The organism is Paenibacillus tundrae, from assembly GCF_036884255.1.
Classification (GTDB): domain Bacteria; phylum Bacillota; class Bacilli; order Paenibacillales; family Paenibacillaceae; genus Paenibacillus.
Window position 1 is genome coordinate 5,628,014 of sequence record NZ_CP145605.1, and the last position, 56,429, is coordinate 5,684,442.

61 protein-coding genes, 13 tRNA genes and 4 rRNA genes (2 of these 78 running past the window's edge) are annotated in these 56,429 nt (G+C 45.2%); 6 read left to right on the forward strand and 72 right to left on the reverse strand.

Annotated elements, in window-relative coordinates; genetic code table 11:
- From V6W81_RS25270 to V6W81_RS25280, 3 genes are all read right to left on the reverse strand, one after another.
- Positions 1-566: the 5' portion of a GerAB/ArcD/ProY family transporter gene (locus V6W81_RS25270; protein ID WP_338540749.1), read on the reverse strand. The gene continues 541 nt to the left of window position 1, outside the view; 566 of the gene's 1,107 nt are visible here — the first part of the coding sequence; it begins with the start codon at positions 564-566; the stop codon falls past the left edge of the window.
- Between the two features lie 32 nt (positions 567-598).
- Positions 599-2,311, reverse strand: coding sequence for a spore germination protein (locus V6W81_RS25275; RefSeq protein ID WP_338540750.1), 1,713 nt, complete (start codon positions 2,309-2,311; stop codon positions 599-601).
- Positions 2,312-2,672: 361 nt separating this feature from the next.
- Complete coding sequence (locus V6W81_RS25280) at positions 2,673-3,593, reverse strand: methyl-accepting chemotaxis protein (RefSeq protein WP_338540751.1); 921 nt, start codon at positions 3,591-3,593, stop codon at positions 2,673-2,675.
- A gap of 350 nt (positions 3,594-3,943) precedes the next feature.
- On the opposite strand from V6W81_RS25280, the gene V6W81_RS25285 reads away from it, so the two are divergent.
- A complete protein-coding gene (locus tag V6W81_RS25285) occupies positions 3,944-5,143 on the forward strand; it encodes a glycosyl hydrolase family 28-related protein (RefSeq protein WP_338540752.1) in 1,200 nt (399 codons plus the stop codon).
- Between the two features lie 284 nt (positions 5,144-5,427).
- Positions 5,428-5,934: a hypothetical protein gene (locus V6W81_RS25290; protein ID WP_338540753.1), complete on the forward strand. Its 507-nt coding sequence runs from the start codon at positions 5,428-5,430 to the stop codon at positions 5,932-5,934.
- A gap of 17 nt (positions 5,935-5,951) precedes the next feature.
- On the opposite strand, the gene V6W81_RS25295 is transcribed toward V6W81_RS25290, so the two are convergent.
- The gene (locus V6W81_RS25295) at positions 5,952-6,317 is read right to left on the reverse strand and encodes a MerR family transcriptional regulator (protein WP_145053505.1); all 366 of its coding nucleotides are present in this window, start codon (positions 6,315-6,317) and stop codon (positions 5,952-5,954) included.
- Positions 6,318-6,438: 121 nt separating this feature from the next.
- Here V6W81_RS25295 and V6W81_RS25300 point away from each other — a divergent pair, with 121 nt between their 5' ends.
- Entirely contained in the window at positions 6,439-7,089 is a 651-nt protein-coding gene (locus V6W81_RS25300; protein WP_338540754.1) for a nitroreductase family protein, read from the forward strand.
- Between the two features lie 421 nt (positions 7,090-7,510).
- On the opposite strand, the gene tnpA is transcribed toward V6W81_RS25300, so the two are convergent.
- The 8 genes from tnpA to ppc form a co-directional block, all read right to left on the reverse strand.
- Positions 7,511-7,999, reverse strand: a complete 489-nt coding sequence (tnpA, locus tag V6W81_RS25305; protein WP_090915317.1) for an IS200/IS605 family transposase — start codon at positions 7,997-7,999, stop codon at positions 7,511-7,513.
- A 237-nt stretch (positions 8,000-8,236) separates the two neighbouring features.
- Positions 8,237-10,069, reverse strand: a complete 1,833-nt coding sequence (gene glmS, locus V6W81_RS25310) for a glutamine--fructose-6-phosphate transaminase (isomerizing) (RefSeq protein WP_145053501.1) — start codon at positions 10,067-10,069, stop codon at positions 8,237-8,239.
- Between the two features lie 773 nt (positions 10,070-10,842).
- Positions 10,843-12,183: a phosphoglucosamine mutase gene (gene glmM / locus V6W81_RS25315; RefSeq protein ID WP_338540755.1), complete on the reverse strand. Its 1,341-nt coding sequence runs from the start codon at positions 12,181-12,183 to the stop codon at positions 10,843-10,845.
- Positions 12,184-12,252: 69 nt separating this feature from the next.
- Complete coding sequence (locus V6W81_RS25320; RefSeq protein WP_145053497.1) at positions 12,253-13,740, reverse strand: CdaR family protein; 1,488 nt, start codon at positions 13,738-13,740, stop codon at positions 12,253-12,255.
- Positions 13,733-14,572: a diadenylate cyclase CdaA gene (gene cdaA / locus V6W81_RS25325; protein WP_145053495.1), complete on the reverse strand. Its 840-nt coding sequence runs from the start codon at positions 14,570-14,572 to the stop codon at positions 13,733-13,735. Before cdaA ends, V6W81_RS25320 begins: the two co-directional genes overlap by 8 nt.
- A 423-nt stretch (positions 14,573-14,995) precedes the next feature.
- On the reverse strand, positions 14,996-15,610 hold the full coding sequence (locus V6W81_RS25330; protein ID WP_145053493.1) for a zf-HC2 domain-containing protein: 615 nt from the start codon (positions 15,608-15,610) through the stop codon (positions 14,996-14,998).
- A gap of 133 nt (positions 15,611-15,743) precedes the next feature.
- Positions 15,744-16,310 carry an RNA polymerase sigma factor SigW gene (gene sigW / locus V6W81_RS25335; protein ID WP_056693475.1) on the reverse strand — a complete coding sequence of 189 codons (567 nt, stop codon included), beginning with the start codon at positions 16,308-16,310 and terminating at the stop codon, positions 15,744-15,746.
- Positions 16,311-16,580: 270 nt separating this feature from the next.
- On the reverse strand, positions 16,581-19,373 hold the full coding sequence (gene ppc, locus V6W81_RS25340; RefSeq protein ID WP_338540756.1) for a phosphoenolpyruvate carboxylase: 2,793 nt from the start codon (positions 19,371-19,373) through the stop codon (positions 16,581-16,583).
- Positions 19,374-20,018: 645 nt separating this feature from the next.
- Between ppc and V6W81_RS25345 the strand changes: the two genes are divergently transcribed.
- Complete coding sequence (locus V6W81_RS25345) at positions 20,019-20,339, forward strand: WGxxGxxG family protein (RefSeq protein WP_056693039.1); 321 nt, start codon at positions 20,019-20,021, stop codon at positions 20,337-20,339.
- Between the two features lie 326 nt (positions 20,340-20,665).
- Here V6W81_RS25345 and V6W81_RS25350 read toward each other — a convergent pair.
- From V6W81_RS25350 to V6W81_RS25440, 19 genes are all read right to left on the reverse strand, one after another.
- A tRNA-Gly gene (locus V6W81_RS25350) sits at positions 20,666-20,736 on the reverse strand.
- Positions 20,737-20,746: 10 nt separating this feature from the next.
- A tRNA-Pro gene (locus tag V6W81_RS25355) sits at positions 20,747-20,820 on the reverse strand.
- Between the two features lie 17 nt (positions 20,821-20,837).
- Positions 20,838-20,914 (reverse strand) — tRNA-Arg (locus tag V6W81_RS25360).
- A gap of 5 nt (positions 20,915-20,919) precedes the next feature.
- Positions 20,920-20,994, reverse strand: a tRNA-Gly gene (locus V6W81_RS25365).
- 10 nt (positions 20,995-21,004) lie between these two features.
- Positions 21,005-21,085, reverse strand: a tRNA-Leu gene (locus V6W81_RS25370).
- Between the two features lie 6 nt (positions 21,086-21,091).
- Positions 21,092-21,167 (reverse strand) — tRNA-Lys (locus V6W81_RS25375).
- Between the two features lie 9 nt (positions 21,168-21,176).
- A tRNA-Gln gene (locus V6W81_RS25380) sits at positions 21,177-21,251 on the reverse strand.
- 9 nt (positions 21,252-21,260) lie between these two features.
- A tRNA-Val gene (locus tag V6W81_RS25385) sits at positions 21,261-21,336 on the reverse strand.
- Between the two features lie 7 nt (positions 21,337-21,343).
- A tRNA-Glu gene (locus V6W81_RS25390) sits at positions 21,344-21,415 on the reverse strand.
- An 11-nt stretch (positions 21,416-21,426) separates the two neighbouring features.
- Positions 21,427-21,499, reverse strand: a tRNA-Thr gene (locus tag V6W81_RS25395).
- Positions 21,500-21,502: 3 nt separating this feature from the next.
- Positions 21,503-21,578: transfer RNA gene (locus V6W81_RS25400), tRNA-Asn, on the reverse strand.
- A gap of 83 nt (positions 21,579-21,661) precedes the next feature.
- Positions 21,662-21,778, reverse strand: a 5S ribosomal RNA gene (gene rrf / locus V6W81_RS25405).
- A gap of 83 nt (positions 21,779-21,861) precedes the next feature.
- Positions 21,862-24,786, reverse strand: a 23S ribosomal RNA gene (locus V6W81_RS25410).
- Between the two features lie 202 nt (positions 24,787-24,988).
- Positions 24,989-25,064 (reverse strand) — tRNA-Ala (locus V6W81_RS25415).
- 21 nt (positions 25,065-25,085) lie between these two features.
- Positions 25,086-25,162 (reverse strand) — tRNA-Ile (locus tag V6W81_RS25420).
- Positions 25,163-25,198: 36 nt separating this feature from the next.
- Positions 25,199-25,315: ribosomal RNA gene (rrf, locus tag V6W81_RS25425) — 5S ribosomal RNA — on the reverse strand.
- A 105-nt stretch (positions 25,316-25,420) separates the two neighbouring features.
- A 16S ribosomal RNA gene (locus V6W81_RS25430) occupies positions 25,421-26,973 on the reverse strand.
- The 16S, 23S and 5S rRNA genes sit together here with 13 tRNA genes alongside, the layout of an rRNA operon.
- A gap of 470 nt (positions 26,974-27,443) precedes the next feature.
- The gene (locus V6W81_RS25435; RefSeq protein ID WP_056697767.1) at positions 27,444-27,674 is read right to left on the reverse strand and encodes a hypothetical protein; all 231 of its coding nucleotides are present in this window, start codon (positions 27,672-27,674) and stop codon (positions 27,444-27,446) included.
- Positions 27,675-27,878: 204 nt separating this feature from the next.
- Positions 27,879-28,496, reverse strand: a complete 618-nt coding sequence (locus tag V6W81_RS25440; RefSeq protein WP_056697764.1) for a stage II sporulation protein M — start codon at positions 28,494-28,496, stop codon at positions 27,879-27,881.
- 122 nt (positions 28,497-28,618) lie between these two features.
- Here V6W81_RS25440 and pdaB point away from each other — a divergent pair, with 122 nt between their 5' ends.
- Positions 28,619-29,395, forward strand: a complete 777-nt coding sequence (gene pdaB / locus V6W81_RS25445) for a polysaccharide deacetylase family sporulation protein PdaB (RefSeq protein ID WP_145053315.1) — start codon at positions 28,619-28,621, stop codon at positions 29,393-29,395.
- Positions 29,396-29,569: 174 nt separating this feature from the next.
- Here pdaB and V6W81_RS25450 read toward each other — a convergent pair whose 3' ends face one another.
- Positions 29,570-30,187 (reverse strand): KinB-signaling pathway activation protein, encoded by a 618-nt coding sequence (locus V6W81_RS25450; protein WP_338540757.1) that lies wholly within the window; start codon positions 30,185-30,187, stop codon positions 29,570-29,572.
- A gap of 125 nt (positions 30,188-30,312) precedes the next feature.
- On the opposite strand from V6W81_RS25450, the gene gerD reads away from it, so the two are divergent.
- Positions 30,313-31,065 carry a spore germination lipoprotein GerD gene (gene gerD, locus V6W81_RS25455; protein WP_338540758.1) on the forward strand — a complete coding sequence of 251 codons (753 nt, stop codon included), beginning with the start codon at positions 30,313-30,315 and terminating at the stop codon, positions 31,063-31,065.
- Positions 31,066-31,198: 133 nt separating this feature from the next.
- Here the strand turns inward: gerD and V6W81_RS25460 are convergent, their stop codons facing one another.
- The 40 genes from V6W81_RS25460 to fusA all read right to left on the reverse strand — a co-directional run.
- A complete protein-coding gene (locus tag V6W81_RS25460) occupies positions 31,199-32,299 on the reverse strand; it encodes an Mrp/NBP35 family ATP-binding protein (protein WP_310146043.1) in 1,101 nt (366 codons plus the stop codon).
- 78 nt (positions 32,300-32,377) lie between these two features.
- Positions 32,378-33,133: an N-acetylmuramoyl-L-alanine amidase CwlD gene (gene cwlD, locus V6W81_RS25465; RefSeq protein ID WP_145053323.1), complete on the reverse strand. Its 756-nt coding sequence runs from the start codon at positions 33,131-33,133 to the stop codon at positions 32,378-32,380.
- Between the two features lie 69 nt (positions 33,134-33,202).
- Positions 33,203-34,372, reverse strand: coding sequence for a sulfate adenylyltransferase (sat, locus tag V6W81_RS25470; protein ID WP_338540760.1), 1,170 nt, complete (start codon positions 34,370-34,372; stop codon positions 33,203-33,205).
- 161 nt (positions 34,373-34,533) lie between these two features.
- On the reverse strand, positions 34,534-35,226 hold the full coding sequence (locus tag V6W81_RS25475) for a phosphoadenylyl-sulfate reductase (RefSeq protein WP_145053327.1): 693 nt from the start codon (positions 35,224-35,226) through the stop codon (positions 34,534-34,536).
- Positions 35,227-36,003: 777 nt separating this feature from the next.
- Positions 36,004-36,396 (reverse strand): 30S ribosomal protein S9, encoded by a 393-nt coding sequence (gene rpsI / locus V6W81_RS25480; protein ID WP_056697740.1) that lies wholly within the window; start codon positions 36,394-36,396, stop codon positions 36,004-36,006.
- Between the two features lie 19 nt (positions 36,397-36,415).
- A complete protein-coding gene (gene rplM, locus V6W81_RS25485) occupies positions 36,416-36,853 on the reverse strand; it encodes a 50S ribosomal protein L13 (RefSeq protein ID WP_024633564.1) in 438 nt (145 codons plus the stop codon).
- 206 nt (positions 36,854-37,059) lie between these two features.
- Positions 37,060-37,833, reverse strand: coding sequence for a tRNA pseudouridine(38-40) synthase TruA (gene truA / locus V6W81_RS25490; protein WP_145053373.1), 774 nt, complete (start codon positions 37,831-37,833; stop codon positions 37,060-37,062).
- Positions 37,834-37,991: 158 nt separating this feature from the next.
- Entirely contained in the window at positions 37,992-38,357 is a 366-nt protein-coding gene (gene rplQ / locus V6W81_RS25495; RefSeq protein ID WP_017692102.1) for a 50S ribosomal protein L17, read from the reverse strand.
- A gap of 34 nt (positions 38,358-38,391) precedes the next feature.
- Positions 38,392-39,336 carry a DNA-directed RNA polymerase subunit alpha gene (locus V6W81_RS25500; protein ID WP_024633566.1) on the reverse strand — a complete coding sequence of 315 codons (945 nt, stop codon included), beginning with the start codon at positions 39,334-39,336 and terminating at the stop codon, positions 38,392-38,394.
- A 136-nt stretch (positions 39,337-39,472) separates the two neighbouring features.
- Entirely contained in the window at positions 39,473-39,868 is a 396-nt protein-coding gene (gene rpsK / locus V6W81_RS25505; protein ID WP_017692100.1) for a 30S ribosomal protein S11, read from the reverse strand.
- A 19-nt stretch (positions 39,869-39,887) separates the two neighbouring features.
- Positions 39,888-40,256 carry a 30S ribosomal protein S13 gene (gene rpsM, locus V6W81_RS25510; protein ID WP_128103670.1) on the reverse strand — a complete coding sequence of 123 codons (369 nt, stop codon included), beginning with the start codon at positions 40,254-40,256 and terminating at the stop codon, positions 39,888-39,890.
- A 20-nt stretch (positions 40,257-40,276) separates the two neighbouring features.
- Positions 40,277-40,390 (reverse strand): 50S ribosomal protein L36, encoded by a 114-nt coding sequence (gene rpmJ / locus V6W81_RS25515; protein ID WP_003333770.1) that lies wholly within the window; start codon positions 40,388-40,390, stop codon positions 40,277-40,279.
- Between the two features lie 152 nt (positions 40,391-40,542).
- Positions 40,543-40,758, reverse strand: a complete 216-nt coding sequence (infA, locus tag V6W81_RS25520) for a translation initiation factor IF-1 (protein ID WP_017692098.1) — start codon at positions 40,756-40,758, stop codon at positions 40,543-40,545.
- A 3-nt stretch (positions 40,759-40,761) separates the two neighbouring features.
- Positions 40,762-41,070: a KOW domain-containing RNA-binding protein gene (locus V6W81_RS25525; RefSeq protein ID WP_056697726.1), complete on the reverse strand. Its 309-nt coding sequence runs from the start codon at positions 41,068-41,070 to the stop codon at positions 40,762-40,764.
- Between the two features lie 10 nt (positions 41,071-41,080).
- Entirely contained in the window at positions 41,081-41,833 is a 753-nt protein-coding gene (map, locus tag V6W81_RS25530) for a type I methionyl aminopeptidase (protein ID WP_145053329.1), read from the reverse strand.
- 4 nt (positions 41,834-41,837) lie between these two features.
- Positions 41,838-42,482, reverse strand: a complete 645-nt coding sequence (locus tag V6W81_RS25535) for an adenylate kinase (RefSeq protein ID WP_145053330.1) — start codon at positions 42,480-42,482, stop codon at positions 41,838-41,840.
- A gap of 90 nt (positions 42,483-42,572) precedes the next feature.
- Complete coding sequence (gene secY / locus V6W81_RS25540; RefSeq protein WP_128103674.1) at positions 42,573-43,871, reverse strand: preprotein translocase subunit SecY; 1,299 nt, start codon at positions 43,869-43,871, stop codon at positions 42,573-42,575.
- A complete protein-coding gene (gene rplO / locus V6W81_RS25545) occupies positions 43,871-44,311 on the reverse strand; it encodes a 50S ribosomal protein L15 (RefSeq protein WP_056697714.1) in 441 nt (146 codons plus the stop codon). Before rplO ends, secY begins: the two co-directional genes overlap by 1 nt.
- Before the next feature lie 43 nt (positions 44,312-44,354).
- Entirely contained in the window at positions 44,355-44,540 is a 186-nt protein-coding gene (rpmD, locus tag V6W81_RS25550) for a 50S ribosomal protein L30 (protein ID WP_017692092.1), read from the reverse strand.
- Between the two features lie 12 nt (positions 44,541-44,552).
- The gene (gene rpsE, locus V6W81_RS25555; protein WP_017692091.1) at positions 44,553-45,050 is read right to left on the reverse strand and encodes a 30S ribosomal protein S5; all 498 of its coding nucleotides are present in this window, start codon (positions 45,048-45,050) and stop codon (positions 44,553-44,555) included.
- A gap of 27 nt (positions 45,051-45,077) precedes the next feature.
- Positions 45,078-45,446 carry a 50S ribosomal protein L18 gene (gene rplR / locus V6W81_RS25560; protein WP_105406974.1) on the reverse strand — a complete coding sequence of 123 codons (369 nt, stop codon included), beginning with the start codon at positions 45,444-45,446 and terminating at the stop codon, positions 45,078-45,080.
- A 117-nt stretch (positions 45,447-45,563) separates the two neighbouring features.
- Positions 45,564-46,106 carry a 50S ribosomal protein L6 gene (gene rplF, locus V6W81_RS25565; protein ID WP_017692089.1) on the reverse strand — a complete coding sequence of 181 codons (543 nt, stop codon included), beginning with the start codon at positions 46,104-46,106 and terminating at the stop codon, positions 45,564-45,566.
- A 30-nt stretch (positions 46,107-46,136) separates the two neighbouring features.
- A complete protein-coding gene (gene rpsH, locus V6W81_RS25570) occupies positions 46,137-46,535 on the reverse strand; it encodes a 30S ribosomal protein S8 (RefSeq protein ID WP_017692088.1) in 399 nt (132 codons plus the stop codon).
- A gap of 32 nt (positions 46,536-46,567) precedes the next feature.
- Positions 46,568-46,753 carry a type Z 30S ribosomal protein S14 gene (locus V6W81_RS25575; RefSeq protein WP_013312154.1) on the reverse strand — a complete coding sequence of 62 codons (186 nt, stop codon included), beginning with the start codon at positions 46,751-46,753 and terminating at the stop codon, positions 46,568-46,570.
- A gap of 73 nt (positions 46,754-46,826) precedes the next feature.
- Positions 46,827-47,369, reverse strand: a complete 543-nt coding sequence (gene rplE, locus V6W81_RS25580; RefSeq protein WP_128103676.1) for a 50S ribosomal protein L5 — start codon at positions 47,367-47,369, stop codon at positions 46,827-46,829.
- Positions 47,370-47,401: 32 nt separating this feature from the next.
- On the reverse strand, positions 47,402-47,755 hold the full coding sequence (rplX, locus tag V6W81_RS25585) for a 50S ribosomal protein L24 (RefSeq protein ID WP_145053336.1): 354 nt from the start codon (positions 47,753-47,755) through the stop codon (positions 47,402-47,404).
- A gap of 39 nt (positions 47,756-47,794) precedes the next feature.
- Complete coding sequence (gene rplN / locus V6W81_RS25590; RefSeq protein WP_056697703.1) at positions 47,795-48,163, reverse strand: 50S ribosomal protein L14; 369 nt, start codon at positions 48,161-48,163, stop codon at positions 47,795-47,797.
- 35 nt (positions 48,164-48,198) lie between these two features.
- Positions 48,199-48,465, reverse strand: coding sequence for a 30S ribosomal protein S17 (gene rpsQ / locus V6W81_RS25595; RefSeq protein ID WP_056697701.1), 267 nt, complete (start codon positions 48,463-48,465; stop codon positions 48,199-48,201).
- A 47-nt stretch (positions 48,466-48,512) separates the two neighbouring features.
- The gene (gene rpmC / locus V6W81_RS25600) at positions 48,513-48,710 is read right to left on the reverse strand and encodes a 50S ribosomal protein L29 (RefSeq protein ID WP_145053338.1); all 198 of its coding nucleotides are present in this window, start codon (positions 48,708-48,710) and stop codon (positions 48,513-48,515) included.
- Positions 48,700-49,134 carry a 50S ribosomal protein L16 gene (rplP, locus tag V6W81_RS25605; protein ID WP_017692082.1) on the reverse strand — a complete coding sequence of 145 codons (435 nt, stop codon included), beginning with the start codon at positions 49,132-49,134 and terminating at the stop codon, positions 48,700-48,702. Before rplP ends, rpmC begins: the two co-directional genes overlap by 11 nt.
- A gap of 2 nt (positions 49,135-49,136) precedes the next feature.
- Complete coding sequence (rpsC, locus tag V6W81_RS25610; RefSeq protein WP_056697698.1) at positions 49,137-49,802, reverse strand: 30S ribosomal protein S3; 666 nt, start codon at positions 49,800-49,802, stop codon at positions 49,137-49,139.
- Positions 49,803-49,817: 15 nt separating this feature from the next.
- Entirely contained in the window at positions 49,818-50,150 is a 333-nt protein-coding gene (gene rplV, locus V6W81_RS25615) for a 50S ribosomal protein L22 (protein ID WP_024633583.1), read from the reverse strand.
- Between the two features lie 35 nt (positions 50,151-50,185).
- Entirely contained in the window at positions 50,186-50,464 is a 279-nt protein-coding gene (gene rpsS / locus V6W81_RS25620; RefSeq protein ID WP_056697694.1) for a 30S ribosomal protein S19, read from the reverse strand.
- 71 nt (positions 50,465-50,535) lie between these two features.
- The gene (rplB, locus tag V6W81_RS25625; protein WP_056697692.1) at positions 50,536-51,366 is read right to left on the reverse strand and encodes a 50S ribosomal protein L2; all 831 of its coding nucleotides are present in this window, start codon (positions 51,364-51,366) and stop codon (positions 50,536-50,538) included.
- Positions 51,367-51,397: 31 nt separating this feature from the next.
- On the reverse strand, positions 51,398-51,688 hold the full coding sequence (gene rplW, locus V6W81_RS25630; protein ID WP_024633586.1) for a 50S ribosomal protein L23: 291 nt from the start codon (positions 51,686-51,688) through the stop codon (positions 51,398-51,400).
- Complete coding sequence (rplD, locus tag V6W81_RS25635) at positions 51,688-52,311, reverse strand: 50S ribosomal protein L4 (RefSeq protein WP_056697690.1); 624 nt, start codon at positions 52,309-52,311, stop codon at positions 51,688-51,690. The genes rplW and rplD overlap by 1 nt, the downstream gene beginning before the upstream one ends.
- Positions 52,312-52,336: 25 nt before the next feature.
- Positions 52,337-52,960, reverse strand: coding sequence for a 50S ribosomal protein L3 (gene rplC, locus V6W81_RS25640; RefSeq protein ID WP_338540762.1), 624 nt, complete (start codon positions 52,958-52,960; stop codon positions 52,337-52,339).
- Positions 52,961-53,006: 46 nt separating this feature from the next.
- Positions 53,007-53,315 (reverse strand): 30S ribosomal protein S10, encoded by a 309-nt coding sequence (rpsJ, locus tag V6W81_RS25645; RefSeq protein WP_017692074.1) that lies wholly within the window; start codon positions 53,313-53,315, stop codon positions 53,007-53,009.
- Positions 53,316-53,751: 436 nt separating this feature from the next.
- Positions 53,752-54,942, reverse strand: a complete 1,191-nt coding sequence (gene tuf, locus V6W81_RS25650; RefSeq protein WP_145053340.1) for an elongation factor Tu — start codon at positions 54,940-54,942, stop codon at positions 53,752-53,754.
- 94 nt (positions 54,943-55,036) lie between these two features.
- Positions 55,037-56,429: the 3' portion of an elongation factor G gene (fusA, locus tag V6W81_RS25655; RefSeq protein ID WP_145053342.1), read on the reverse strand. It continues 686 nt past the right edge of the window; only the last 1,393 of its 2,079 coding nucleotides appear in the window; its start codon lies off the right edge, out of view; its stop codon occupies positions 55,037-55,039.

Below are 56,429 nucleotides of genomic sequence, written 5' to 3' on the forward strand. Positions count from 1 at the left end.
TTAAGAACGGGCATAATTCCGTCTCCAAGTACGGGTCGCAGGTTGCCAATCTCAAATAATTGATTACTAAGCAAAATTTCTATCACAAATATTAGCAGTGTGATTGGCAAAATAATTTCAAATACACGCACAATAACGACAAGACCACCAGAGATCAGATAGATACCTACCCACATAAATACCATTACGATCGCCCACGTGGGTGTACGTTCAAGCAGATACATTCCCGTTACATCCGCCATAACTCTAATCTCGAATGCAGCAATAATCGTGAAATACAGAATCATGGCACATCCCAATATGTAAGCTATCCAGTTCCCCGTGATCTCGCGAGTGAACTGGAAGACGGTCTTCCCTGGAAAGCGGCGGCACAAAGTGACCAGGATAATGCCAATGCCCGTAACGATCAACCCAGCCAAAATAATGGAAATCCAGACATCTGGTGTTCCAACAGCTTTACTCGTCGTTCGAGGTAACGTCAAGATCCCAGCACCCAGCATGTAATTGACGATAATTACAACGGCCTGAGTCGTCGTAATTTTGCCTAAAGGGCTATCTTCATTCAATGCATTTCACCTCCAGCCCTTTGTAAGATAACTTATTTTTTACGATCCTCATCTGTTGGATTAGTCATAATGGGACGTTTACGCATCATATTAAGCGGAGCACGGATGAAGAAATCCTTCCATTCACCCAGGTGATACGGAACCGCTGGCGCAACATAAGGTACGCCGAAGCTTGAAAGCCGTGACAGATGTGTACACACGAGCAAAAAGAACATAACCACTCCGAATAATCCAAGTACAGCTGCGCTAAACATCGCCGCAAACCTTAGAATCCGTAATGTTAAACCTGCGCTGTACACAGGAATCGTAAAGGAAGATATCGCTGTTACCGCCACGACAATAACAAGGAACTGACTTATAATTCCCGCCTGTACGGCAGCTTGACCAATGATTAGACCCCCTACGATCCCCATCGCAGGTCCAATCGGTTTAGGCAGACGAATTCCAGCTTCCCTTAGAATCTCAATAGAGAGTTCCATGATTAATACTTCAATCAGGGAAGGGAACGGCACTCCTGTTCGTGTCTCAATTATCGTCAATACCAGTTTGGTTGGAATAAGCCCGGGATGGAATGAAATAAAAGAGATGTAGAGAGCAGGAGCAAGCAAAGCTAGCATAGCGGACATAAAACGCAGCATTCTTAGAAAAGTGCCCGGAATCCAGCGCTCGTAATAATCCTCAGGCGATTGCAGCAGCATGCTAAAGGTTACAGGTACAACGAGTACAAAGGGTGTACCGTCCAGCAAAATAGCTACCCGACCCTCAAGCAAAGCACCCATCACCCGGTCAGGTCTTTCTGTATTCAGAATCTGTTGAAAAGGACTAAGCGTACTATCTTCAATAAGTTGTTCCACATAACCCGATTCGAGCATATCATCCATATCCATCTCTTGAATTCGCTTCTGTACTTCAGCTACAAGCTTAGGATCAGCAATATCCTGAATATAAGCAATCGCTAGATCTTTTTTGACACGTGTGCCTACTTCAAATTTTTGAATAAATAAACTCTGATTACTGCCATGGCGACGCAAAATCCCTGTATTATCGCTTAACTCCTCTGTAAAGCCGATACGTGGACCGCGAAGTAAACCTTCGGATAGAGGCTCATCTACACCACGCGTTTTCCCCTTAGCCGTTCCGATTAACATCGCTCCAGGGAGTCCATCCACCAACAATGCATTTTTGCCTAGCAGTACACCAACAGATAGTTCCTGAAGTGATGACGTCTCCTGTACTTGGCTTACAGGAAGCAGTTGCTCTTTCAAATACGACGCCAGGAAGTCAGCGTTATTTTGTTGCACAAACTCCCCCTGAGTCTGCTCAGGCACACCTTCGAACATTAATGATTTAATAAGGTATTCATCCATTAAATTCACATCTACCAGGCCTTCGGTAAACATAACGGCAGCCCGTGTATTGGTACCTCTAATCATAAACTCTCGAAGATGCACATCTGCATTTTTACCAAAAGTTTCCTTAATACTAATTAGATCCGTATGGTAATTACCGGTTATTTTAATATTGGCATAGTGCCCTGTCTCCGTTCCGCTCCCTACTCCTGCGGCGGCCGGTGAGATATCCTTTGGGGATACTGACGGTTTATTGGAACGAGTGAAGCTACCACGCTTGATCGAAGCATTGATCCACCGTGTAGTCAGGGTAATGCCAATGGGAATGATAATGACCAAGAAGGCCTGCATCCATACTGACCATTCGGGCACATAGGAAACAATGGTAGACCACATATTCTCACCCCAACATTTCTCTGCATGATAAGCTGCAGGTATTCGAAAGTATTGTGTCCCCGTTTCCACACAAACATTCCCGTTTTTGTAAACCTACTTATAGTGAAGCAATATTGTATAACTTCAAAGCTTATGGATGAGCATCACGACAAGATCAAGATGAGGATGATCAAATGAAAAAGTGTACTATCTCGTCTCGCTCGACTAATAATACACAGCAAAAAACGGCTCCCCTCAAGGAACCGCATCCATTATTCTAACCATATATATTTATGAAATTAACCTATGTAGCTCAATGGCATGCCAGAAATGCCAGATATAGTATGATTGAATCTACAATCGGACACTTCTTTGCGATTCATCACACGATTTTGGTTACTTGCTGCGCCTTGGCATCGAGTAATTGAGCAGATGCAGCAATCGACGTGAAGTCATTCAAAGCGATCTCAATCCGCTCCTTACTCTGCTCCACGTAATCTTCAACCTTCTGCGTTCCGCCCGCAATATTTCCGATCTCTTTGGTAATGCCGGTAACGCTATCACGAATCTCATTAATTGAGTTCTCTACAATCCCCGATAGCTTCTTCACTTCTTTGGCAACGATATCGAACCCTCTACCATACTCCCCGGCGTGTGCAGCCTCGATCGCTGCATTCAAGGCGAGTAATTGTGTTTGCGAGGCAATTTCACGGATGGTCTGTACCACCCCTTGAATCGATCCCGCCTGTTCCTGCAAATGAGTCAATGTCGTGCGGTTATGAGCGGACACCTCTGAAATATATGAAATACTGGACATTAACTCCTGACTACGTCCGATGCCCCCATCTGCCTGCTCGCTCAGCTCATGTGACATCGTTTTCAATTCATGAACCACTGTTGATATATTGTTCTGGCGATTAGTGATATTGGTCGCTATTTTGGATACACCGAGTATTTTCTGATTATTCTCATCATAAACAGGCATATACGTAGCCTCAAGCCACACGGAGTTGCCATTTGCATCCTTACGTTCTACCTTATTCTGAAAGCTCACCCCACTGAAAATACTACCCCAGAAGGCTTCGTATTCCACACTGTTTACAAAGCTTCCAAAGCAAAGTTGTTCATGTTGCATGCCGTACATCTCTTCTTTTTGATAGCCCATCGTTGTGGCAAATACATCATTCACATACGTAACCTTGCGTTTCATATCGAATCGAATAATCGCCAAACTCTTCTCCATCGCTTTGATCACCAACTCATCCGTCACAACATCTTTTTTCATCACATCAACTATAGACACGCCATATCCCCCACTCTAATCCCATGATAGAAACCTCTTGCAATAACAGGTAAAGGCTAAAATAATACTTCATATAATATGTATCTATATTAATTTAAGATAACTATATTAATGATACCCGGAATCGGGACTTTTGGATCACTTATTCACCTGATTTTATAACAATATTTTTACAATCAGAAGATCGATATCGAACATAATAGATCATTGGCTTGATCATACAATAGCATTTCGATTTGTACCAATACTTTAATTCGCTCATCGTCTTAAATAATGTAGGTCAATAACCGACAATAAAAAAAGGGGATTTTTGTGATAAATCTCACTTATTGGTCAGGGGGAATAGGTATATGTTTAAAGGTTTAAAGAAAAAGGTTCGTCTTAGCCTACTGCTTCTTGTCGCTACTGCCTTTGTTGTTCAAGGGGCTACAGTCAGAACGGGCGTGGTTCAAGCAGCAGACAATGTGATTAGGGCAACCGATTTTGGGGTTAAAGCCAATTCGAAGAACGCTCAAACGAAAGAAATTCAAAATGCTTTGAAGTATTTCTATGACCGAGGAATGGAAGGAACCGTTTATTTTCCAAAAGGTACATACTATGTCGATGAGTCTATTCGGTTATATGCCGGAGTTAGTCTGACCGGTGATGGGATTGGGCAAACCATTTTCAAAAAGACAGGCTCTTCTAGCCAATATGTCATCGGTAATCCGATTCTCCGTAATCAATCCAATCGTATCAACGTGAGAATCTCCAATCTGACCATTGATGCCGATCGTGAAAATCGAGAAGCTCGCGGTGCTAGTCAGGTAGGTGGAATTATTATTGATATTCCTGTCTCCCACCTCACACTTGACCAGATCGAGATCCGAGATACAACCATAGGAGCTTTGTTACGTAGAACGAAAGATTCCGAGATCACCAACAGTCGCTTTGACCGGAACAATGGACATGCCATTGCTACAGGGCACGAAAGCTACCCAGCTGGTGAGTTTAGCAACGTGCAAATTATAAACAATCAAATTTCAAATTCGGGCGGCGGTAGCGGAATTAACCTGTCTCGCGCAACCAATACCACCGTGTCTGGCAATCAGATCATTAACCGTACCCACCAATCCGACGGCTATGCTGGTATTCGTATCCCTAATGACGGCGCCAACAACACCATTACAAACAACGTGATCGAGAACTATCCACGGGGTATCTTTGTACTAACAGGAGCAACCGGAAATAACGTATTCGGAAATACAATCAAAAATGCCTCTCTTCAAGGTCTCTTGGTGCAAGCAAGTGGTAATACCTTTACAGACAATGAATTTATCCAAACGAACACTTCGCTTAAACCAGATGCGGTTATTCGTCTAGACGGCTCCAACCAGAACAAAGTGATTGGTAATGAGATGACAACTCACTCCGGTTTCTCCATAACCGGTATACGTCTTACCAACTCTAGCTCAAATGAAATTAAGAACAATGTTACCGATACCTCAGGCAAGTCCATCAGTATTGAGGGTGGAAGTGGCAACGTAAATACAGGTAACCGTAATCGCTAAGTTAAGGGACAGACGTAATTCTGAGAGCGATATGTAAACAGTAAACAGAGAACAAAATACCAGAATATTAACCAAAGGTAATACAGAAATATTAGAACATGCATCAGATGCTGATGTGAGTAGCGAATAGCCTATACAACAAGTAAGATCTTAAGACCCCCTCTGCTACCTTTATGGCAGCAGGGGATTTTCTATATTTTCATTTGGTGAATTCATTAATAACAATAATATAAGTATCAAATATGGTAAAATTAAACTATACATACATGAGAGGGGAGATTATCATGACAATCCGATTAAAGGGAACTTTACTTACGATTCTCATCGTACTGCTTACCATCGCTACAGGATGCGACAATTCTAAAGAGGTGAACCAAGCAATTCAAGCCGGCGAAGCCTACAAAAACGTGGAATATACCGTTTCATATCATGAGGATATTTTCTCAGAGCAATCTGTACTTGAACGAAACAAGTTAATTAAGCCATACCTCACAGAACAGTATTATGCCAAGGCTGAGCTTAACCGTTACACAACGATGCCCTTTAACATTGTACAGAAGCAACAGTTATCCCTAGAGCCCGAAAATCTTGCGTTCGAACCGCTTAATCAGCCAACTGAGGACACGTATGATCTGCATTATACATTAGACTTGGTATTGCTTGACCAGGATGGGAACGAGGTTAAACGGGTTCCGAGCAAAGGGCTGCTTACGATGATGAAGGTGGAAGGTAAATGGCTTGTTCAAGCCGATGAGCCCGATTGGAAAGTCCTCGCAGAACTTAGTCAATGAGCTATAGTTGCCTGTGGTTAGTATTTCCCAAATCCATCCTCACACGTAATGTTTGATCTAAGAATATCGTTAAGACTTTGTTTCGCATGCTCTAACTGGAGCTGAGCCTCTTCGATTTCAGATATTTTCCCCTGAATGATAGCACTTTGTTCGCTTTCGGAGAACCCATTCTTCGAGATCATGGACTCTATGTCCTGAATCGTAAATCCAACGGCCAAGCATTGCTTAACAACTTCCAAGTGCTGAATGATACCTGGGGTATATATCCGATAGTTATTCTGATCTCTCAGCACATACTCCTCGGTAATAATCCCAACCTTCTCATAGTAACGGAGCGTTGATATGGGAAGGTTGATTCGTTTAGATACTTCGTTAATTTTCACTCAAGTCACCCTCATTTCATTTGCTTGCTATAAAGTATACTTCATAGTTTAGACTCCTCATAGTGAGATGAATTACAAAGTTATCACCTCACTATTATGCCTATAGAGGAGAGAAACCTACATGAATACAACGACTGACCACTTTAGCAAAACAAATGATTTTAACTCGATCGTTCTAGAACGTCGTTCAGTAAAAGAATACGATCCCGACGTAAAAATTAGCCGCGAAGAAATGACGGAAATCTTGTCGAAGGCTTCCCGCGCTCCATCCGCCATCAACATGCAGCCATGGCGTTTCCTCGTTATTGACAGTGCTGAAGGGAAACAGAAAATTGCACCCCTAGCCTCGTTTAACCAGACGCAGGCGCTAACCTCTTCGGCTCTTATTGCCGTATTTTATGATGCCCACAACATCAAATATATGGAAGAAATTTTCAATAAGTCTGTGGAGCTTGGTTATATGCCGCAAGAGGTTAAGGAGATGCAGATGGGGCAGGCGAAACCGTATTATGATAGCCTGAGCACATCTGATCTGCGTGATATCAATCTGATTGACTCTGGACTCATTTCAATGCAGCTCATGCTTGTTGCCCGTGCTCATGGCTACGATACTAATCCTATGGCTGGTTACGATAAAGATCAAATCGCCGAGGTCTTTGGCCTAGATAAGGCCAGATTCCAGCCTGTCATGCTGATCTCCATCGGTAAAGCAGCCAAAGCAGGATATCCTTCCTATCGCCTCCCGGTTGATATGATTACAACTTGGGCTTGAATCAAGATTACTCTTGATTCTAAGGAACTCCTGATCAAGGCTAGTCTTGATTCAGACGTACTTTTCAAGAGTGTTATTACCTACTGTCAATGTCGAAGACAAGGAACGCAACCTAGCTTATGGTTAATATAAAAGTTGAATAACAATCATATAATTATTGCAACGATGCCCCCTCATTTGTCTTAAAATTGGATAATTTGTAAGATTTAATTATTTCACGTTATGTCATATATAATTAAATGCTATCCCTATAAGTCATCATCAAATGACTCCGAACAGCTCCTTGCTCTCATAATCAAAACCACCCGTATAACGGGTGGTTTGCTCTGCGGCTGAAAGCCTTTGTTACTGGCCAGCCCTAAAAGGGCGTTGAAGGATTCGCCAACCGCACTACTTTTTCGGCCACCCTTAAAAGGGTTCTCTATTTCTTCTTCTTTCGTTGCTCCTTTGTTTCTTCGCCTGTAAATGGATCGATGTACTCCGCCATGGTTATTTGTTCTGCGACGATGTCTTCCTGCAATTGATTTTGGATATATTCCTGTATCACTTTCTTGTTCCTTCCGACCGTATCTACATAAAATCCTTTACACCAGAACTTCCGATTTCCATATCGATACTTTAGACTAGCATGTCTGTCAAAGATCATTAGGCTGCTCTTTCCCTTTAAATATCCTATAAATGCTGACACACTAAGTTTTGGTGGGATACTCACCAACATGTGAATATGGTCTTTACACGCTTCCGCTTCAATAATCTCTACATTTTTTCGCTCACATAATTGTCTCAATATCTTTCCGATGTCTTGTTTCAATTTTCCGTAAATCACTTGTCTTCTGTACTTTGGAGCAAACACGATATGATACTTACAATTCCATTTTGTATGTGCTAAACTGTTCACATCAGATGACATCTGTATTCCTCCTATTGTCGATAAATTCGGTTGGCGAACCAAATTTATTGTAACATTAGGAGGAATTTTTTTTGATACATCGCTGAAAGCTCCCCTGAACCATACGCATAGCGTATGGTTTTCTTTTCACAACAAAAAAGGCTCCTTACGACCAATGTCGTAAGGAGCTTTTAGTTATATACCTACGGGACTGAGCAAATATTTGTCGCTCATAGTGTCCCTTTAAATTAAAACAAATTACTCAACTGTTACACTCTTCGCCAGGTTACGTGGTTTATCCACATCGTGACCCAGTGCAAGAGATGCATAGTATGCAAGCAATTGTAGAGCTACAACGGACAGAGCTGGGCTCAGCAATGGCAACGTCTTAGGAATAGCAAACGCTTGATCCACGGATTTCAGCAAGCTTGCTACATGCTCTTCGTACGTAATTGCCAGTACATCTGCGCCACGCGCTTTAACTTCCTTGATGTTACTCACCGTTTTCTCAAGCACGTTCTCCTGTGTTGCCAGAGCAATAACAGGGATACCGTCCTCGATCAATGCGAGTGTACCATGCTTCAACTCACCCGCAGCATAAGCTTCGGAGTGGATGTAGGAGATCTCTTTCAGTTTCAACGAACCTTCTTGTGCTACAGCGTAGTCCAAACCACGGCCGATGAAGAAGAGATGTTGATGTTTGGAGATTTGCTCTGCATATCCTTTGATTGCATCAGCTTGCTCCAACATGGATTCTACTTGCTCAGGCAGAGCTTGCATTGCAGCAAGCATGTGCTCGATTTCTTCTGCTGTTTGTGTACCACGTACTTGTGCCAAATACAGACCAAGCAGGTTGAACGCAATCAGTTGTGATGTATATGCTTTCGTGGAAGCAACCGCGATTTCCGGTCCTGCCAACGTTGCAATAACATCATTTGCATCACGAGCGATGGAACTGCCCACAACGTTTGTTACTGCCAACACGTGCGCGCCATTAGACTGTGCTTCACGCAGTGCAGCAAGTGTATCCGCAGTTTCACCAGATTGGCTTACTACGATTACAAGGGTATCTTTGTTCACGATTGGTGAACGATAACGGTACTCCGAAGCAACGTCTGTTTCTACCGGAATACGTACCAATTGCTCAATAATTGTACGTCCAACCAGACCTGCATGGTATGCAGTACCACAAGCAATGATCTGAATGTTACGAATATTTTTAATTTGCTCTTCAGTCATGTTCAGCTCAGGCAACTGAACTTTTTTGCCTTCATTGTCGATGCGACCCAGCATTGTATCACGATATGCTTTTGGTTGCTCATGAATTTCTTTGAGCATGAAGTGCTCGAATCCGCCTTTTTCTGCGGTTACAGCATCCCAATCGACATGAATCATTTCCCGAGAAATAAAATTGCCCTCAATCGTCATCAATTCGACAGCATCATGTGTCAATACAGCCATCTCACCATCATTCAGGATGTACACGTTACGTGTATGCTCCAGGATTGCTGGGATATCAGAACCGATAAAGTTCTCGCCTTCACCAACACCGATAATCAATGGGCTAGCTTGACGCACAGCTACGAGTTTCTCTGGCTCATACTCAGTCAGTACACCCAGAGCGAATGCTCCACGCATCAACGTGATTACTTTTTGCACGGCTTTAACGATATCGCCATCGTACTCACGTGCGATCAAGTGGGAGATAACTTCCGTATCTGTCTCCGAAGTGAATGTGTGGCCTTCTGCCATCAATTCATCTTTCAGCTCCAAGTAGTTCTCAATAATACCGTTGTGAACTACAGAGAACTTCTGGCTCTCATCCGTGTGTGGGTGGGAGTTTTCATCCGAAGGTTTACCATGAGTTGCCCAACGTGTGTGTCCGATTCCCGCGTTACCTACCAGCGGTGCACCTTCCAGTTTAGCTTCAAGGTTCGCGAGACGTCCAAGCGCTTTGGTGATTTGCAGACCTTCTGGTGTAAATACAGCAATACCCGCAGAATCATAACCACGATACTCGAGCTTCTTCAGACCTTCGACCAATACCGATTGAGTGTTCTTATTACCAATATATCCAACAATACCGCACATAATTTAAGTTCCTCCGTTTGTATATGAATACTGTGTCACGAAGAGAGACTAGTTGGCGCGGCATATCGGAAAAATGAATGATTGCCTAACGGTTCATGAATACTCGCTACTTATTCAATTATCAATGATCAGAGCAGCCTCTTGCCGCTCCGCTGTCATCATAAGCTGGTATGAATGTTATAAATGCAATCATGAATGTACATCATTTTCCCGTGCGCGCACCTATAGTGCTCTTCGTGCACATTCATTTGTATTTTTAAAAGTTGTATCCTGCACCCACCGACGCGTTGTGTAGACAGTCACCCATCCATTTTCCGCAAAATCCGGTTTACGGCTCTGATGCATCACCGGGAGGTCCCCGCCGAACAATCCGAACACCTCCACCTCGTCAGCTTGATTGCCGTCGATCCTGCTCAACCATATCTTATGCTCAACCTAGATATAGTGACGCAAGATGCTTCCCGCGCAACTTCAAGCTCTGGCGCTTGTGTAACTGGTACCTTACGATCCTCACTTTCTGTGTCTGAATGACGACTCCACTCATTATATGCACGTCAGGTTCATTTTGCAATGGAGCAAAGTACCTGTGACAATTTCAGCATATTTACCCACATCCTAGACCGGGTAAACAGACCGATGGTCTCACCCGTTCAGGATGTGAGTTTATGAATGTATTGCTCTATTTCATCACGATTGAGACGATACTTCGGGACTATACGCTCAGATCCGTATATTGATCCAGATAATCCCTTCAATTATCGTTTCACGATGACTTATACTAATTCTTTCTGTACGACATCAGCAATTTGAGCTACAAATTGCTCCAGTTCTACCTTATCCGGCCCTTCCGCCATGACACGAATCAGTGACTCGGTACCTGAGGCACGTACTAATACGCGGCCGTTATCGCCAAGCTGTTTCTCAACAACGGCAATAGCTTCTCCAATTGCGGTATTGCCTTCATATTTACTCTTATCCTGAACACGTACATTAACCAATACCTGTGGGTACTGCGTCATGAGTGATTTCAGTTCGCTCAGTTTCTTGCCAGATGCCTTCAGTGTATCCACGAGTTGAATCGCAGTCAGCATGCCGTCACCCGTTGTATTGTAGTCCAGGAAAATAACATGACCAGATTGCTCTCCGCCCAGGTTATACCCACCGCGACGCATCTCCTCCATGACATATCGGTCACCTACTGCCGTCTTAGCTGTTTTGAGTGCCAGCTTCTCTGTTGCTTTGTAGAACCCGATATTACTCATTACGGTAGATACAACAGTACTATCCTTCAGTTTGCCGGCACGGTTCATCGCATCCCCACAGATACACAGGATGAAGTCCCCATCGACTTCTGCACCTGTCTCATCAATAGCAATCAGTCGATCCGCGTCTCCGTCAAAAGCAAGACCCAGGTCTGCCTTATGTTTCAGCACCTCTTGTTTCAAGTGCTCAGGATGTGTAGACCCACATTGCTCATTAATATTCAGGCCGTTAGGCTCAGCACCAATTGCAATGACTTCTGCACCTAGTTCACTGAACAATTTCGGTGCCAGTTCATAGGCAGCTCCGTTCGCACAGTCGAGCACAACTTTGAGTCCAGAGAACGATTCATTAACGGTTGTTTTCAAGAAATCCAAATAGCGGAATCGAGACTGCTCATCAACAGTCACCGTACCTAGACCACCACCTACAGGACGTGGCAATTGGTCTGTCTCCGCATCCATTAATTCTTCGATCCGGTTTTCTGTTTCGTCCGACAGTTTGAAACCATCTCCACCAAAGAACTTAATCCCGTTATCCTCAACCGGATTGTGTGAAGCAGAGATCATAACACCCGCATCAGCCTTCAATACACGTGTAAGATATGCTACACCAGGAGTGGATACAACACCGATTCGGATGACATCTGCACCAATGGACAACAGACCTGCCACAAGTGCAGATTCAAGCATGAGACCCGAGATCCGAGTATCCATACCAATGACTACTTTCGGTCTTTCCACGCCACCTGCAAGTACGTAACCCCCACAACGTCCAATGCTATACGCAAGTTCTGCTGTTAGTTCTTTATTAGCAACCCCTCTTACACCGTCTGTACCAAAATATTTCCCCATGATCTAACTCCTTTTATTCGCATCATATAAGAGCATAAAATGTAATATTCAAATTGACGATTCAAATCCCTATGGATTTGATCCACTACTGTTTGCGTTACTATTGCTATTCGTATTTCCCCGATTCGGTACGTTGCCTTGTGGAGTCTGCTCCTGTGTTTCCGTATTCGATTCGGTTTCTTCCTCTTCAGGAGCAGGCTCCGTATCACCATTCTCCACTTCTACAGGTGAAGGCTCCGGTCCCACCGTATCTTCATCCGTGGCGTCTTCGCCAGGAGTAACCGTAGTTTCATCCGCTTTTTCAGTAATTTTGACCGTGGCACTCAAATCATTGGATGTTTCATCGAGTTCGGCGAATCGTGGCAGATCGGCAGTCACCTGTACCTCGTGATTACCCACTGCTAAACCATGAAGATCTGCGGACAGCTTGATATCATCGCTGCTCAAACCTTCGAGCATACTTGAAGAACCCTTGAGTGTGATGTTGAGCCCACCACTCTTGGGTGTAACCAATTCACTATCCAATCCGTTGCCAATCCCCGTGAGGGTTATCGGTACGTTCGGAAAGACTTTGGTCGTCTCTTCTTTTTCATCGTATGGCGCTACAGTTACCTTAAGCTGAATCGAACTAGGCTCGATTTTCTCAAAACCGGAAGGCGGCGTCAAGTCCAGGTTAACTGTCGATTCCCCGGCTTGTTCAAACTGAGTAAGATCCAGGGTTAGTTGGTCGTAGGACCGGATACCCGCAAGCGCCTCCTCTGTTCCGTAAACCGAGACTTCTTTCACGTTAGGTTCTACCTTAGACAGAACCAATCCTTCCGGCAGTTGTCCCGAATATTTGATCCTCAAGGGTATGGATGTATAGGGCTGATTAACCGGAACTCGCACTTCCACCGTTTCCGGTGAGATAACTGCATTATCGATTACCTTACCTTCTGCATCATATGCTTGAAGCTTCACTTTTTTCTGTGTTATATCATCCTTTGCATCCTTCACGCTCACACTGCCCTGAACCTTCGCTACAGCCTCCAACTGTCCTTCGGGGAGAGTTACCTTAACTGCACCTGAAGGCTCAACCACAGGCGTTCCAGCAGTGTATCCAGCTGATGGTTCTCCTTCGGGTACAATATTCACATTGAAGGATTTGGTGCCCAGTTTTTCCACGTTCACCGTGACCATTGAAGGCTCCATACTGACGACCTCAACGCCGGATGGCAGATCGGGTACAAGTGGTAATGTATTCGAGCCATCCTTCACTTCGCTGAGATCCACAAGCACTTTGTAATCATCATTCGTAAAAATAGAGGTCAACATAGAACGCTGTCCTTTGATCTCTAAACGAACCTCATCCGTACTTAAGGATGTAAGTACATACGAATTGCTGTCTAGTCCATAAGGCTGGACAGGCACTGTACGCTCCACAATACGACTTGTTGACCCTGTTGCAATGGTGGGCGTAGTTGGAACCTCATCGAGATGAATCATGAACCAGAGCAGTAAACTGACCGCTAGGGCAAGAATTTTCGCAAAGTTATTGTTATTGAACCATTTATCCATTGTTACGTCCCCCCTTCCGTTTCCAGAAGGTAGTCCAGCTATTCTTTTTATTCAGATTGGATGTAGGGCGCAGCTCCTCATACAGTTTCGCAATGAGTGATTCTTCCTTGATGTCACGCACCACTTGTCCATTCATTGCCAGCGATACTTGGCCAGTCTCCTCAGAGACCACCAAACATACGGCATCTGCAACTTCGGTAATACCAATCGCTGCACGGTGACGTGTACCCAGTTCTTTGCTGATAAACGGATTCTCGGATAAAGGCAAATAGCAGGCTGCCGCAGAAATCTGTTTACCCTGAATAATGACCGCACCATCATGTAATGGTGTATTTGGAATAAAGATATTAATCATCAGCTCCGAGCTGACGAGAGACTGCATCTGGATACCTGATTCGGTGTAATCATTGAGACCGGTTTCCCGTTCAAATACAACGAGTGCACCGATTTTACGTCGTGACAAATAATTGACAGACTTAATAATCTCACCGATTAACACGGTTAATTCTTCATCACTTGCTGCCGCTGAACGTCCAAATAGCTTACCTCGTCCCAATTGCTCCAGACCACGACGAAGCTCCGGTTGGAAGATAATAAATACCGCAACGACACCAAACGTAAACATCTGGTTCATCAACCACTTGAGTGTATACAGGTTAAGCCACGTGCTTAGAGCCCAGATCAGCACAAGGAATAGAATCCCTTTGAGAAGCTGAACCGCACGCGTACCCCGTACAAGCAGAATCAGTTTGTACATAATATAGGTAACAATCAATATATCGATAACGTCCTTAATGGACTCTTTCCACGTTAAGTCAGCAAAATAATTCATAAGCCAGCCCCCGCTATCCCCATTGATGAGTAAAACCCTGATCTCATATTAACCCATTAGGATTTTAAGTAATCCTTTATCTCTGCACTTTGCAATATTCCGTCCGTTCGCTCCAAGTATTGAAGTGACTTGTCAGAAGTGTACTAATTCCACTAACGCTTAGTTGAATGCACACACCAGATCTAGCTCTGGCTAATGGAGAGGCGTCCTTAGGATTTATGCAAGTGCTTATCTATATGTAGTAGTATGTTCTCTTTAGTATCTAGGTTATAACGTTCACGTTCAGGTTGCAAGTTACGGGGTCACAAACTTTACATAAACCATGCAAATTCAACCAATACAGTTCATCCATATAAAAAAAGAGTACCCCATGCAATCTGAGGTACCCTGCTTGGTATTTACCATTGAAGAATTCACCCTGTTCTAGCGGTAAGCTACTTCGTTCACCATATTGGTTATTTTGTACCAGAACCAATCTAGCGCCTGATCGATACTTTTTACCTGACCAGAGATATGCGCTGTTGATGCCTGAAACAATTGTCCGTCGATGATCGTCAAATTGCCGTCTACGTCACCGTATACCTGGGCGGTTCCATTCTCTATAGTAAGATCGCCCGCAATTGACTTGCCTTCCGGAATAATAACCGTGTTTCCTTCAATGACGATCTGATCCAGATTATTCCCTTTAACGACCATTTCGTTATTCTGATCCCAGAAACTCCAAGCACTAAAGAGCATCACGACCAAAAAGAAGGCTGCCGCCGTCAGCGCGGGATGTCCTTTGACCCATTTGAGCCAAAACTGCTGTTTCTTGGGCTGGGGCAGAGCGTTCATAATTCGATTGGTCAGCTCATCCGAGGCAGACGGTGAATAATGTTTCATGGCAAAAAGGAGCATTTCCGTCTGTTCTAACTCTTTAAAGCGCATGCGACACTCCGGACACGTTACAAGATGACCTTTCAGTTCAATCTTCTGTGCCGGGGACAACGACTCATCCAAACATTCATGCATTAAAGAGACGGCCGAGTTGCAATCCATATGAGAGCCAATCCTTTCTTCAATCACTTAGTCTTTGTATCTGTAAAAAGCATACATAAGACTTGCATACATTACATACGCATCCGTTTCGGATATGTTTCAAATAATTTCGCCCAAAATTTGAAATGAGCCATTACAGCTTATATTCAAGTTTTTTGCGTAAAAAATCACGACCACGGTGTACACGTGTTTTGATCGTTGTTACGGGCATGCCCGTGACATCACTAATTTCCTGTAACGACAAGTCCTGTAAATATCTTAAAATCATCACTGATTTATATTTGGCGGGTAAACTGTCAATGGCCTCACGAATGAGTGTTTGTGTTTCTGACAATAGCGCTTCGCTCTCAGGAGTACGATCATCACTCGGGAGCATCGCATAACCGTCAGATCCTTCCTGATCATTCAGTTCCGCATCCAAGGAGTAAGAAGGCTTCTTCCTGCGCAGCCGGTCGATACACAAGTTCGTCGCGATCCGGTAGATCCAGGTGGAAAACTTCTGATTCGGATCATATTTCTCCATATTTCGAAACACACGCAAAAACGTCTCCTGTACAACGTCTTCAGCCTCATGACGGTTGTTCAGCATCCGGTATGCCAAATGAAACAGTTTGTCCTTATATAATTCAACGATCTCTGCAAAGGCTCGCTGATCACCCTTAAGCACCAGCTTTAGTAGCCTGTTCTCTAAATTGTCCACCTCTAATTCCCCCAGACATGCTGATGGGTCTTCCGCCTTCTGATACCCGTCCACACTTGTGATTCACCAATCAAATCGTAAATCAACTTTGGTCAAAAATCAAGACTGTGCTACAAAATATCGGCCAAAAACAGTAAAAACGGGAACTCCATTTGGAGTCCCGTCTTATCTCTCGCTGAAACTTAAGAGAGAATGCTTTATTTTACTGTAACATACATACGCAGTTTTGAATGAATAGCTCATTCCAAAATGATACTCTTACTTGCTATATCAGCCTGTGTTCCGGAGACCCGCAGCAATACCGTTAATGGTAAGCAACACTTCACGAAGTAACTCTGTGTCATCTTCGCCACGTTCACGCATATCTCTCAGTTCACTTAGAAGCTGTACTTGCATATAGGACAATGGATCCACATATGGGTTACGCAGCCTAATGGATTCCTGGATAACTGGTACGTCATTCAGAATCTCAGTCTCACCCGTAATCTTCAAGATAAGCTCTTTCGTCAGCTTAAACTCTGTTTCAATCTGGCCATAGATGCGATCCCGAGCTTCTTTGTTGGATGTCATCGCAGAGTATTCTTTAGCAATAACAAGGTCTGCTTTGGCAACGGCCATTTGAACCGTATCAATCAATGTACGGAAGAATGGGAAGTTTGCATACATTTCTTTCAGAACAGCAAGGTTTTCCTCTTTATCCTGATAGAAACTTTGTAGTCCCGTTCCTGCCGCATACCATGCCGGGAGCAAATAACGACTTTGAGTCCAAGCAAATACCCAAGGGATCGCTCTAAGATCCTCAAATTTATCGCTATTTTTCCGCTTGGATGGACGAGAACCAATGTTAAGCTCACCCACCTCAGGCAGCGGTGTTGATTCCTTGAAGAAGCTGAAGAAATCTGGATCACGGAAAATAAGATCTTGATATTTCGTCAGTGATACTTCAGAGATCTCTCTAATGATGTTATCCCACTGCTGTTCAGATACCGACTCTTGTGGCTCCAAACCGTTGAGTGCAGCCGTAATCAGTGCCGAAGTCGCCTGCTCTAAACTGCGGTATGCAATCCCTTGGAGGGAGTAACGTGACGAGATAACCTCGCCCTGCTCCGTGATCTTAATGCCGCCCCCAATGGTGTGTGGTGGTTGAGCCAAGATACTACGGTTGAGTGGCATACCTCCACGTCCTAGAGCACCTCCGCGTCCGTGGAAGAATTTCAGTTTGACGCCGTGTTCGTTACCTACTGCCGTAATCGCGTTCATTGCAACGCGCAACTCCCAGTTCGCAGTAACTACCCCGCCATCCTTATTACTGTCTGAGTATCCAAGCATGATCTCATGCAGTTCATTTCGGGCACTTACGCTTGCGCGGTATACCGGAAGGTTGAACAACTTCTGCATGATCTCGGAAGCAGCGTGAAGATCATCGATTGTTTCAAACAAAGGAACTGCCTGAAGCGTAGATTCGATTTCTCCATTTGGCCCTTTACGGAACAAGCCTACTTCTTTTGCGAATACCATTACCTCGAGAAGATCACTTGCACCTTGCGTCATACTGATGAGGTAACTTGTGATACAGTTTGCACCGTATTCGTTTTGAGCCCGTTTAATTGTACGGAATACATCCAGACATTCCTTCGTTCCCTCACTGTATTGGTGATAAGGGGAAGTCAGTGGTCGTGGATCTTCCAGCAATCGAGCAAGCAAATCGATTTTCCCATCCTCTGTGAGGCGAGCATAATCTTCAACAATGTTCATTTTAGCCAGAATTTCTGACATTGCATTTTCATGCTCTTTGCTATGTTGACGTACATCAAGTGCAGCGGTGTGGAAACCGAACAACTCAACTTGGCGAATCATTTTGCGAATCGTTGTGTCTGCCACATAATCTGCGAAGTGATGACGCAGGCTGCGATCAATAATCATTAGATCATCAATCAAGTCCTGAGCGCCACTATAGCGGTCTGACTGACCTACTTTATTTTCATCAAGCACATTATTTAATTTAGCAATCATATAGGCAAGTTTGATGCGATAAGGCTCTTTCTCATTGCGCCAAATGTCCACTTTCTTCAAAGTGACACAGTTGCGATCTTGCTCGATCGACTGCACCAGCTCATCGGAAACATGAATGATATTGGTGCTGAAGCTGAGATGTCCCATCAATTCAATCATAATCCGCTGATACTCACGCAATGCGAGCTTGCGCTGCATCAGAAGCGTTTGCCATGTTACCTCTGAAGTTACCGAAGGATTTCCGTCCCGGTCTCCACCAATCCAGGAACCGAAGCGCAAATACGTCGGCACATGCCAGTCATGGTCTGGGTAAAATTTATTCAGACAGCGTTCAAGCTCCTGATATACGTCCGGAAGTACGTGGAACAACGTTTCATGAAAGTAATACATCCCGTTCCGTACTTCATCCAGTACAGTCGGTTTGCGATCACGGAGTTCGTCTGTTTGCCAGAGGGTAATAACCTCATTCAACAGCTTCTCCCGCAACTGCTCACGTTCACGCAACGTTAGCGTAGGATTATCAAGAAGCATGACATCTTCTGATATCCGTTTGTGGATGTCCAGAATCACTCGGCGCATTGCCTCAGTTGGATGAGCAGTCATAACCAGTTCCAGTGACAATTCATCTAGAATCTCTTCTACTTCCTTATGAGACAACCCACGTTCTTTCAGATCCTGTACGGCTTTCTCAATGGATCCTGGCTGTACAGTATCTCCCGCTGAGCGTTCATAATCCCTTTTACGCCGGATCCGATGGTTTTGTTCAGCAATGTTAACTAATTGAAAATAAATTGCAAAAGCTCGAATAACCTGGTGGCGATTCTCCGAGTCTAATTCCTGGATCATCGTTTTGAACTCTGTATACAGTTCAGGCAAAAATTCTGCACGTAACGATTTGCTCGTTTCCCGAATCTTCTCAACGATATCGAGAAGCTCAGTGCCTCCTTGATGGACTAGAACTTCTCCGAGTATGTTACCCAGGAACCGCACGTCTCTCCGAAGCAGATTGTTCGATTGGCTTTTGCTGGCGGTTACCATAGTTTCAGTCATGCTTATCCTCCCATCTGATCGTTCGCATTCGTACACGAAAATTTGACACCTTCATAACATCATACAATAAAATGGTACGAAAATCTTTATTTTTCTACTAGTAAAAATGGGGATTAACCCCGATTTTGATCATAAAAACGCGCTTTATTATGCATTTCCTTGTTCTGCTTCAATTAATGGACAATAGCTGTAGCATGATACCTTTTTCACGTACTATTCATACCATTAAAACTTATACCTATACTTAAAAATTCATAAATATACAGTCTTGATGACGTGAATACGGGTACATACGAAAAAGTATAAAAACACTACTATTGTATTGTAACAAGCAAGATGCTGCACAAAGAAACATGACCGGCAAAGCAAGCTTTTGTATACTTTATCACAGTGACGCAATAAATTCTAGATTTTTTTTAACTTTCCTTTCTGTTTGTTACGCCACGGGAGCACCTACCAGCACTTATTTGGAAAAAACAGCTATCTGATCGAACAAATACATGATCTAATACAGGCACTATCTTAACTTAACCAAATTCTCCATAAAAAATGGTTTTTATTAACGTGTGATAATACTACATAATACAGGGCTTCCTTTGGGGATATTAAACTCGCAGCACATAACCGAAGGGAGGATTCATTATCATGAAAAAGGTATGCACAATCGTTGCTTCTGTTGCTCTAGCGGTGTCACTTGCGGGATCTGCGTCTGCACACACAGCAACAAATAACATGAACCACAGCACGAAGCAGACTACAGAGTATGAGAACAGCAACTACAGAAACAACAATTACACGAATCCTAATGCTAACAACGTTGGCAATGGTGATTATCGTACCAACAGCATTCGTACAAATGCCGCAACAGACCGTGATAACGGGATGGACTGGGGCTGGCTTGGTCTGCTTGGACTTCTAGGGTTGGCAGGCATGCGTAAAAGAGCAACCGACCACGACCACCGTTAAAATAAACGGCTCAATACGTGGTAACGTTATACATTGTCTAGACCATTCATCTTCATGAGCGTATGCTCGAAGTGTTATGACTGCTGCATCCACTTTAATGAGATGAATGTAACAGAAGCCCTCACTTTAATAAGAGAGGGCTTCTGTCTGTTATAACTGCTTTTGGATTCAAAGAGGAGGATATACATTAAAGCCCAAAGCTCTAAAACCAAAACATAAGGTCTAAAGCTCTAGAACAAAAACTTTAGAGCCTTAATAATACTCAATAAATAATTCAAACTAGAACAAAAAAGCCCTGCAGATGCAGGACTTTTCTTTCATATTTAAGCGGGTGATGGGAATCGAACCCACGCTATTAGCTTGGAAGGCTAAAGTTCTACCATTGAACTACACCCGCATACGATAAATCGGGATGACACGATTTGAACATGCGACCCCCTGGTCCCAAACCAGGTGCTCTACCAAGCTGAGCTACATCCCGATATAGAAAAAAAATAATGGCGCGCCCTGAGAGATTCGAACTCCCGGCCTTTTGATTCGTAGTCAAACGCTCTATCCAGCTGAGCTAAGGGCGCAAATATGGAGCGGAAGACGGGAATCGAACCCGCGACCCTCGCCTTGGCAAGGCGATGCTCTACCGCTGAGCCACTTCCGCAAATAAAGGATGCGCGTGGAGGGACTTGAACCCCCACGTCAAAGACGCTAGATCCTAAGTCTAGTGCGTCTGCCAATTCCGCCACACGCGCATATAATGGTGAGTCATGAAGGGCTCGAACCTTCGACACCCTGATTAAAAGTCAGGTGCTCTACCAACTGAGCTAATGACTCATAATAAAATGGCTGGGGATATAGGATTTGAACCTATGCATGACGGAGTCAAAGTCCGTTGCCTTACCGCTTGGCTAATCCCCAATAATGAAATGGTGGAGGCTGAGGGGATCGAACCCCCGACCCTCTGCTTGTAAGGCAGATGCTCTCCCAGCTGAGCTAAGCCTCCATCTATATGACCCGTAGGGGATTCGAACCCCTGTTACCTCCGTGAAAGGGAGGTGTCTTAACCCCTTGACCAACGGGCCCCACTTACCAAAGCTCTCAACCGGGATCGAACCGGTGACCTCATCCTTACCATGGATGCACTCTACCTACTGAGCTATGAGAGCAAATGGCTCCCCGAACAGGGCTCGAACCTGTGACAACTCGATTAACAGTCGAGTGCTCTACCAACTGAGCTATCAGGGAATGTTATGCATTTGCATGAGCAAATACAATTCATCGTACAAATCCACATGCAGAGCCTGTTTCTATGTATGATGAAAGAGTTCGCTTGGCGGCGTCCTACTCTCCCAGGACCCTGCGGTCCAAGTACCATCGGCGCTAGAGGGCTTAACGGTCGTGTTCGGGATGGGTACGTGTGGAACCCCTCCGCCATCGCCACCAAACGCATAGCTTAGCTTACCTTTCAGAGTGTTGTTCTCTGAAAACTAGATTCGAAACGAACGTCTGCGATGTAGGAACTTGCTAATTGGATAAGCCCTCGACCGATTAGTACTGGTCAGCTCCATGCATTACTGCACTTCCACCCCCAGCCTATCTACCTCGTCGTCTTCAAGGGGTCTTACATACTGGGAAATCTCATCTTGAGGGGGGCTTCACGCTTAGATGCTTTCAGCGCTTATCCCGTCCGTACATAGCTACCCAGCGGTGCTCCTGGCGGAACAACTGGTACACCAGCGGTACGTCCATCCCGGTCCTCTCGTACTAAGGACAGCTCCTCTCAAATTTCCTACGCCCACGACAGATAGGGACCGAACTGTCTCACGACGTTCTGAACCCAGCTCGCGTACCGCTTTAATGGGCGAACAGCCCAACCCTTGGGACCTACTTCAGCCCCAGGATGCGATGAGCCGACATCGAGGTGCCAAACCTCCCCGTCGATGTGGACTCTTGGGGGAGATAAGCCTGTTATCCCCAGGGTAGCTTTTATCCGTTGAGCGATGGCCCTTCCATGCGGTACCACCGGATCACTAAGCCCGACTTTCGTCCCTGCTCGACTTGTAGGTCTCGCAGTCAAGCTCCCTTATGCCTTTGCACTCTTCGAATGATTTCCAACCATTCTGAGGGAACCTTTGGGCGCCTCCGTTACTCTTTAGGAGGCGACCGCCCCAGTCAAACTGCCCACCTGACACTGTCCCCGTACCGGATTACGGTACCAGGTTAGAACCTAGATACGATCAGGGTGGTATCCCAACGGTGCCTCCACCGAAGCTGGCGCTCCGGCTTCAAAGGCTCCCACCTATCCTGTACAGATCGTACCCAAATTCAATATCAAGCTGCAGTAAAGCTCCATGGGGTCTTTCCGTCTTGTCGCGGGTAACCTGCATCTTCACAGGTATTAAAATTTCACCGGATCTCTCGTTGAGACAGCGCCCAAGTCGTTACGCCATTCGTGCGGGTCAGAATTTACCTGACAAGGAATTTCGCTACCTTAGGACCGTTATAGTTACGGCCGCCGTTTACTGGGGCTTCGGTTCACAGCTTCGGATTGCTCCTAACCGCTCCCCTTAACCTTCCAGCACCGGGCAGGCGTCAGCCCGTATACTTCGCCTTACGGCTTCGCACAGACCTGTGTTTTTGCTAAACAGTCGCTTGGGCCTTTTCACTGCGGCCCCCTCGTGCTATTCACACTACCGGGGCACCCCTTCTCCCGAAGTTACGGGGTCATTTTGCCGAGTTCCTTAACGAGAGTTCTTCCGCGCGCCTTAGAATTCTCTTCTCGCCTACCTGTGTCGGTTTGCGGTACGGGCACCATCACCTGGCTAGAGACTTTTCTTGGCAGTGTGAGATCATGACCTTCGCTACTGTAATTTTCACTCCCCATCACAGCCCAGCCTTATGATGTGCGGATTTGCCTACACATCAGCCTCACTGCTTGGACAGACATCCATCAGTCTGCGTCACTACCCTACTGCGTCCTCCCATTGCTCATAACGGCTTACGGTGGTACAGGAATTTCGACCTGTTGTCCTTCGACTACGCCTTTCGGCCTCGCCTTAGGTCCCGACTTACCCTGAGTGGACGAGCCTTCCTCAGGAACCCTTAGGCTTTCGGCGGATCAGATTCTCACTGATCTTTTCGTTACTCATACCGGCATTCTCACTTGTATAATGTCCAGCGCTCCTTACGGTACACCTTCAACCCTTATACAACGCTCCCCTACCCCTGATGCAAGCATCAAGCCATAGCTTCGGTGGTGTGTTTAGCCCCGTTACATTTTCGGCGCAGAGTCACTCGACCAGTGAGCTATTACGCACTCTTTAAATGGTGGCTGCTTCTAAGCCAACATCCTGGTTGTCTGTGCAACTCCACATCCTTTCCCACTTAACACACACTTGGGGACCTTAGCTGATGGTCTGGGCTGTTTCCCTTTTGACAATGGATCTTAGCACTCACTGTCTGACTCCCGGAAGTAAGTCTATGGCATTCGGAGTTTGACTGAGCTTGGTAACCCTTGCGGGCCCCGCACCCAATCAGTGCTCTACCTCCACGACTCTGTTTTCCGAGGCTAGCCCTAAAGCTATTTCGGGGAGAACCAGCTATCTCCGAGTTCGATTGGAATTTCTCCGCTACCCCCACCTCATCCCCGCACTTTTCAACGTGCGTGGGTTCGGGCCTCCAGTGCGTGTTACCGCACCTTCACCCTGGACAGGGGTAGATCACCCGGTTTCGGGTCTACGTCCACGTACTATGTCGCCCTATTCAGACTCGCTTTCGCTGCGGCTCCGGCTCTTCACCTTAACCTTGCACGGGAACGTAACTCGCCGGTTCATTCTACAAAAGGCACGCCATCACCCCTAAAACGGGCTCTGACTTTTTGTAAGCACACGGTTTCAGGTTCTATTTCACTCCCCTTCCGGGGTGCTTTTCACCTTTCCCTCACGGTACTGCTTCACTATCGGTCGCTAGGAAGTATTTAGCCTTGGCAGATGGTCCTGCCGGATTCATACGGGGTTTCACGTGCCCCGCACTACTCGGGATCCGTCTCGGAGGGAACAGACTTTCAATTACAGGGCTTTTACCTTCTTTGGCGGGCCTTTCCAGACCTCTTCGTTTAACCGGTTCCTTTGTAACTCCATGTGAGACGTCCCACAACCCCAAAGAGCAAGCTCTTTGGTTTGGGCTTCTCCGCGTTCGCTCGCCGCTACTGACGGAATCACTATTGTTTTCTCTTCCTCAAGGTACTTAGATGTTTCAGTTCCCCTGGTATGCCTCTACATAACCTATGTATTCAGTTATGAGTAACTGGAAATTACCCCAGCTGGGTTTCCCCATTCGGACACCCCCGGATCAAAGCTTGCTTACAGCTCCCCGAGGCAGTTTCGTTGTTCGCCACGTCCTTCATCGGCTCCTAGCGCCTAGGCATCCTCCGTGTGCTCTTAGTAGCTTAACCATTCGCTCGTGTTCGAGCTGTCACTTCCCTTGTTTTGCTTGCGCAAAGCCAAAAGTCGTTCCATTTCGATCACTCGCTCCAGCAGTCTACCTTATAAAACACTTCACTTGTTTACACAAGATCAGCTTAAAGGAATGTTCTAATTCGCATTTTCGTTCGTTTCGATATCTAGTTTTCAAAGAACAAGCTTATAAAATCTTGTTGGTGGAGCCAAGCGGGATCGAACCGCTGACCTCCTGCTTGCAAGGCAGGCGCTCTCCCAGCTGAGCTATGGCCCCATATTAAATTCAAGGTGTAGATGGTGGGCCCTGGTGGACTCGAACCACCGGCCTCACCCTTATCAGAGGTGCGCTCTAACCAACTGAGCTAAGGGCCCACATTATATATTTGTTTTGAACCCATAATGGGTTACGCTTGGCGGCGTTCTACTCTCCCAGGACCCTGCGGTCCAAGTACCATTGACGCTGAAGGGCTTAACGGTCGTGTTCGGGATGGGAACGTGTGGAACCCCTTCGCTATCGCCACCAAACGTTTGAGAGTTTGAGCTCTCAAAACTGAGCAACGAGTGAGTAACTAGCCGACCTGGCTAGATTTATATTTGAATGTTTCCGCTACGGGAAACGATTCTCCATAGAAAGGAGGTGATCCAGCCGCACCTTCCGATACGGCTACCTTGTTACGACTTCACCCCAATCATCTATCCCACCTTCGGCGGCTGGCTCCTTGCGGTTACCCCACCGACTTCGGGTGTTATAAACTCTCGTGGTGTGACGGGCGGTGTGTACAAGACCCGGGAACGTATTCACCGCGGCATGCTGATCCGCGATTACTAGCAATTCCGACTTCATGCAGGCGAGTTGCAGCCTGCAATCCGAACTGAGACCGGCTTTGTTGGGATTGGCTCCACCTCGCGGTTTCGCAGCCCGTTGTACCGGCCATTGTAGTACGTGTGTAGCCCAGGTCATAAGGGGCATGATGATTTGACGTCATCCCCACCTTCCTCCGGTTTGTCACCGGCAGTCTATCTAGAGTGCCCACCCGAAGTGCTGGCAACTAAATATAAGGGTTGCGCTCGTTGCGGGACTTAACCCAACATCTCACGACACGAGCTGACGACAACCATGCACCACCTGTCTCCTCTGTCCCGAAGGAAAGGCACATCTCTGTACCGGTCAGAGGGATGTCAAGACCTGGTAAGGTTCTTCGCGTTGCTTCGAATTAAACCACATACTCCACTGCTTGTGCGGGTCCCCGTCAATTCCTTTGAGTTTCAGTCTTGCGACCGTACTCCCCAGGCGGAGTGCTTAATGTGTTAACTTCGGCACCAAGGGTATCGAAACCCCTAACACCTAGCACTCATCGTTTACGGCGTGGACTACCAGGGTATCTAATCCTGTTTGCTCCCCACGCTTTCGCGCCTCAGCGTCAGTTACAGCCCAGAGAGTCGCCTTCGCCACTGGTGTTCCTCCACATATCTACGCATTTCACCGCTACACGTGGAATTCCACTCTCCTCTTCTGCACTCAAGTCACCCAGTTTCCAGTGCGATCCGGGGTTGAGCCCCGGGATTAAACACCAGACTTAAATGACCGCCTGCGCGCGCTTTACGCCCAATAATTCCGGACAACGCTTGCCCCCTACGTATTACCGCGGCTGCTGGCACGTAGTTAGCCGGGGCTTTCTTCTCAGGTACCGTCACCTCAGGAGCAGTTACTCTCCTAAACGTTCTTCCCTGGCAACAGAGCTTTACGATCCGAAAACCTTCATCACTCACGCGGCATTGCTCCGTCAGGCTTTCGCCCATTGCGGAAGATTCCCTACTGCTGCCTCCCGTAGGAGTCTGGGCCGTGTCTCAGTCCCAGTGTGGCCGATCACCCTCTCAGGTCGGCTACGCATCGTCGCCTTGGTGAGCCGTTACCTCACCAACTAGCTAATGCGCCGCAGGCCCATCCTCAAGTGATAGATTGCTCCATCTTTCCAGTTCTCTTCAGGCGAAGAAAACAAGTATTCGGTATTAGCTACCGTTTCCGGTAGTTGTCCCAAGCTTGAGGGCAGGTTGCCTACGTGTTACTCACCCGTCCGCCGCTAACCATCAGAGAAGCAAGCTTCTCTTCAAGTCCGCTCGACTTGCATGTATTAGGCATGCCGCCAGCGTTCGTCCTGAGCCAGGATCAAACTCTCCAATAAAGTATTGAAAAGAGCGATTAGCTCATTTTGAATCTGACGAGATTAAAAATCTCATTTGTGCTTCGAAATCATCCAGTCCGAAGACATCTACGATTTCTCAGCGTCGATCTTGCAAGCAAGATCGTTACTCACTCGTTGTTCAGTTTTCAAAGATCAAACTTGAATCATGTTAATCGTTTTTGTGTCAACCACGTTTTCAGCGGCGACTTTTATAATGTATCATGTTACCGATATTTTTGCAAGCACTTTTTTTATAACTTTTCAAACTCTTCATTTCAGCACTTGTTTCGGTGAACTTGTCCTAAAAAAGGAACGAAAATTAATTTATCATATATATCAGAAACGGTCAACCCTTTTTCGACATTTTATTTCATTGCTCTTCCCTATCATCATGTAGAGGTACAGCATTAGCTATACATGCCGCACCCCTTTAATCCTATATAATCGTTGATTGACTATGAGCAAAGCATTCATGGCTTTGATTTTTTTAGTTTTCCGCCCCTCGCATACTTGGATAACTCTTTAGGCGGAGCAAAGCGTGCATACATCCGAAATACCGTTTTGTAGCGACTCGCGATAGCGTATTTGATTTCTTGGTCAAGACGGTTATCACTCAGGTCGAATAACATTTCATCAAGCTCTTTGCGAAGTACATAATCTAGCTCTTTGCATTCCTTATCATTAAACAGCATACCCAGCATTAGAGTTCTCCTTTTTCTGCATATGGATAATACGCGCTCATGTGTAGTTGTCTGATGTAATATACCTCTAGCAAACAGACGTTTTTCGAATCGCGTAAGGTTAGCAGCACAACCCCAATCATATTAACGTTGAGGTTGTACCCGAACCCGTTTTATTGTTATGGTCAACTTTCAGAAAAATTATGAATGTCATTCCATACAAATTTATCCTCGGACGATGCTGTAGGTGATGGTGCTCTCAATGATTGCTGCAACGAATAACAAAATGATGATCCAGCAAGATGCTGTCAACGTCCTACGCAGAAACACTTCCCACTGCTTACCAAGCAAATGTCTTTTCGACCCACCTAGCTGCATTAGACTCTTGGAAGCTAATCCCCCGAACTTCAAACCGAACGCACACGCAATAATGATCACTGGTATCTCGATAATGCCATGCGGGAGTAATCCTTTAATAACGATATCATAGAAACTTGCTCCATAATTCATCGTGGTGTGCACAAGGAACCCAATAACCATTCCGTTGATCAGTAGAAAAATTATCGGTAGAATGCCAAAGAATATGCCGGCATAGATCACAAGTACGCTTTTAATCGCATTATTGAAGAAAATAAACAAGAAGAAGTTTAATTGCACATTCCCCCCTTGCTCCAAGCGCTCGCTGACTTCTCTTAATCCCCCAATTTGATTCAAAAGTAATTCTTCGAGTGGCCCGGTGCTCACCCACCCTACACTAATGCCAATCACAAATAATGCGACCGACCAGATTAACGCATTCCGGATGGAACCCAGGTCTTTCAGAAATGTACTAAATTTAAGCATGACGACCTCCTAAGTAAACTAAGTTAATGGACAAACAAACATCATGTACGAATAACTAAGCAGTACGAGCATACATTGGAGAGTAAACAAGCATTTCTTATGGGAGAGGGGCGCTTATTGAAATGAACTCGTTCTATGTATTTAGCGGCAAAAAGATCAAACGTTACCTGATTGTGCTGGCTGCTGCCGTGTTTGCCATCGGAATAATCTATCTGGAGAGCGGCAACGTTTCTGTGTTCTCAGAGGAAACACCTTCTGCAGTCTACAGTGTACCAACCGAAAAAAAAGTAATTGCACTTACGTTTGACATTAGCTGGGGGGATAAGCGAACAGAGCCCATTCTAAAGGTGCTGAAAGAGAACAAGATCGAAAAGGCTACCTTCTTCCTCTCCTCACCATGGAGTAAAACACATCCTGAAATTGTTACCTCCATCAAGGAAGCTGGATATGAAATCGGCAGCCATGGACACAGACACGAAAACTATAGCAGTCTGACAGAGGAAGAGATCCGTAAGGAAATTTCGACAGCTCATAGCATTTTAACCGATTTAACGGGCAAAGAACCGAATTTGTTACGTCTACCCAACGGGGATTTTGACAAACGTGTTCTCCAGGTTGCGAGTAGTTTGAACTACCAGGTCGTACAATGGGATACCGATTCACAAGATTGGAAAAATCCAGGTGTACAGTCCATTGTTGATCGTGTAGTCAGCAAAGCTCATCCAGGAGATATCGTTCTATTACATGCTAGCGATTCCTCTAAACAAACGCATGAGGCCTTACCCGTAATCATTGATAAACTTCGAAATCAGGGATATGAGTTTGTCACTGTTTCCGAATTGTTGAATCACTCCAGCACTAAGGGTTCAGAGGTGCGAGATCAAGCTAGTGCGCAATAATACGCCCCAAGGCTATGTCTATCATCAATGTAATGCTCATGTATTACAATAACTGCAATAACGTTATAGATCAAAGTTACACATCTCACGCCATTCGTGCACATGAAAAAGAGCTAACCATCGTTAGCTCTTTTTGGAGTTTATTTTTATAAGAAAATCATTCTTCTACTTCCTTCACGCCTGCTCTACCTTTCCAGTTACAGCCTGATTAGCAGATGGATCGACCAATTTGTGCAAAATCAGCATTTGGTATGCATTACACATGAGCAATGGAACCACAATAAATATGGTTGCTGCATTCGAATCAATGCGTAATACCCCAATCGTCTCTACCGCTGTAACAGCTATCATAAAGAAAAGAGTCGGCACAAGTGCAGAAATGTTTGTTTGCTTGACCTTTACGTAAGCGGTAACAATTGCTGCTGCCAAAATAATGAGTCCGAGGACAATATCGGATATGGGCTCTCGCCCCTCTCCCACAAACAAACGCAAGAACATCACATCAAGCAAAGCTAGAACCGTTAATATGATCTGCACAATTTGCCAGCCGCGTTTGGGAAACACTCCCTTACCCATATAATTCAAAATTAAATATGCAAAGAAGCCCATCTGCGAATATACGCTAATCATAATACCGGAGCCAAACAGAATGAGCAGATATAACATAAAATCAGCAATTCCATTCGTTTTTTCTCCATTTAACAACATCATTGTTAGTCCTGTTATTAATGATCCCACCGCTCCGATCAACAACGCGGTCCAAAATAGGAAAAACCATTTCCGTAAATTCAAATGTTTTCCACCCCCGAGACTTTATTTTACCAACCTTCTCAGCAAAAAACCATCTCCGTTCAACATATTTACTGCTTTCTCATCACATACTACATCCAGTATCTAATCAAGGAGGGGTTGTGCACATGAAACGGCCATTGTGGCAGTTATGTTGTGTCCTATTTGGACTATCCGTCCTGCTCGCCGGCTGCGGCTCTGATCAGAATTATTCGCCTCCTCAGGGCAGTTATAAAGAGATGAAAACCATGGTGGTGGACATCCTCAAAAGTGATGAGGGTAAAAAAGCAGTGGAAGAAGCCCTTACTGGTCAAAGTTCTTCTGGCGGCGGTGGAGAAGGCGGTGGCTCTGAGCAAGGCGGCGGTGGTGGCGGTTCTGGTACGATCGGTATGAAAATGCTGATGCCTATGCAATCACAGGAACAGATTCGTGTTGCGGTAAAGGATACCATAACAGCTCCGGAATACAAGAAGGAATTCGAGAAAATTATGACCGACCCACAGTTTGCAGGTGAGTTCGCCAAAGTGGTCAATTCACAAAGCAAACAACTACACATGGAACTGATCAAAGATCCAACGTATCAAAAATCTATCTCAGATATTATGAAATCTCCTGAAGTTTCCAAGATGTTCATGGATATGACCAAAACCCCTGATTATCGTAAGCAAACGATGACCGTCATGCAGGAAGTGATGCAAAATCCTTTATTCCGCATGGAAGTTCTAACTTTGTTGAAAAAAGTCGTTCAGGACGAGCTTCAGCCTAAAGTGGAAAGTGGCGGCGGACAAAAAGATGACCAACAGCAGCAAGAAGGTCAAGGCCAAGATAGCGGTGGTGGTTCAGAAGATGGAGGTAGCGGAGACTCTGGTGGCGGATCATAGAAATACTGGATTATAGGATATCTTATGAAATAAACGTTTATGTATAATCAAAAGCCCCGCATCAATAGATGCAGGGCTTTTATTCGTAGCTGTCGCTTCAGACAATGGAAATTTCAAACGGATAAATATAAATTTAGAATTTAGTCTCAATCTCTTTAGCGATCTCCGCATAGATTGTACCAATGTTTGTATCCGCTTTATATACAGATGGTGAGAAGTCTGGCTCAGAGATATGGTTATCTGGTGCTCCAAGTGGAATCTGAGCAAGCAGACTTGTATGCAAGCTTTCAGCAAGCTGTCCACCGCCTCCACGACCAAACACATAGTCCTTTTCTCCACAACTTCCGCATTCATAATACGCCATATTCTCGACGACACCAAGCAGCTCGTGTTCGGTCTGAATAGCCATTGCTCCTGCGCGTGCCGCAACAAAAGCAGCTGTTGCATGTGGCGTTGTAACGATGATCTCTTTGCTATGGGGTATCATCTGATGTACATCCAATGCCACGTCACCTGTTCCTGGAGGCAAATCAAGCAGCATGTAATCGAGTTCTCCCCAATTTACATCGGTAAAGAATTGACGAAGCATACGACCTAACATAGGGCCGCGCCAGATCACAGGATTGTTCTCACGGATAAAGAATCCCATCGACATAACTTTAACACCGAATCGTTCTACCGGCTGAATAACCCCGTCTTCTACTACAGGATATTCTTCAATCCCCATCATGTCCGGCACACTGAAGCCATATATATCAGCATCAATTAAGCCCACCTTTTTACCTTGACGCGCCAGAGCAACTGCTAAGTTCACTGTCACAGTGGATTTACCAACGCCACCCTTACCACTTGCAATTGCAATGTAACGTACACCAGATTCAGGGCTCAACAATTCGTGTCCACCTAAACCTGCTGCGTGGCCTTTAACGAGAACTTCTTCGTCACTTGGGTCTTGTTGAATATCACCTTCTGAAAGGTTCTGACGTTCATGCTCAGACGCTGCCCTAAAGCGAATATGTACGTCCTCTATTCCATGCTGGGACAAAAGATTACGTGCAGCATCACTTAGAGCCGTTGTATCCTCAGGCTGGTTGTCCAACGTCACGAATGTAATGGCTACATGATGTTCTTTCACCATGACATCGCGAACCCACTGCAGTTCGGTCAGACTAACTCCCAATTGTGGTTCTTGTAGTGGTTGCAATAGTTCAAGTATCTGTTCTTTTGATAACATCAGACAGCACCTCAGCTTTATCTATTGGCATGTATTAGGTATGCTGTATCAATTATATCATTACGAGTCTAATTGTGACTAACTTTTAGGGCGTTCTCCGGAGGAATATCGCAGAATCCCATTATAAATGGAGGCTGCAACTTTGCGCTGATACGTTTCATCTGCAAGCATTCGCGCCTCTTCTGGATGAGAAAGGAAGCCTACTTCCACTAGAGCAGACGGTATCTTTAATGCCTGAAGTAAGTACACCGTATTTACCGTTTTGGCGATGCGATCTGTATTTTCCAGATTCCTTATCATCTCTTGCTGAAGCAGATTTGCTAACCCTTCATTGTCAACATGGTTTGGTGTATAAAATACCTGTGCCCCGCTCCAGCGGTTGGAAGGAACACTATTCATATGAATGCTAATAAACAGATCTGCTTGCTTGTCCTCAATCCGTCTAACTCGTTGTTTCAGATCTTCTGTTTTACGTTTGGAATAACCTCTTGTATCCGCTTCTGCAAGATCCGTGTCGATCTCTCGTGTCATAACGACCAATGCACCTGCTTGTTGTAAGTAGTCCCGCACATATAAGGCGATGGAAAGGTTAATGTCTTTTTCGATTACCCCCTGCTTACTCACAGCTCCCCCATCTGGGCCACCATGCCCAGCATCAATTGCGATAACTTTGCCAGCAAGAGGCAAACTCCAATATCCAGAAGTCTTGGATGAAGGAATCTCATACGTAGCTACACCTACTAACATTGCTAACAAACAAAGACTCAGCAGCACTCTCTTCACTGTACGTAGACGTATCCATACTACAAAATGCTTTCCCCTATTTTTACGCATAAAAAAACCACCTCGCCCCTATAAATGACTCTAATCATCTATATGGGACAAGATGGACAAATATAACCTTTAAGACTGGACTTGCTCAGCCATTCCCTCAATCAGTATCTCAGCTACCTCTGGACGTGTAAACTCAGGTGGCGGGCATTCTCCATTGCGAAGTAATCCACGTACCTTGGTTCCAGACAACGTCATATGATGCTCTTTACCATGTGGACAAGTTTTACTGGATGCCATATTACCACATTTGGTACAAAAGAAGCTATGCTCGAAGAACAGCGGCGTAATATCTAATTCTTCAGCTGTGAAATTAGAGAAGATTTCTTGAGCTTCATAGGTACCGTAATAATCACCGACACCAGCATGGTCACGACCAACAATAAAATGAGTACATCCGTAGTTTTTACGCACCATAGCATGGAAAATAGCTTCACGTGGGCCTGCATATCTCATGGCCGCTGGAAACACACCTAGAAAAGCACGATCGGCCGGATAATAGTTCTCCAGCAACACCAGGTAGCTCTTCATGCGCACATTGGCTGGAACGTCATCAGACTTCGTTTCACCTACCAGCGGATTAAGGAACAAGGCATCTACGATCTCCATCGCGCTTTTCTGAATGTACTCATGTGCACGGTGAACTGGATTACGAGTTTGAAAGCCAACTACTGTTCTCCAGCCTTTCTCCTGAAAAGTTTTTCTGGTCTCAGCTGGATCGAAATAAAATTGCTCAAATCTCGCTGGTTTAGGACGATTTAACACTTGAATTGGACCTCCCACATACGTTGCAGGTCGCTCCAGCAATTTTTTCACACCAGGATGCTCTGGATCATCTGTTTTGAACACTTGACGTGCTTCTTCGCCCTGATCCACCTTGTAAACACTCTGGACTTCCAGCAAGCCATAGGTGACTCCGTCGTCTTGCCCCACCAATGCCACCTTCTGTCCAATCTGAAGCTCAGCAGCCTGCTGATCATCTACAGCAAGCGTAATTGGGATACTCCATACCGTACCATCTGCCAACCGCATACGTGATACAACAGAGAGATAATCCTTCTCATTCAAGAAACCCGTCAGTGGAGAAAATGCACCCACACCAATCAGATCCAGATCAGAGATCGTCCATGTGTTAATACGCAGTGAAGGTAGAGTCTCACTTTCCCGCAGTAGTTGTTCCCGTTCTTCTCCTTGTACGACACGCTGTACTAGCGTACCTCCATGAGGCAGAATTGAAGTCATCTTGTCAGCTCCCTATTTCAATATTAATTACCACAATGAAAAAGTATCACAGAGTCAATTACTGATTTGGTTACGGAAACCTCAAGGTTGGTTAATAACGAGCCATATGCTTATATAATTGTACCATTTATTGGTTATGCTTGTTTCTTACCGCATGAGAATTATTTGTGCAGTCCACACTCAGTCTTGTCATTGCCGGACCAGCGTCCCGCACGCGGATCTTCACCAGGCATGACTTGCCGAGTACAATACTCGCATCCAATACTCGGATAATTCTGATCATGTAGTGGATTGTAAACGACGTTGTTTGCCCGAATGTAGTCCCAGACATCTTCGGAAGTCCAGTGAGCAATAGGATTGAATTTCATGAGACCGAATTTTGCATCATATTCCACTTTCTTGGAGTTAGCACGAGTTGGTGCTTGATCTCGACGTATGCCTGTAATCCAAGCATCATACTGTGATAGTATACGTGTCAGAGGTTCCACCTTACGGATATTACAGCAAGCATTAGGATCCGATTTCCACAACTCTGCTCCATGTGCTGCCTCTTGCTCTTCAGGCGTAATTTTAGGTGATACGCGCACAAAATCTAAATTGTACTTTTCTTGCATAACGTCCCGAGTTTCATACGTTTCTTTAAAATGAAAGTCCGTGTCCAAGTAGAACACATCCGTGGATGGACTAATCTTTTGCAGCATATCTACTAACACAACATCCTCTGCACCAAAGCTGCATGCAAATGTAATGTTGGGAAATGTCTCAACCGCATAACGAATAATCTCTTCTGGGCTAGCAGATTCTAATTCCTCAGCTTTTGTCCGGGCAAGCTCCTCTTTTTCAAGCAAGTTCATTTTGTATTTCCCCCAATCAACAATTGTAAATCTAAAGCCGACTAATCTAATATGAATTATGTTTAGTATAAATCTTTCTTAGGGGATGTCAATGCCTGCCATATGGTAAAAAAGAGCATACAATGCTTCACTTTGACGTTATAAATGAGCCATCAATTAGTGATTCAGTTACCTTCTTTCCCTGCTGAAAGGAATAAATATGAATCAATACAGCGCACACTAAGCCAGTACAACACTTATAGTGATCGCCAACAATCCTTTGCCCCTGCTGGGTTTACAGACATTTTAAGAGTTAAGATCATACAGCTCTCTATGTCTATATTGTCTAACTGTAGTGGCAGATAAGTGCGCTTATACTCAGAACTTAGATCAGGGATTGCTCAGAGATATGTAAGCGAGTTTTATTGAAACTATAAGAAAGACTGATGGATTGTTAAGCCGCTTCATCAGGTTATTGTGCTTATGTATTGAAGTATTGAATACCTCACGTTCTTCGTATGATCTAGTGTGTAAGAAGGAAAAGGTTCAGAAGGAAATGAGACGCTATAATGAGCTATGTAGTTTCTATTCATGTTGCGGGAAGGAAACAGAAGTCTCAGGGTGTAAGAGTATAATTAAAAAACGAGGCAGAGTTCGATCGTGAGAACCTGTACATTTCTCCCCAAGCCTCGGGGAAATGAAACAACCTACAAGAGAGAGTATTGGATCCGCATAGGCAGGGTGATCATTTTAGACACAAAAAAACCCCTGGCCGAGGCCAGAGGCTTGTAATGCATCTTAACGTTTGGAGAACTGAGGAGCGCGACGAGCGGCTTTGAGACCGTATTTTTTACGTTCTTTCATCCGTGGGTCACGAGTCAGGAATCCTGCTTTTTTCAGAGATGCACGGTACTCAGGATCTGCTTTCAACAGAGCACGAGAGATACCGTGACGGATAGCGCCGGCTTGACCGGAGATTCCGCCACCATGAGCGATAACCAAAACGTCATAGTTGCTGAGCGTTTCTGTCAAAGTCAGTGGTTGTTTTACGATCAGTTTGAGTGTTTCCAAACCGAAGTATTCATTAATATCACGTTTATTGATGACAATGCGTCCTTCACCCGGTACAAGGCGAACACGTGCTACCGAATGTTTACGACGACCTGTCCCATAGTATTGTACTTGTGCCATGAAACTGTCCTCCTTTTAATTAGCCGCGAAGTTCGTAAACTTCTGGTTTTTGTGCTGCGTGTGGATGCTCAGTGCCTCTGTACGCTTTAAGTCTCAGCTTCATTTTCTCGCCCATGCGAGTTTTTGGAAGCATACCGCGAACAGCCAATTCCAACATACGCTCAGGTTTGTTTTTAACCATCTCTTCAGCAGTAGTTACTTTCAAACCACCTGGGTGCATCGAGTGACGGTAGTATTTCTTACCTTGCATTTTTTTACCAGTCAATACGATTTTCTCAGCATTGATGATAACAACGAAATCGCCAGTGTCCACATGTGGAGTGAATTGTGGCTTATGTTTGCCGCGGATCAAAGCAGCTGCTTCGCTCGCCAAACGTCCGAGGGTTTTGCCTTCAGCATCAATGATGTGCCATTGGCGCTCAACTTCGTTAGGCTTCGCCATGTACGTAGTACGCATGAAAAGTTCCTCCTTAAAATGTTCAAAATCATCATTTTCATTTATCTTCGTTCATTAAGTTATAACTTTAGGTGTTGATGGATTAGTTGTTTCGATGTGAACCTCTTAATTGGGGCTGTGGGAAAGCCATTAAGAAAACACAACTTTTATATTACATGATAGGAGATCAAATCGCAAGTGTTAATTAAGCTTTTTACTCACCAAATTTAATCTTTTTTGTATTCAAGATCCCAGAGCATTAAACCACAGCTAACTGCAGTTGGTCCTGCAGCAGATCGATTACATGCAGCAATCATATTCGGTACATCAGAGGCTTTCCGTTTGCCCTCTCCGATCTCCAGCAGTGTACCTACAATGATACGAACCATATGCTGCAAAAAGCCGTTACCACTCACATAAATGTGAATGACACCCTGATCGCGCGGATGATCCCTACACATTGAACGGTCTACTTCCATCCATGCTTCGTATACCGAACGTACATGATTCTCTTTCTGAGACTTGCGTGAAGCAAAGGAAGTGAAATCATACGTACCTATAAAGTGACGCAGTCCCTCCTCCATGGCCGCAGTGTCCAGTTTGGCATGGTGATGATATTGCAGTCGTCTGTTGAAAACATCCGGAAATTGATTCGCATTAACAGTGTACCGATACGTTTTCTTTTTCGCTGCATAGCGAGAATGAAAATCCGCTGGCACTTCCAATGCATCAATAACGACAATATCCGATGGTAATCTGGAGTTGAGTGCAATACACCAACGCTCAATTGGAATCTGTGACGCTGTAGGAAAATTGAAGATTTGTCTGCGGGCGTGAACGCCTGCATCCGTTCGGCCTGAACCCGTAATTTTAACTGTCTCACCGGTTAATGCACGAATAGCATCTTCAAGATGGTCCTGAATGGTATTACCTCCCGGCTGTACTTGAAAGCCGTAATAGGCTGTTCCATCGTAAGTTACCGTCATACATAAGTTGCGCATCATAACCACACCTTTGTTCCATACTATACATATCCCTATCCCGAACAGCAAAAGAAGCCCCTTACGGAGCTTCAATTACAGCACGAATTCCGAATGAAGAGAAAAAAAGGGTTAACCCAGAATCGTTGACTCTGTCCCCTTTCCTCATCTCATCTGTTCTACGCGCGGTCTACCAGTTCCAAGTAAACCATTGGCGCTGCGTCACCACGACGAGGTCCCAGTTTCAGGATACGAGTGTATCCACCTGGACGCTCAGCGTAACGACCGGACAATTCGCTAAACAGTTTTTGGATTGCATCTTGCTCACCATCGATAGTTTCGCGGCGAACATAAGCAGCCACTTGGCGACGGGCGTGAAGATCTCCCTTTTTCGCTTTAGTGATCAGTTTTTCAGCAATAGAGCGAACCTCTTTTGCTTTCGCTTCAGTTGTCTGAATGCGTTCGTATAAGAACAGGTCGGTTACCAGGTCACGGAACAAAGCTTTACGCGCGCTGGAATTACGGCCCAACTTTTGGTATGCCATTGTTTTCCCTCCTTCACTTCAAGCACTCGGCTGTCTATTCTTCTGTACGGAGTCCCAAACCAAGCTCCTCAAGCTTCTCTTGAACTTCTTCCAAAGACTTACGTCCGAGGTTACGGACTTTCATCATGTCTTCTTCTGTTTTCGTAGTCAGCTCTTGTACGGTATTAATACCAGCACGTTTGAGGCAGTTGTAGGAACGAACAGAGAGATCCAGCTCTTCGATCGTCATTTCGAGTACTTTTTCTTTTTTGTCTTCTTCTTTTTCGACCATGATCTCTGCATCTTTCGCTTCGTCTGTAAGACCCACGAAGAGCATCAAGTGCTCGGTCAAAATTTTAGCGCCGAGGCTTACAGCCTCTTCAGGACGAATACTTCCGTCAGTCCAAACTTCCAACGTGAGCTTGTCATAGTTGGTCACTTGGCCGACACGCGTATTTTCCACAGCGTAGTTTACGCGGCTGATCGGGGTGAAGATGGAATCGACAGGGATGACGCCGATCGGCTGGTCATCGCGTTTATTCCGATCTGCCTGGACGTAGCCGCGACCGCGATTGGCAAAAATACGCATGTGAAGTCTCGAACCTGGTCCGAGCGTAGCAATGTGAAGATCCGGATTAAGGATTTCCACATCGGAGTCAGCACGGATATCCCCTGCCGTAATTGCTCCTTCGCCTTCAGCATCAATCTCGAGAACTTTCTCCTCGTCGGAATGAATCTTAAGCGACAAAGCTTTCAGGTTAAGAATAATCTCCGTTACATCTTCCATTACGCCAGGAACTGTAGCAAATTCATGCAGAACGCCATCGATTTGAACCGAAGACACTGCCGCACCCGGCAGTGAGGAAAGCAAGATTCGGCGAAGCGAGTTTCCAAGCGTCGTACCGTATCCACGTTCCAGCGGTTCTACTACGAATTTCCCATAGGTGCCATCATCGTTGACGTCTACCGTCTCAATTTTCGGCTTTTCGATTTCAATCACTGCAATACCCCTCCTTCAAAACGTCGGTCCTCTATGAAACATTTACCTTCTCTTGCGAAAACATGCAGTACTATGCCTAAACAACCATTATTAGCAGATTGTGCCGGAAGTATACCACACGCAGGGGCAAATCTCATTAGACACGACGACGTTTTGGAGGACGGCATCCGTTATGCGGGACTGGAGTTACGTCTTTGATCAGGTTAACTTCAAGACCAGCAGCTTGCAAAGAGCGGATCGCTGCTTCACGGCCTGCGCCTGGTCCTTTAACCATAACCTCAACGGCTTTCATCCCATGTTCCATTGCAGCTTTGGCAGCAGTCTCAGCAGCCATTTGTGCAGCAAACGGAGTCGATTTACGGGAACCTCTGAATCCGAGGCCGCCGGAGCTTGCCCACGAAATTGCGTTTCCGTGAGGATCCGTAATAGTAACGATAGTGTTATTGAAAGTGGAACGGATATGTGCCACGCCAGATTCAATATTTTTACGGTCACGACGTTTAGTACGTACGACTTTTTTCGGTTTAGCCATTTTCTCTTATCCCCCCTTATTATTTCTTCTTGTTCGCTACTGTACGACGAGGACCTTTACGAGTACGAGCATTCGTTTTCGTACGTTGTCCACGAACAGGCAGACCACGACGATGACGAACTCCACGGTAACAACCGATCTCCGTCAAACGTTTAATATTCAAAGAGATTTCACGACGCAGGTCACCTTCAACTTTGACCTCTTTGTCGATACTTTCACGCAATTTGCTGACTTCATCTTCCGTCAAATCACGAACACGAGTGTTCTGATCGATGCCTGTAGAGCTCAGAATTTTCTGGGAAGTCGTTTTACCGATTCCGAAAATATAAGTCAAGGCGATCTCAACGCGCTTATCACGTGGCAAATCCACACCAGCTATACGTGCCATTTTACGCTACACCCCCTTCTTTAACCTTGTTTTTGTTTGTGTTTCGGATTTTCACAGATAACCATTACATTCCCTTTGCGGCGAATGACTTTGCATTTTTCGCAAATCGGCTTGACCGAAGGTCTTACCTTCATGTGAATTACCTCCTCAAAGTTCTGCTTAGCAAAACTCTCTTCGTAAGCATTGACCTTGTTCTACTATTGTAAAACCGGCTTCGAAGCTTTCGCAAGTTTTGCCGGGCAAAACCCGCTTCATAAGCTTCACAGTTCATTGCAACTGTCTACTACTATTTACGGTAAGTTATACGACCTTTTGTTAGATCATAAGGCGATAACTGAACAACTACTTTGTCTCCAGTCAGGATACGGATAAAGTGCATCCGCAACTTTCCGGAAACGTGAGCGAGAATTTGATGACCGTTCTCAAGCTCAACCTTGAACGTTGCATTCGGTAGCGGTTCGAGAACCGTACCTTCCACTTCAATGACATCTTCCTTAGCCATTAGTCAGTCTCCTTTCTCTTCAGCTTGAATGTTGGTGGATTCCAGAAACGAATGCACCGCATAGCGGAGCTTTCCGTTTGTCACCCGACCACTCTCGTTTAAACTGTTTACGACCTCGCTGCTAATCATCGGTTGGAGCTCAAGATGAAGAATGTTCTTCTTCTTGGGTTGATCAAACTTACGTTTGTCTCCATCCGCAATATATACGAACCTCGCGTCCGCTATAGCAACAATTACTGCGGCTTGGTCCGCATTGCGGCCTTTACGGATCTTCACAAGTTGACCGAGCTGCGGATTAGACTGATTGTTCATGCCTTATCACCTACGCATTCAGTTTTGTGAAAATTTCCATGCCATCTGGTGTAACTGCTACGGTGTGTTCAAAGTGGGCACATAACGATCCATCAACAGTTACGACAGTCCAGTTATCTTCCAACGTTTTTACATACCGTCTACCTACGTTAACCATCGGCTCTATGGCCAGCACCATGCCCGCTTTGAGCCGTGGTCCTCGATCAGGAAGACCATAGTTCGGAATCTGTGGTTCCTCATGCAGATTGGCTCCTATGCCGTGACCGACATATTCACGTACTACCGAAAAACCAGCATCCTCAATATATTTCTGAATCGCATGAGATATTGTAAACAAGCGAACGTCAGGTTTCACTTGCGCCAGACCTGCGTACAATGAAGCCTCCGTAACGTCTAGGAGACGACGGGCTTCTTCAGAAATACGGCCAACTGGATAAGTCCAGGCTGAATCTCCGTGATACCCTTGGTACTGCGCGCCGATGTCAAACGTAACAATATCGCCCTCGTTCAACTTGCGTTTGCCGGGAAATCCATGCACCAACTCTTCATTCACTGAAGCGCACACACTGGCAGGGAAACCGTTATAACCTTTGAAAGACGGCACAGCTCCTTGACTGCGGATAAATTGTTCGGCCATATGGTCAAGTTCTCCAGTCGTAATACCGGGTGAGATATGTTCTGCTAAGAGGCGATGCGTTTCCGCTACGATTCTCCCTGCTTCTCGCATCAAACCCAGTTCCGTTTCTGACTTACCAATGATCATTCAATTAACCTCTCAGTAAGGACACGATTTGTTGAGAAACTTGATCGATATCCTGCTCTCCATCCATTTGGCGAAGAAGAGCTTTGTTCTCATAAAACGTGAGGAGTGGTGCTGTTTTGTTGATATACTCGTCCAGACGCGTGCCTACGCTCTCTTCATTATCATCAGAGCGTTGGTACAACTCTCCGCCGCATTTATCACAAATACCTTCCTGCTTAGGCGGATTGAATACGACATGATACGTGGCTCCACAGTTTTTACAAAGCCGACGACCCGTTAAACGAGCCAACAGTTTGTTGCGATCCACTTTCAGGTTAATCACATGATCAAGACCTGAATTCAGTCGATCCAGAATGCCATCGAGCGCTTCTGCTTGAGACAAGGTTCTTGGAAAACCATCCAAGAGAAACCCTTCTCTGCAGTCCTGCTGCTGCAATCGTTCTTCAACGATGCCGATTGTAACATCATCTGGTACAAGCAATCCTTGATCCATATATTCCTTGGCTTTCAAACCAATGGGAGTTCCCTGTTTGATCGCAAGGCGAAATGCATCGCCTGTTGAAATATGGGGAATACCGAACTCTTTCACGATGACTTCTGCTTGCGTTCCTTTTCCTGCCCCCGGAGGGCCCATGAATAGGATGTTCACGTTATGTCACTCCCTCCAAGACTACCCTACATCAACAAACAGCACAATAGGTGCCGGCAAGTAAATCTTCACTCGACCGGTACCTATTGCCTATTTATTGATAAAACCTTTGTAGTGGCGTTTGATCAATTGGCTTTCGATTTGCTTCATCGTATCCAGCGCAACACCGATAACGATCAGGAGGGATGTTCCTCCAATTTGCGCTGATTGAGGCAAACCAGAAAGTGCCCCTAAGAATACAGGCAGAACGGAAATGACTGCCAAGAAGATGGCTCCGGCCATTGTCAAACGAGTCATGACACGGGTCAGATATTTCTCGGTTGCTTTACCCGGGCGAATGCCTGGGATGTAACCGCCGTTCTTTTTCATATTATCAGCCATCTGCTGTGGATTCATCTGTACGAAAGTATAGAAGAATGTGAAACCGAAGATCATCACAACATACAGCAACATACCAAGAGGTTTGTGTGTAGTCAGATTCTGACCGATCCACTGTGCCCATACGCGATCTGCCCAGAAGTTGGCGATAATCGTTGGGAACATCAACAGCGATGATGCGAAGATGACAGGGATAACACCTGCTGCATTAATTTTCAGCGGGATGTGTGTATTCTGTCCACCGTACATTTTGTTACCTACGACACGTTTAGCGTACTGTACAGGAATTTTCCGAATCGCCTGCTGAATGTAAATGACACCAATGATGATCAGCACAATTACAATTGCGATGATTACACCTTTGAGAATGTTCATGAACAACTGATCAGGTTGGATAAAGTCGGATTCGATCGTTTGTTTGATAATGTTAGGCACCGTTGATAGGATACCCGCAAAGATCAAAATCGAAATCCCGTTTCCTATGCCCTTCTCGGTGATCTGCTCACCAAGCCACATCAGGAATGAAGTACCGGCCGTAAGTACAATCGCAATCAAGATATAATCTGCAAAAGTTGCATTAGGAATCATGTCAGTATTGTACAAGCGATTGAATCCGATCGACGTACCAAACGCTTGAATCAATGCCAACCCTACCGTTAAGTAACGGGTCAACTGTGCAGATTTCTTCTTACCTTGTTCACCTTGCTTTGCCCACTCCGCTAATTTAGGTATAACGTCCATGGAAAGCAACTGTACTATGATAGACGCAGTGATGTAAGGTACGATTCCGAGTGCAAATATCGAGAACTGGAACAGCGCTCCACCCGAAAACGTATTGAGAAGTCCAAAAACTTCTTTACCCGCAGAATTTGTCGCTTCGAACACATCTTTGTTAACACCGGGAACGGGAACAAAGGAGCCGATGCGGTAAATGATCAGTACAAAAAGGGTAAATAATACCCTTTTGCGCAGATCCTCAACCCGCCAGATATTCTTTAGGGTCTTGAACATTAAATCACCTCGGTTGTACCGCCGGCAGCTTCAATTTTCTCCACCGCAGATTGAGAAAACTTATTAGCTTTAACAGTCAGCTTCACAGTGACTTCACCGTTACCCAGGATTTTGATTCCGGATTTAGCGTTTTTAACTACGCCGTTCGTCATCAAGAATTCTGGAGTTACTTCAGTACCCGCTGCAAAACTGTTCAGGTCTTCAATATTCACAACTGCAAATTCTTTGCGAGTTGGGTTTACGAAACCACGTTTTGGCAATCGACGATACAATGGATTTTGTCCACCTTCGAAGCCTGGACGAACACCACCGCCAGAGCGAGAGTTTTGTCCTTTGTGACCGCGACCTGATGTTTTACCTGTACCACTACTTGGACCGCGACCAACACGCTTACGCTCTTTACGAGATCCAGGAGATGGAGAAAGCTCATGTAACTTCATCGTTCGTTGCACCTCCTTAAAGATTTGTGGGATTAACCCGTTATTAAGCTTCTACTTCTTTTACAGCTACCAAGTGGCTTACTTTGTTAATCATACCACGGATGGCAGGATTATCGTTTTGAACCACTTTGCTGTTGATTTTGCGCAATCCCAATGTTTTCACAGTTGTTCTTTGCGTCTCCGGACGTCCGATCAAGCTACGGACGAGGGTAATTTCTAATTTAGCCATGAGAATTCCCTCCTAACCCAGAAGCTCTTCGACGGATTTTCCGCGCAGTTTAGCCACGTCTTCAGCACGCTTCAAACGGGACAAACCTTCCAAAGTCGCATTGACCATGTTCATGGAATTCGAAGAACCCAGAGATTTTGTCAAAATGTCACCCACACCAGCAAGTTCGAGAACCGCACGTACAGGACCACCAGCGATAACACCAGTACCTTCAGATGCTGGTTTCAACAGCACGCGTCCTGCGCCGAACTTACCTGTTACCAAGTGAGGAATCGATGTTCCTACGAGTGGAACGTGTACAAGGTTTTTCTTAGCGTCTTCAATACCTTTGCGAATTGCATCAGGTACTTCGCCCGCTTTACCGATACCAGCTCCAACCCAGCCGTTGCCGTCGCCGACTACAACTAGTGCGCTAAAGCTGAAACGGCGTCCGCCTTTTACTACTTTAGCTACGCGATTAATATTTACAACTCTTTCAGTCAGTTCCAAAGTATTCGGATCTACACGCAAGTCGTTAACCTCCTTTTGAAAAATATCTTAAAACTCAAGTCCTGCTTCACGAGCCGCTTCAGCCAATGCTGCGATACGACCATGGTACAGATAACCACTACGGTCAAATACGATGTTGGAAACACCTTTGTCTTTCGCACGTTTAGCAACGAGTTCGCCAACTTTACGAGCTGATTCAACAGATGCACCATTTTGAATGTCGCTGCTCAATTCTTTGTCTACGGTAGACGCGGAAGCGATTGTTACACCAGCTACATCATCGATGATTTGAGCATACATATGTTTACCAGAACGGAATACGTTCAAACGTGGACGTGCTGCCGTTCCTTGGATTTTCTTACGAACGCGAAGGTGTCTTTTCAGACGAGCCTTATTTTTATCTGGTTTCGTAATCATCTCAGGGATTCACTCCTTTCAGGTTACCTCGCTGGCTTCAAAGCAGAAGCCACGGGGTATATTAGAAACACACGAAGCAAGCAAGCCGAAAGCCGCGCAAAGGCGGTAAGAGAAATCTTATTTCTTCTTACCGGCTTTACCTTCCTTACGGATGATACGCTCGCCTTCATATTTAATACCTTTACCTTTGTACGGCTCAGGTTCACGAACGGAACGAATTTTAGCAGCGTAAGCTCCTACGCGCTCTTTGTCGATTCCGCGAACGATGATTTTCGTATTCGAAGGAACTTCGAATTCGATTCCCGCTTCCGGTGTAATTTCAACCGGGTGAGAGTATCCAACGTTCAAAACGATTTTATCTCCGGATTTGCTTGCACGATATCCGACCCCAACCAGCTCCAGAGATTTTGCGAATCCTTCAGTAACGCCGCTCACCATGTTGTTTACAACGCTACGCGTTGTGCCGTGCAAAGAACGGTGAGTTTTGTTATCGGAAGGACGCACAACTGTAATTTCGTTGTTCTCAACTGTTACCTTCATATCTTTATGAAGTTCACGAGTCAGAGTTCCTTTTGGTCCTTTTACCGTAATAACGGTGTTGTCCAGTGTGATGTCCACACCACTTGGTACTGTAATTGGTTTGCGACCAATACGAGACATATGTTGCACCTCCTATCTTGTGACGTTATATTACCAAACGTAGCAGACTACTTCGCCGCCGGATTTTGATTGACGAGCTTCTTTGTCCGTCATGATACCTTTGGATGTTGAGATGATCGCGATTCCCAGGCCACCAAGTACACGAGGTACTTCGTTGCTTTTCGTGTATACACGAAGACCAGGTTTACTGATTCTTTTCAGACCAGTGATAACGCGCTCGTTATTTTGACCGTATTTCAGGAAAACACGGATAATCCCTTGTTTGTTATCATCGATAACTTCAGCATCACGGATGAAACCTTCACGCTTCAGGATATCGGCGATTTGTTTTTTCATTGTCGAAGCAGGCATTTCTACTGTTTCGTGGCGAACAGTGTTCGCGTTACGAATACGAGTAAGCATATCTGCAATTGGATCAGACATAGTCATTGTGAGTTAACCTCCTTCCCGTTCAGGACTTTTTACCAGCTTGCTTTTTTCACGCCAGGGATCTGGCCTTTATAAGCTAATTCACGGAAGCAAATTCTGCAAATTTTGAACTTCTGCAGTACCGAATGTGGACGTCCGCAACGCTCACAGCGTGTATAAGCACGTACTTTAAACTTTGGTGTACGTTGTTGTTTAACTTTCATCGAAGTTTTTGCCACTTAGCCTGACACCTCCTAAATAATTTCGGAGAAAAGGGAGTCTTTCCAGACACCCGGAAACGTTATGCCAACATTATTTAACGAAAGGCATTCCCAGTTGCGTGAGCAACTCACGGGACTCTTCGTCTGTTTTCGCCGTTGTTACGATGACAATATCCATACCGCGGACTTTGTCTACTTTATCATACTCGATCTCTGGGAAGATCAATTGCTCTTTAAGACCCAGTGTATAGTTACCACGACCATCAAAAGCTTTGCTTGAAACACCGCGGAAGTCGCGGACACGTGGAAGTGTTACGTTAAGCAATTTATCGAGGAAGTAATACATACGCTCGCCGCGCAATGTCACTTTCACACCGATAGGCATGTTCTCACGCAGTTTGAAACCTGCGATAGATTTTTTAGCACGAGTGATTACAGGTTTTTGACCTGCGATCAGTTGCAAATCGTTTACTGCGGAATCCAACACTTTGGAGTTTTGGACAGCGTCGCCCACACCCATGTTGATAACGATTTTCTCGATTTTCGGCACTTGCATTACCGTTGTATAGTTAAACTTCTGCATCAAAGCAGGAGCGATTTCTTGCAGGTAACGTTCTTTCATTCTTGATGCCATGAATCATAGCCCTCCTTTCTCATTCGGTTCAATTAGTCGATAATTTCTCCGGAACGTTTAGCAACGCGCACTTTCTTTCCGTTATCCAACACTTTGTAACCAACACGGGTTACATTTCCGCTCTTCGGATCGATGTGCATTACGTTTGAAACGTGAATCGGAGCTTCCTTCTCGATAATGCCGCCTTGCGGATTTTGCTGGTTAGGCTTCTGGTGTTTTTTCACCATGTTAACACCTTCCACAAGGACGCGGTTCTCACGAGGATAAGCAGCGATGACACGGCCTTTTTTACCTTTGTCTTTACCGCTGATCACCATAACCGTATCTTCCTTTTTAACGTGAAGTTTGTTGTTATGGGATTCCAGAACTTTTTTCACTCTTGGCATTTCGTACACCTCCTGTTTCTAACATCACGAGATTAAGCTTTAGATAACTTCTGGAGCCAAGGAAACGATTTTCATGAAATCTTTGTCGCGAAGTTCACGAGCAACAGGTCCGAAAATACGTGTTCCACGAGGGCTTCTGTCGTCTTTGACAACAACCGCTGCATTTTCATCAAAACCGATGTAGGAACCGTCTTTACGACGTATAGAACGTTTAGTACGAACGACAACCGCTCTAACTACATCACCTTTTTTGACAACGCCGCCTGGTGTTGCTTGTTTTACAGAACAAACGATCAAGTCACCGATTTGAGCTGTACGACGTCCAGTACCGCCTAGTACGCGGATACACATCAATTCCTTCGCGCCGGAGTTGTCAGCTACAGTCAATCGTGTAAATGGTTGGATCATTTAGAATTCCTCCTTTCAGCTATGCTGTATATGCATTAGATGATAACCGCTTTTTCTACGACTTCAGTAAGTCTCCAGCGTTTATCTTTCGAAAGCGGACGAGTCTCCATGATTTTCACCGTGTCACCGATTTTCGCAGTGTTTTCTTCGTCATGCGCTTTGAACTTTTTAGTAACCTTAATGCGCTTATGGTACAATTTGTGGTTTTTGTAGGTTTCTACAGCAACAACAATCGTTTTATCCATTTTATCACTGACTACTTTACCAGTTTGCACTTTACGTGCGTTACGTTCTTCGCTCATTGTTGGCCTCCTTCCTGATTACGGACGGATTATATATCCGACCCTAATTAACCGATTCCCAATTCTCTTTCACGGATAATGGTTTTAGCACGAGCTATTTCTTTCCGCACATCACGGATTCGAGTCGGGTTATCCAGCTGACCGGTAGCGAGTTGAAAGCGGAGGTTAAAGAGTTCTTCTTTAAATCCGACAATCTTTTGCTCGATTTCAGCAGAGGTTAGGTTGCGAAATTCACTAGCTTTCATTTGCTTCACCACCCAATTCTTCACGTTTCACGAACTTCGTTTTGATTGGCAGTTTGTGAGCGGCAAGACGCATTGCTTCGCGTGCAATCTCCTCCGGTACACCAGCAAGTTCAAACATGATCTTACCTGGTTTCACTACTGCAACCCATTTTTCTACGTTACCTTTACCGCTACCCATCCGAACCTCGAGAGGCTTTTGAGTGATTGGCTTGTCAGGGAAAATCTTGATCCAGACTTTACCACCACGTTTGATGTAACGAGTCATCGCAATACGAGCCGCTTCGATTTGACGGTTCGTAATCCAAGCCGGTTCCGTAGCTTGCAGACCGTATTCGCCAAAGTTCAGCGTAGTTCCGCCTTTAGCTTGGCCTTTCATATGTCCGCGTTGTTGCTTACGGTGTTTTACACGTTTTGGTACCAACATGATTAGTTGCCTCCTTCCTTAGCAGCTTGTTTCTTAGCCGTAGGAAGAACCTCTCCACGATAGATCCATACTTTTACGCCGATACGTCCGTAAGTAGTATGAGCCTCTGCAGTACCATAGTCAATGTCAGCACGCAGTGTGTGCAGTGGAACAGTTCCTTCGCTGTAGCCTTCAGAACGTGCAATCTCAGCTCCGCCAAGACGTCCGCCTACTTGAGTTTTAATACCTTTTGCGCCAGAACGCATAGTTCTTTGAATAGCTTGTTTCAGAGCACGACGGAAAGAAACACGACGTTCCAATTGTTGTGCAATGCTTTCTGCTACCAGGACTGCGTCCAGGTCTTGGTTCTTAATTTCAGAGATGTTAATGTGTACTTTTTTACCGCCAGCAATTTTCGTAATTTGGTTACGAAGATTTTCTACTTCAGATCCACCCTTACCGATTACCATACCTGGTTTCGCTGTGTGAATCGTTACGTTTACGCGGTTAGCCGCTCTCTCGATCTCAACACGAGACATAGCGGAGTCTTTCAATTTATTTTTCAGGAATTCACGAATTTTCACGTCTTCCATCAAAAGATCACCGAAGTCTTTGCCTGCATACCACTTAGATTCCCAGTCACGGATAACTCCGACACGGAGTCCGACTGGATTTACCTTTTGGCCCACACGTTTCCCCTCCTTTTACTTTTCAGATACCACCAAAGTGATGTGGCTAGTACGTTTGTTAATACGACTTGCACGTCCCATTGCACGAGGGCGGAAACGTTTCATTGTCGGTCCTTGGTTCACGTAAGCTTGCGAGATAACCAAGTTATTAACATCCAAAGAATAATTATGTTCCGCGTTCGCAATAGCGGAGTTGAGCAACTTCTCAACGATTGGAGAAGCAGATTTCGGAGTGTGACGGAGAATGGCAACCGCCTCACCTACTTGCTTGCCGCGAATCAAGTCAACAACGAGTTGAACTTTACGAGGAGCAATCCGGATAAACTTAGCATGTGCTTTTGCTTCCATTGTGTAACCTCCTCTCAAACATTAAAGATGTTCATTTATCTTCTTGTTTTCTTATCATCATCAGTATGGCCTTTGTACGTACGGGTTGGAGCGAACTCACCCAGTTTGTGTCCAACCATGTCCTCAGTTACATACACTGGCACGTGCTTACGACCGTCGTAAACGCCAAATGTGTGTCCGATGAATTGTGGGAAAATTGTAGAGCGACGGGACCAGGTTTTGATAACGTTCTTCTTACCTGACGCTTCCATCTCTTCTACCTTCTTGAGCATGTAGCCATCAATGAATGGCCCTTTTTTCAAACTGCGACTCATGTGGAGATCCTCCCTTCAAACGTAGCTATTATGCATCCGCAGATGCCTCACGAAGTCATGCACAGTGTGTATTACTTCGTGCGGCGGCGAATGATGTATTTATCAGAAGCTTTATTTTTCTTACGCGTTTTGAAACCAAGAGTAGGTTTACCCCATGGTGACATTGGCGATTTACGTCCGATTGGAGCACGACCTTCACCACCACCGTGAGGGTGATCGTTAGGGTTCATTACCACACCACGAACTTCAGGACGTTGTCCCAACCAACGGCTACGACCGGCTTTACCGATTTTGATGAGCTCGTGGTCTTGGTTACCAACGGATCCGATTGTCGCACGGCAAACTTTAAGAATACGACGAACTTCTCCGGAAGAGAGACGAACGGAAACGTATTTTTCTTCTTTACCAAGCAACTGAGCTTCTGTACCAGCAGCACGAACCAATTGTCCGCCTTTACCTGGTTTCAACTCGATGTTGTGGATAACGGTACCTACTGGAATGTTTTCGAGTGGCAACGCGTTACCAATTTTGATGTCTGATTCAGGTCCAGAGAATACTTGATCTCCAACTTTCAAACCTTTAGGAGCGATGATGTAACGTTTCTCACCATCAGCATAGTGAATCAGAGCGATGTTAGATGTACGGTTCGGGTCATACTCGATTGTAGCAACGCGGCCCGGTATTCCATCTTTAGTACGTTTGAAGTCAATGATACGGTATTTACGTTTGTGTCCACCACCATGGTGACGAACTGTAATTTTACCTTGGTTGTTGCGGCCTGCTTGTTTGCTAAGCGGGGCAAGCAACGATTTCTCCGGCTTATCTGTGGTGATTTCCTCAAATGTAGAAACGGACATGTTCCGTCTTGCCGGGGATGTTGGTTTATACTTTTTGATTGGCACTGGGTTTCCCTCCTTACTTCAACAATTTCAATTATACAGTTTCAAAGAACTCAAGCGTTTTGCTGTCTTGTGTCAGCGTTACAAACGCTTTTTTCCATTCGCTAGTATATCCGGAATAACGTCCGTACCGTTTCGGTTTAGCTGGAACACGAAGTGTGTTCACGTTTTTCACTTTTACGTTGAAAATAGCTTCTACCGCTTTTTTGATCTCGGTTTTGTTTGCACGGATATCGACTTCAAATACATATTTCAAGTCGTTCATCATGTCAGCAGTACGTTCCGTAATAATCGGACGTTTTACAATATCACGAGGATCCTTCATTACGCGAGCACCTCCTCTACCTTCTGAACTGCTTCTTTCGTAATGATCAGTTTGTCGTGCGCAAGCACGTCAAGAACATTAATGCCGTCAGCAGCTACGAATTTCACGCCTGGAATATTCCGTGCGGAAAGAGCTACATTATCATCATAGCTAGGTGCTACGATCAAAGCTTTGCGTCCTACTTTGAGGTTGTTCAAAATAGCTGCAAATTCTTTAGTTTTAGGTGTGCTCAATGCGAGAGCATCCAAAACGATAATGTCATTGTCAAGCACTTTGGATGAAAGAGCTGATTTGATCGCCAAACGGCGAACTTTCTTAGGCAGTTTGTACGCATAGCTCCGTGGTGTCGGACCAAATACGATACCGCCGCCTTTCCATTGTGGAGAACGAATTGAACCTTGACGAGCGCGACCTGTACCTTTTTGTTTCCAAGGCTTACGTCCACCGCCACGCACTTCAGAACGTCCTTTTACTTTGTGGGTACCTTGACGAAGGGAAGCGCGTTGCATAAGAACTGCATCGTACAGAACGTGTTGATTCGGCTCAATTCCGAATACAGCATCGTTCAATTCAACTTCACCTACTTGGCTACCATCTACATTGTAAACTGATACTTTTGGCATTTTGTGTTCCTCCTTTCTTCAGTGGTTATTTTTTCACCGTTTCTTTAACTTTAATGAGACTGTTTTTCGGTCCAGGAATGGAACCTTTCACGAGCAACACGTTATGCTCAGCGTCCACTTTAACTACTTCAAGACGTTGGATTGTAACTGTATCATGTCCCATGTGTCCTGGCAGGCGTTTGCCTTTAGGAACGCGGTTAGCTTGGATCGAACCCATCGAACCCGGGCCACGGTGATAACGAGAACCGTGTGACATAGGCCCAGTGCTTTGTCCCCAACGTTTGATTACGCCGGCAAAACCTTTACCTTTAGAAACACCCGTTACGTCAACGAATTCGCCTTCAGCGAAAATGTCAGCTTTCAGTTCTTGGCCAACTTCATATTCAGCGATGTTGATACCGCGAACTTCACGAACGTAGCGCTTAGGGGCAGTATTCGCTTTTTTAGCGTGACCTGCTTCTGGCTTGTTAGCATTTTTCTCTTTCTTATCGGAGTATCCGATTTGAATTGCTTCGTAGCCATCGTTCTCAATGTCTTTCTTTTGCAAAACAACACAAGGGCCTGCTTCGATAACCGTTACAGGAATAACGTTACCTTCAGGAGTAAATACTTGAGTCATTCCGAGTTTTTTTCCTAAGATTGCTTTCATGTTGACACCTCTTTTCCTCTATACATGGTCTTTGTTGTAGCTTGTATTACAATTTAATTTCGATATCTACACCGGACGGCAGATCCAAGCGCATCAAGGCATCCACAGTTTGTGGAGTCGGGTTAACGATGTCGATCAAACGCTTATGCGTGCGTTGTTCGAATTGCTCCCGAGAATCCTTGTACTTGTGCACCGCACGAAGAATAGTAATGATTTGTTTTTCAGTAGGAAGCGGAATCGGACCGGATACACCTGCACCCGAACGTTTTGCTGTTTCAACAATTTTCTCCGCGGATTGATCAAGAATTCTGTGGTCGTAAGCTTTCAAACGAATACGAATTTTTTGCTTTGCCATTTTAGTCCCTCCTTCTATCGCCCAATTTTTTATCGGACATACTCCGTGAAAATTTTCTAGCCACCGCCTCATGGCAAAGGGGCCGGGTGTGCCAGTAACCTCTCACATCATCGCAACGTCTCAGAACAACATTCATTATTATATAGAAAAAATGGGCGTATTGCAAGCATATTTAAAAAAAACATTTAAACTAATCTTTTCTTATGAAAAGCGTTCGTTTATTGCAGTGTTTTTTCTCTTATATTCAAGCTGCCTAGCCAATCATTCTATAGTATAAATAGTGTTCACTTTTACGAGACGAAGGTTCCGAACATTTACATAATAAAAGAGTTCTTTATCCGATGTCGGATAAAGAACTCTTCCGAAGCTTCGTTACAGTACAATGTTACTCGTTCCAGTACACTGTTGCATATGCTTTATTCAGCGTAAAGCTGAATTATTTTTGAATAGATGCTACGGAACCGGCACCTACTGTACGTCCACCTTCACGAATGGAGAACTTAGTTCCTTCTTCAATCGCGATTGGGGAGATCAGGGAAACAGTAACCGTGATGTTGTCACCAGGCATTACCATTTCAGTACCCTCTGGCAAGTTGATGATACCAGTTACGTCAGTTGTACGGAAGTAGAACTGTGGACGGTATCCAGTGAAGAAAGGCTTGTGACGGCCACCCTCTTCTTTAGTCAAAACGTAGATTTGTGCAGTGAATTCTGTGTGTGGTTTAACAGAACCTGGCTTTGCCAGTACTTGACCACGCTCGATTTGAGTACGGTCAACACCACGCAACAATGCACCGATGTTATCACCCGCTTGAGCGGAATCCAACAATTTACGGAACATCTCAACGCCCGTAACTACGGATTTTTTAGTTTCTTCAGTGATACCAACGATTTCGATCTCTTCGCCGACTTTAACAGTACCACGCTCTACACGACCAGTAGCTACTGTACCACGGCCAGTGATGGAGAATACGTCCTCGACAGGCATCAAGAAAGGCTTGTCAGTTTGACGCTCAGGAAGCGGGATGTAAGTATCGATTTCTTTGAACATGTCAACGATTTTTTGAGCCCACTCACCAGTAGGGTTTTGCAGAGCTTCACGAGCGGATCCACGAGTGATTGGAGTATCATCACCTGGGAACTCATATTCGTTAAGAAGGTCACGAACTTCCATCTCAACCAATTCCAACAACTCTTCGTCTTCAACCATGTCACATTTGTTCAAGAATACAACAATGTAAGGTACGCCTACTTGACGGGAGAGCAAGATGTGCTCACGAGTTTGTGGCATTGGGCCGTCAGCTGCGGATACTACCAAGATAGCTCCGTCCATTTGTGCCGCGCCAGTGATCATGTTTTTAACATAGTCGGCGTGACCTGGGCAGTCTACGTGAGCGTAGTGACGAGTGTCAGTTTCGTACTCAACGTGTGCTGTGGAGATAGTGATACCGCGCTCGCGCTCTTCTGGAGCTTTGTCGATTTGGTCGAATGCTACAGCAGCACCACCGTAAGTTGTTGACAATACAGTTGTGATTGCAGCAGTCAGAGTTGTTTTACCGTGATCGACGTGACCGATAGTACCGATGTTAACGTGGGGTTTATTACGTTCGTATTTAGCCTTTGCCATTTGAACGTGGCCTCCTTAAAATTATAATTTATGTTTTCACTGAATGAAGTGCTCCGAAATGAATTCTTATGCACTTGCATCCAGTGTGAGAAAACTACTCGGTGCCTTTTGTTTTGGCAACGATTTCTTCAGCGATGCTCTTAGGAACTTCTTCATAGTGAGAGAGTTCCATGGAGAACACGCCGCGTCCTTGAGTACCAGAACGAAGAGTTGTAGAGTAACCAAACATTTCAGACAAAGGTACCTTAGCACGGATGATTTGAGCTCCACTACGGGAATCCATACCTTCGATGCGGCCACGACGGGAGTTCAACATTCCCATTACGTCACCCATGTACTCTTCTGGAACGGTTACTTCTACTTTCATGATTGGCTCAAGCAGAACTGGACTACATTTGTCTTTCGCTGCTTTCAGCGCCATAGATCCGGCAATTTTAAATGCCATCTCGTTGGAATCGACATCATGGTAAGATCCGTCTACGATAGTAGCCTTAACGTCTACAAGCGGGAAGCCTGCAATAACGCCGTTTTTCATTTGCTCTTCAATCCCTGACAGTGCAGGTTGAATGTATTCTCTTGGTACGGAACCACCGACAATCTTACTTTCGAACTGACTGCCTGTACCCGGCTCGAGAGGTTCGAATTCAACCCATACGTGACCGTATTGACCACGACCACCGGATTGACGTACGAATTTACCTTCAACGCGCGCTGGAGCACGGAATGTTTCACGGTAAGCTACTTGTGGTTTACCCACAGTAGTTTCCACCTTGAACTCACGACGCATACGGTCGATGATGATGTCAAGGTGAAGCTCACCCATACCTGCCAAGATTGTTTGGCCTGTTTCTTCGTCAGTGTGAGCACGAAGAGTTGGATCCTCTTCTGTCAACTTACCGAGAGCAACACCCATTTTATCTTGGTCAGCTTTGGTTTTAGGTTCAACGGCGATTTCGATAACCGGATCAGGGAAGTTCATTGACTCCAAGATTACCGGGTTTTTCTCATCACATAGTGTATCACCTGTGCCCGTATCTTTCAAACCTACTGCAGCTGCAATGTCACCGGAGTAAACTTCAGTGATCTCTTGACGGCTGTTCGCGTGCATTTGAAGGATACGACCGATACGCTCACGTTTGTTTTTAGTTGCATTCAATACATATGAACCGGATTGAAGAATACCGGAGTATACGCGGAAGAATGTCAATTTACCAACGTAAGGGTCAGTCATGATTTTGAATGCCAGTGCAGAGAATGGCTCTTCATCAGAGGACTTACGAACTGCTTCAGTTCCATCTTCAAGATGACCAGTGATTGATGGTACATCTATTGGAGCTGGCAAGTAGTCGATAACAGCATCCAACATCAGTTGAACACCTTTGTTACGGTATGAAGAACCACAGATAACTGGGAAAATCTTAACTTCTACTACACCTTTACGGAGAGCGGCTTTGATCTCATCAATTGTGATCTCTTCGCCTTCCAGG

Excerpts from the sequence above, each read along its gene's own strand:
- V6W81_RS25290 (WP_338540753.1), top strand. The coding sequence starts at position 5,428 with ATGACAATCCGATTAAAGGGAACTTTACTTACGATTCTCATCGTACTG.
- rplD (WP_056697690.1), bottom strand. The coding sequence starts at position 52,311 with ATGCCAAAAGTATCAGTTTACAATGTAGATGGTAGCCAAGTAGGTGAA.
- rpsK (WP_017692100.1), bottom strand. The coding sequence starts at position 39,868 with ATGGCTAAACCGAAAAAAGTCGTACGTACTAAACGTCGTGACCGTAAA.
- V6W81_RS25345 (WP_056693039.1), top strand. The coding sequence starts at position 20,019 with ATGAAAAAGGTATGCACAATCGTTGCTTCTGTTGCTCTAGCGGTGTCA.
- V6W81_RS25525 (WP_056697726.1), bottom strand. The coding sequence starts at position 41,070 with ATGAACAATCAGTCTAATCCGCAGCTCGGTCAACTTGTGAAGATCCGT.
- rplN (WP_056697703.1), bottom strand. The coding sequence starts at position 48,163 with ATGATCCAACCATTTACACGATTGACTGTAGCTGACAACTCCGGCGCG.
- rplF (WP_017692089.1), bottom strand. The coding sequence starts at position 46,106 with ATGTCTCGTATTGGTCGCAAACCAATTACAGTACCAAGTGGTGTGGAC.
- ppc (WP_338540756.1), bottom strand. The coding sequence starts at position 19,373 with ATGACTGAAACTATGGTAACCGCCAGCAAAAGCCAATCGAACAATCTG.
- secY (WP_128103674.1), bottom strand. The coding sequence starts at position 43,871 with ATGTTCAAGACCCTAAAGAATATCTGGCGGGTTGAGGATCTGCGCAAA.
- V6W81_RS25300 (WP_338540754.1), top strand. The coding sequence starts at position 6,439 with ATGAATACAACGACTGACCACTTTAGCAAAACAAATGATTTTAACTCG.
- rplO (WP_056697714.1), bottom strand. The coding sequence starts at position 44,311 with ATGAAGTTACATGAGCTTTCTCCATCTCCTGGATCTCGTAAAGAGCGT.
- rpsI (WP_056697740.1), bottom strand. The coding sequence starts at position 36,396 with ATGGCACAAGTACAATACTATGGGACAGGTCGTCGTAAACATTCGGTA.
- tnpA (WP_090915317.1), bottom strand. The coding sequence starts at position 7,999 with ATGTCATCTGATGTGAACAGTTTAGCACATACAAAATGGAATTGTAAG.
- rplP (WP_017692082.1), bottom strand. The coding sequence starts at position 49,134 with ATGTTGGTACCAAAACGTGTAAAACACCGTAAGCAACAACGCGGACAT.
- rplQ (WP_017692102.1), bottom strand. The coding sequence starts at position 38,357 with ATGGCATACCAAAAGTTGGGCCGTAATTCCAGCGCGCGTAAAGCTTTG.
- rpmD (WP_017692092.1), bottom strand. The coding sequence starts at position 44,540 with ATGGCTAAATTAGAAATTACCCTCGTCCGTAGCTTGATCGGACGTCCG.
- rpsJ (WP_017692074.1), bottom strand. The coding sequence starts at position 53,315 with ATGGCAAAGCAAAAAATTCGTATTCGTTTGAAAGCTTACGACCACAGA.
- rplE (WP_128103676.1), bottom strand. The coding sequence starts at position 47,369 with ATGGCATCAAGAATGAAAGAACGTTACCTGCAAGAAATCGCTCCTGCT.
- cdaA (WP_145053495.1), bottom strand. The coding sequence starts at position 14,572 with ATGAATTATTTTGCTGACTTAACGTGGAAAGAGTCCATTAAGGACGTT.
- V6W81_RS25330 (WP_145053493.1), bottom strand. The coding sequence starts at position 15,610 with ATGGATTGCAACTCGGCCGTCTCTTTAATGCATGAATGTTTGGATGAG.
- V6W81_RS25440 (WP_056697764.1), bottom strand. The coding sequence starts at position 28,496 with ATGCTTAAATTTAGTACATTTCTGAAAGACCTGGGTTCCATCCGGAAT.
- V6W81_RS25320 (WP_145053497.1), bottom strand. The coding sequence starts at position 13,740 with ATGGATAAATGGTTCAATAACAATAACTTTGCGAAAATTCTTGCCCTA.
- rpsM (WP_128103670.1), bottom strand. The coding sequence starts at position 40,256 with ATGGCACGTATAGCTGGTGTGGATTTGCCACGTGATAAGCGCGTTGAG.
- glmS (WP_145053501.1), bottom strand. The coding sequence starts at position 10,069 with ATGTGCGGTATTGTTGGATATATTGGTAATAAGAACACTCAATCGGTA.
- map (WP_145053329.1), bottom strand. The coding sequence starts at position 41,833 with ATGATCATTGGTAAGTCAGAAACGGAACTGGGTTTGATGCGAGAAGCA.
- V6W81_RS25475 (WP_145053327.1), bottom strand. The coding sequence starts at position 35,226 with ATGAACTTGCTTGAAAAAGAGGAGCTTGCCCGGACAAAAGCTGAGGAA.
- rpsQ (WP_056697701.1), bottom strand. The coding sequence starts at position 48,465 with ATGAGCGAAGAACGTAACGCACGTAAAGTGCAAACTGGTAAAGTAGTC.
- infA (WP_017692098.1), bottom strand. The coding sequence starts at position 40,758 with ATGGCTAAGGAAGATGTCATTGAAGTGGAAGGTACGGTTCTCGAACCG.
- sat (WP_338540760.1), bottom strand. The coding sequence starts at position 34,372 with ATGACTTCAATTCTGCCTCATGGAGGTACGCTAGTACAGCGTGTCGTA.
- truA (WP_145053373.1), bottom strand. The coding sequence starts at position 37,833 with ATGCGCAACTTATGTATGACGGTAACTTACGATGGAACAGCCTATTAC.
- V6W81_RS25285 (WP_338540752.1), top strand. The coding sequence starts at position 3,944 with ATGTTTAAAGGTTTAAAGAAAAAGGTTCGTCTTAGCCTACTGCTTCTT.
- V6W81_RS25435 (WP_056697767.1), bottom strand. The coding sequence starts at position 27,674 with ATGCTGGGTATGCTGTTTAATGATAAGGAATGCAAAGAGCTAGATTAT.
- rplV (WP_024633583.1), bottom strand. The coding sequence starts at position 50,150 with ATGGAAGCAAAAGCACATGCTAAGTTTATCCGGATTGCTCCTCGTAAA.
- cwlD (WP_145053323.1), bottom strand. The coding sequence starts at position 33,133 with ATGCGTAAAAATAGGGGAAAGCATTTTGTAGTATGGATACGTCTACGT.
- rpsS (WP_056697694.1), bottom strand. The coding sequence starts at position 50,464 with ATGAGTCGCAGTTTGAAAAAAGGGCCATTCATTGATGGCTACATGCTC.
- rplR (WP_105406974.1), bottom strand. The coding sequence starts at position 45,446 with ATGATTACGAAACCAGATAAAAATAAGGCTCGTCTGAAAAGACACCTT.
- tuf (WP_145053340.1), bottom strand. The coding sequence starts at position 54,942 with ATGGCAAAGGCTAAATACGAACGTAATAAACCCCACGTTAACATCGGT.
- rpsH (WP_017692088.1), bottom strand. The coding sequence starts at position 46,535 with ATGACTATGTCTGATCCAATTGCAGATATGCTTACTCGTATTCGTAAC.
- V6W81_RS25460 (WP_310146043.1), bottom strand. The coding sequence starts at position 32,299 with ATGTTATCAAAAGAACAGATACTTGAACTATTGCAACCACTACAAGAA.
- V6W81_RS25275 (WP_338540750.1), bottom strand. The coding sequence starts at position 2,311 with ATGTGGTCTACCATTGTTTCCTATGTGCCCGAATGGTCAGTATGGATG.
- rpmC (WP_145053338.1), bottom strand. The coding sequence starts at position 48,710 with ATGAAAGCTAGTGAATTTCGCAACCTAACCTCTGCTGAAATCGAGCAA.
- rplC (WP_338540762.1), bottom strand. The coding sequence starts at position 52,960 with ATGAAAGCAATCTTAGGAAAAAAACTCGGAATGACTCAAGTATTTACT.
- rplX (WP_145053336.1), bottom strand. The coding sequence starts at position 47,755 with ATGCCAAGAGTGAAAAAAGTTCTGGAATCCCATAACAACAAACTTCAC.
- glmM (WP_338540755.1), bottom strand. The coding sequence starts at position 12,183 with ATGGGGAAATATTTTGGTACAGACGGTGTAAGAGGGGTTGCTAATAAA.
- rplM (WP_024633564.1), bottom strand. The coding sequence starts at position 36,853 with ATGCGTACTACGTACATGGCGAAGCCTAACGAAGTTGAGCGCCAATGG.
- rpmJ (WP_003333770.1), bottom strand. The coding sequence starts at position 40,390 with ATGAAGGTAAGACCTTCGGTCAAGCCGATTTGCGAAAAATGCAAAGTC.
- rplW (WP_024633586.1), bottom strand. The coding sequence starts at position 51,688 with ATGAAGGATCCTCGTGATATTGTAAAACGTCCGATTATTACGGAACGT.
- gerD (WP_338540758.1), top strand. The coding sequence starts at position 30,313 with ATGAAACGGCCATTGTGGCAGTTATGTTGTGTCCTATTTGGACTATCC.
- pdaB (WP_145053315.1), top strand. The coding sequence starts at position 28,619 with ATGAACTCGTTCTATGTATTTAGCGGCAAAAAGATCAAACGTTACCTG.